General features: G+C 34.1%; 53 protein-coding genes (2 of these 53 cut by a window edge). 13 read left to right on the forward strand and 40 right to left on the reverse strand.

Annotated elements, in window-relative coordinates:
* The 7 genes from BT156_RS14465 to tsf form a co-directional block, all read right to left on the reverse strand.
* Window positions 1-449: the 5' portion of a DUF6759 domain-containing protein gene (locus BT156_RS14465; RefSeq protein ID WP_072411055.1), read on the reverse strand. Its footprint begins 337 nt before the window's first position; 449 of the gene's 786 nt are visible here — the first part of the coding sequence; its start codon is at window positions 447-449; its stop codon lies off the left edge, out of view.
* Between the two features lie 202 nt (window positions 450-651).
* Window positions 652-1440, reverse strand: coding sequence for a hypothetical protein (locus BT156_RS14470; RefSeq protein WP_072411057.1), 789 nt, complete (start codon window positions 1438-1440; stop codon window positions 652-654).
* Between the two features lie 134 nt (window positions 1441-1574).
* A complete protein-coding gene (locus BT156_RS14475) occupies window positions 1575-4973 on the reverse strand; it encodes a T9SS type B sorting domain-containing protein (RefSeq protein WP_072411059.1) in 3399 nt (1132 codons plus the stop codon).
* A 113-nt stretch (window positions 4974-5086) separates the two neighbouring features.
* Window positions 5087-7921 (reverse strand): T9SS type B sorting domain-containing protein, encoded by a 2835-nt coding sequence (locus BT156_RS14480; RefSeq protein ID WP_072411060.1) that lies wholly within the window; start codon window positions 7919-7921, stop codon window positions 5087-5089.
* 126 nt (window positions 7922-8047) lie between these two features.
* Window positions 8048-10852: a T9SS type B sorting domain-containing protein gene (locus BT156_RS14485; RefSeq protein ID WP_072411061.1), complete on the reverse strand. Its 2805-nt coding sequence runs from the start codon at window positions 10850-10852 to the stop codon at window positions 8048-8050.
* An 80-nt stretch (window positions 10853-10932) separates the two neighbouring features.
* Entirely contained in the window at window positions 10933-15027 is a 4095-nt protein-coding gene (locus tag BT156_RS14490) for a T9SS type B sorting domain-containing protein (protein WP_072411062.1), read from the reverse strand.
* 210 nt (window positions 15028-15237) lie between these two features.
* Window positions 15238-16065 carry a translation elongation factor Ts gene (gene tsf / locus BT156_RS14495; RefSeq protein ID WP_072411063.1) on the reverse strand — a complete coding sequence of 276 codons (828 nt, stop codon included), beginning with the start codon at window positions 16063-16065 and terminating at the stop codon, window positions 15238-15240.
* A 146-nt stretch (window positions 16066-16211) separates the two neighbouring features.
* Here tsf and BT156_RS14500 point away from each other — a divergent pair, with 146 nt between their 5' ends.
* Window positions 16212-16916: a DUF6759 domain-containing protein gene (locus BT156_RS14500; RefSeq protein WP_072411064.1), complete on the forward strand. Its 705-nt coding sequence runs from the start codon at window positions 16212-16214 to the stop codon at window positions 16914-16916.
* 58 nt (window positions 16917-16974) lie between these two features.
* On the opposite strand, the gene BT156_RS14505 is transcribed toward BT156_RS14500, so the two are convergent.
* Window positions 16975-17931, reverse strand: coding sequence for an acetyl-CoA carboxylase carboxyltransferase subunit alpha (locus tag BT156_RS14505; protein WP_072411065.1), 957 nt, complete (start codon window positions 17929-17931; stop codon window positions 16975-16977).
* Window positions 17932-17980: 49 nt separating this feature from the next.
* Entirely contained in the window at window positions 17981-19486 is a 1506-nt protein-coding gene (gene gltX / locus BT156_RS14510; RefSeq protein WP_072411066.1) for a glutamate--tRNA ligase, read from the reverse strand.
* 125 nt (window positions 19487-19611) lie between these two features.
* Between gltX and BT156_RS14515 the strand changes: the two genes are divergently transcribed.
* Window positions 19612-19953: a phosphomannose isomerase type II C-terminal cupin domain gene (locus BT156_RS14515; protein WP_170857325.1), complete on the forward strand. Its 342-nt coding sequence runs from the start codon at window positions 19612-19614 to the stop codon at window positions 19951-19953.
* A gap of 222 nt (window positions 19954-20175) precedes the next feature.
* Window positions 20176-21558, forward strand: a complete 1383-nt coding sequence (locus tag BT156_RS14520) for an MAC/perforin domain-containing protein (protein WP_083582359.1) — start codon at window positions 20176-20178, stop codon at window positions 21556-21558.
* Window positions 21559-21681: 123 nt separating this feature from the next.
* On the opposite strand, the gene BT156_RS14525 is transcribed toward BT156_RS14520, so the two are convergent.
* The 16 genes from BT156_RS14525 to pdxA all read right to left on the reverse strand — a co-directional run bounded on the left by BT156_RS14525 (window position 21682) and on the right by pdxA (window position 34973).
* On the reverse strand, window positions 21682-22554 hold the full coding sequence (locus BT156_RS14525; protein ID WP_072411069.1) for a glycosyltransferase family 2 protein: 873 nt from the start codon (window positions 22552-22554) through the stop codon (window positions 21682-21684).
* Window positions 22555-22567: 13 nt separating this feature from the next.
* Window positions 22568-23548 carry a WaaS/CpsH family glycosyltransferase gene (locus BT156_RS14530; RefSeq protein WP_139255487.1) on the reverse strand — a complete coding sequence of 327 codons (981 nt, stop codon included), beginning with the start codon at window positions 23546-23548 and terminating at the stop codon, window positions 22568-22570.
* A 5-nt stretch (window positions 23549-23553) separates the two neighbouring features.
* The gene (locus tag BT156_RS14535; protein ID WP_072411073.1) at window positions 23554-24597 is read right to left on the reverse strand and encodes a glycosyltransferase family 2 protein; all 1044 of its coding nucleotides are present in this window, start codon (window positions 24595-24597) and stop codon (window positions 23554-23556) included.
* 19 nt (window positions 24598-24616) lie between these two features.
* Complete coding sequence (locus BT156_RS14540) at window positions 24617-25804, reverse strand: glycosyltransferase family 4 protein (protein WP_072411075.1); 1188 nt, start codon at window positions 25802-25804, stop codon at window positions 24617-24619.
* 3 nt (window positions 25805-25807) lie between these two features.
* Window positions 25808-26794 (reverse strand): WaaS/CpsH family glycosyltransferase, encoded by a 987-nt coding sequence (locus tag BT156_RS14545; RefSeq protein ID WP_072411166.1) that lies wholly within the window; start codon window positions 26792-26794, stop codon window positions 25808-25810.
* A gap of 3 nt (window positions 26795-26797) precedes the next feature.
* A complete protein-coding gene (locus BT156_RS14550; protein WP_072411077.1) occupies window positions 26798-27544 on the reverse strand; it encodes a glycosyltransferase family 2 protein in 747 nt (248 codons plus the stop codon).
* A gap of 42 nt (window positions 27545-27586) precedes the next feature.
* Entirely contained in the window at window positions 27587-28252 is a 666-nt protein-coding gene (locus BT156_RS14555) for a polysaccharide deacetylase family protein (RefSeq protein WP_072411079.1), read from the reverse strand.
* Between the two features lie 95 nt (window positions 28253-28347).
* A complete protein-coding gene (locus BT156_RS14560; protein WP_072411081.1) occupies window positions 28348-29136 on the reverse strand; it encodes a glycosyltransferase family 2 protein in 789 nt (262 codons plus the stop codon).
* Between the two features lie 2 nt (window positions 29137-29138).
* Complete coding sequence (gene rocD, locus BT156_RS14565) at window positions 29139-30386, reverse strand: ornithine--oxo-acid transaminase (RefSeq protein ID WP_072411083.1); 1248 nt, start codon at window positions 30384-30386, stop codon at window positions 29139-29141.
* A gap of 123 nt (window positions 30387-30509) precedes the next feature.
* On the reverse strand, window positions 30510-30644 hold the full coding sequence (locus BT156_RS22490) for a hypothetical protein (protein ID WP_262484310.1): 135 nt from the start codon (window positions 30642-30644) through the stop codon (window positions 30510-30512).
* Between the two features lie 26 nt (window positions 30645-30670).
* Window positions 30671-30826: a hypothetical protein gene (locus BT156_RS22150; RefSeq protein ID WP_170857322.1), complete on the reverse strand. Its 156-nt coding sequence runs from the start codon at window positions 30824-30826 to the stop codon at window positions 30671-30673.
* Between the two features lie 110 nt (window positions 30827-30936).
* Entirely contained in the window at window positions 30937-32292 is a 1356-nt protein-coding gene (gene accC / locus BT156_RS14570; protein WP_072411085.1) for an acetyl-CoA carboxylase biotin carboxylase subunit, read from the reverse strand.
* Window positions 32293-32391: 99 nt separating this feature from the next.
* Entirely contained in the window at window positions 32392-32877 is a 486-nt protein-coding gene (accB, locus tag BT156_RS14575; protein WP_072411087.1) for an acetyl-CoA carboxylase biotin carboxyl carrier protein, read from the reverse strand.
* A 128-nt stretch (window positions 32878-33005) separates the two neighbouring features.
* The gene (gene rpmF / locus BT156_RS14580; protein WP_034678990.1) at window positions 33006-33209 is read right to left on the reverse strand and encodes a 50S ribosomal protein L32; all 204 of its coding nucleotides are present in this window, start codon (window positions 33207-33209) and stop codon (window positions 33006-33008) included.
* A 69-nt stretch (window positions 33210-33278) separates the two neighbouring features.
* Complete coding sequence (locus BT156_RS14585; RefSeq protein ID WP_072411089.1) at window positions 33279-33797, reverse strand: YceD family protein; 519 nt, start codon at window positions 33795-33797, stop codon at window positions 33279-33281.
* Window positions 33798-33881: 84 nt separating this feature from the next.
* Window positions 33882-34973, reverse strand: a complete 1092-nt coding sequence (gene pdxA, locus BT156_RS14590; protein ID WP_072411091.1) for a 4-hydroxythreonine-4-phosphate dehydrogenase PdxA — start codon at window positions 34971-34973, stop codon at window positions 33882-33884.
* A 49-nt stretch (window positions 34974-35022) separates the two neighbouring features.
* Between pdxA and BT156_RS14595 the strand changes: the two genes are divergently transcribed.
* The 3 genes from BT156_RS14595 to BT156_RS14605 are packed head-to-tail and all read left to right on the forward strand — an operon-like array spanning window position 35023 to window position 37758.
* Window positions 35023-35622, forward strand: a complete 600-nt coding sequence (locus BT156_RS14595) for a riboflavin synthase (protein ID WP_072411168.1) — start codon at window positions 35023-35025, stop codon at window positions 35620-35622.
* Entirely contained in the window at window positions 35609-37063 is a 1455-nt protein-coding gene (locus tag BT156_RS14600) for a sensor histidine kinase (RefSeq protein WP_072411092.1), read from the forward strand. Before BT156_RS14595 ends, BT156_RS14600 begins: the two co-directional genes overlap by 14 nt.
* Complete coding sequence (locus BT156_RS14605; protein WP_072411094.1) at window positions 37063-37758, forward strand: tRNA1(Val) (adenine(37)-N6)-methyltransferase; 696 nt, start codon at window positions 37063-37065, stop codon at window positions 37756-37758. Before BT156_RS14600 ends, BT156_RS14605 begins: the two co-directional genes overlap by 1 nt.
* 68 nt (window positions 37759-37826) lie before the next feature.
* Here the strand turns inward: BT156_RS14605 and BT156_RS14610 are convergent, their stop codons facing one another.
* The gene (locus BT156_RS14610; RefSeq protein ID WP_072411096.1) at window positions 37827-38537 is read right to left on the reverse strand and encodes a cell division ATP-binding protein FtsE; all 711 of its coding nucleotides are present in this window, start codon (window positions 38535-38537) and stop codon (window positions 37827-37829) included.
* 153 nt (window positions 38538-38690) lie between these two features.
* Entirely contained in the window at window positions 38691-38849 is a 159-nt protein-coding gene (rpmH, locus tag BT156_RS14615) for a 50S ribosomal protein L34 (RefSeq protein WP_054511485.1), read from the reverse strand.
* A 226-nt stretch (window positions 38850-39075) separates the two neighbouring features.
* On the opposite strand from rpmH, the gene BT156_RS14620 reads away from it, so the two are divergent.
* Window positions 39076-40080 (forward strand): DHH family phosphoesterase, encoded by a 1005-nt coding sequence (locus BT156_RS14620; protein WP_072411098.1) that lies wholly within the window; start codon window positions 39076-39078, stop codon window positions 40078-40080.
* A 170-nt stretch (window positions 40081-40250) separates the two neighbouring features.
* Here the strand turns inward: BT156_RS14620 and BT156_RS14625 are convergent, their stop codons facing one another.
* From BT156_RS14625 to tilS, 10 genes are all read right to left on the reverse strand, one after another.
* Window positions 40251-41045 (reverse strand): patatin-like phospholipase family protein, encoded by a 795-nt coding sequence (locus BT156_RS14625; RefSeq protein ID WP_072411100.1) that lies wholly within the window; start codon window positions 41043-41045, stop codon window positions 40251-40253.
* Between the two features lie 49 nt (window positions 41046-41094).
* Window positions 41095-41919, reverse strand: a complete 825-nt coding sequence (locus BT156_RS14630) for a hypothetical protein (RefSeq protein WP_083582361.1) — start codon at window positions 41917-41919, stop codon at window positions 41095-41097.
* A 9-nt stretch (window positions 41920-41928) separates the two neighbouring features.
* Window positions 41929-42711, reverse strand: a complete 783-nt coding sequence (locus tag BT156_RS14635) for an alpha/beta fold hydrolase (RefSeq protein WP_072411102.1) — start codon at window positions 42709-42711, stop codon at window positions 41929-41931.
* An 11-nt stretch (window positions 42712-42722) separates the two neighbouring features.
* Window positions 42723-43244: a hypothetical protein gene (locus BT156_RS14640; RefSeq protein WP_072411104.1), complete on the reverse strand. Its 522-nt coding sequence runs from the start codon at window positions 43242-43244 to the stop codon at window positions 42723-42725.
* A gap of 64 nt (window positions 43245-43308) precedes the next feature.
* Window positions 43309-43833: a biopolymer transporter ExbD gene (locus BT156_RS14645; protein WP_072411107.1), complete on the reverse strand. Its 525-nt coding sequence runs from the start codon at window positions 43831-43833 to the stop codon at window positions 43309-43311.
* Window positions 43834-44092: 259 nt separating this feature from the next.
* Window positions 44093-46162 (reverse strand): protein-disulfide reductase DsbD family protein, encoded by a 2070-nt coding sequence (locus BT156_RS14650; protein ID WP_072411109.1) that lies wholly within the window; start codon window positions 46160-46162, stop codon window positions 44093-44095.
* A 311-nt stretch (window positions 46163-46473) separates the two neighbouring features.
* On the reverse strand, window positions 46474-47391 hold the full coding sequence (locus BT156_RS14655; RefSeq protein WP_072411111.1) for a hypothetical protein: 918 nt from the start codon (window positions 47389-47391) through the stop codon (window positions 46474-46476).
* Window positions 47392-47408: 17 nt separating this feature from the next.
* Complete coding sequence (locus BT156_RS21800) at window positions 47409-48368, reverse strand: peroxiredoxin-like family protein (RefSeq protein ID WP_083582362.1); 960 nt, start codon at window positions 48366-48368, stop codon at window positions 47409-47411.
* Window positions 48369-48455: 87 nt separating this feature from the next.
* Window positions 48456-49010, reverse strand: coding sequence for an RNA polymerase sigma factor (locus BT156_RS14670; RefSeq protein WP_072411113.1), 555 nt, complete (start codon window positions 49008-49010; stop codon window positions 48456-48458).
* The gene (tilS, locus tag BT156_RS14675) at window positions 48983-50308 is read right to left on the reverse strand and encodes a tRNA lysidine(34) synthetase TilS (RefSeq protein WP_072411115.1); all 1326 of its coding nucleotides are present in this window, start codon (window positions 50306-50308) and stop codon (window positions 48983-48985) included. Before tilS ends, BT156_RS14670 begins: the two co-directional genes overlap by 28 nt.
* An 86-nt stretch (window positions 50309-50394) precedes the next feature.
* Here tilS and BT156_RS14680 point away from each other — a divergent pair, with 86 nt between their 5' ends.
* The 5 genes from BT156_RS14680 to BT156_RS14700 all read left to right on the forward strand — a co-directional run bounded on the left by BT156_RS14680 (window position 50395) and on the right by BT156_RS14700 (window position 54797).
* Window positions 50395-51228 (forward strand): OmpA family protein, encoded by an 834-nt coding sequence (locus tag BT156_RS14680; protein ID WP_072411117.1) that lies wholly within the window; start codon window positions 50395-50397, stop codon window positions 51226-51228.
* Window positions 51229-51623: 395 nt separating this feature from the next.
* Window positions 51624-52271, forward strand: a complete 648-nt coding sequence (locus BT156_RS14685) for an O-methyltransferase (protein ID WP_072411119.1) — start codon at window positions 51624-51626, stop codon at window positions 52269-52271.
* An 89-nt stretch (window positions 52272-52360) separates the two neighbouring features.
* Window positions 52361-53077 (forward strand): C40 family peptidase, encoded by a 717-nt coding sequence (locus tag BT156_RS14690; RefSeq protein WP_072411133.1) that lies wholly within the window; start codon window positions 52361-52363, stop codon window positions 53075-53077.
* Between the two features lie 2 nt (window positions 53078-53079).
* Window positions 53080-53550: a DUF1648 domain-containing protein gene (locus tag BT156_RS14695; RefSeq protein ID WP_072411134.1), complete on the forward strand. Its 471-nt coding sequence runs from the start codon at window positions 53080-53082 to the stop codon at window positions 53548-53550.
* An 11-nt stretch (window positions 53551-53561) separates the two neighbouring features.
* On the forward strand, window positions 53562-54797 hold the full coding sequence (locus BT156_RS14700) for a 3-deoxy-D-manno-octulosonic acid transferase (RefSeq protein WP_072411135.1): 1236 nt from the start codon (window positions 53562-53564) through the stop codon (window positions 54795-54797).
* On the opposite strand, the gene BT156_RS14705 is transcribed toward BT156_RS14700, so the two are convergent.
* The 3 genes from BT156_RS14705 to BT156_RS14715 are packed head-to-tail and all read right to left on the reverse strand — an operon-like array spanning window position 54789 to window position 57199.
* The gene (locus BT156_RS14705; RefSeq protein ID WP_072411136.1) at window positions 54789-55415 is read right to left on the reverse strand and encodes a deoxyuridine 5'-triphosphate nucleotidohydrolase; all 627 of its coding nucleotides are present in this window, start codon (window positions 55413-55415) and stop codon (window positions 54789-54791) included. The two genes, BT156_RS14700 and BT156_RS14705, sit on opposite strands and share 9 nt — an antisense overlap.
* Entirely contained in the window at window positions 55415-56173 is a 759-nt protein-coding gene (locus BT156_RS14710) for a glycosyltransferase family 2 protein (RefSeq protein WP_072411137.1), read from the reverse strand. The genes BT156_RS14705 and BT156_RS14710 overlap by 1 nt, the downstream gene beginning before the upstream one ends.
* A gap of 48 nt (window positions 56174-56221) precedes the next feature.
* Window positions 56222-57199 carry an acyltransferase family protein gene (locus BT156_RS14715; RefSeq protein ID WP_072411138.1) on the reverse strand — a complete coding sequence of 326 codons (978 nt, stop codon included), beginning with the start codon at window positions 57197-57199 and terminating at the stop codon, window positions 56222-56224.
* 196 nt (window positions 57200-57395) lie between these two features.
* On the opposite strand from BT156_RS14715, the gene BT156_RS14720 reads away from it, so the two are divergent.
* Window positions 57396-57671, forward strand: the 5' portion of a protein-coding gene (locus tag BT156_RS14720) for a lipocalin family protein (protein ID WP_072411139.1). Its footprint extends 198 nt past the window's final position; the window shows 276 of its 474 coding nt (coding positions 1-276); it begins with the start codon at window positions 57396-57398; its stop codon lies beyond the right edge, outside the window.

Here is a 57671-nt window from a genome sequence, read left to right on the forward strand (position 1 = left end):
GTATCAGCAACAACTGTGGTTGAAGCTGTAGCAGAGGTATTGGTAACGTAAACATTTTTGGCACTGCTGGGAGTGTATACAACTAAAGATTGTTTTGCCTGCAGTTCTGCGTTGTATTTTGCGATTTGCTTTTGTTTGATAATTGCATTCATCTCATCGAATGTAATTTTTGTGGAAGGTCTTCTTTTCAGCAAAGCAAGCTGTTCCTGCATTTGTCTTACTTTTTGATCCTCGGGACGCGCGTTTTTAATATATTCCTTCATCATTTCCATTACTCTTGGTTTTAGTACGGTTCTGCGCGGATCATCTGGGTGAGCATCTCTTAAGAAGGCATTTATCTCATAAATGTTTTTGCTTTTTAAGATATTGCTGTAGTCTTTGTCTTTTCTCTGAGCAGAAAAAAGTCCAAAAAATAACACTGTACTAAAGAGTAAAAGTATCTTTTTCATTCACTAATATTAGGTTTAAAAAATAAACTAATCTTTTTCTTTACTTGTGTTTTAAGAATTAAGTGTTTTCTAAATTAAAGGGAATAGTAATCGTTAAAACACCTAATTATCGCATAAAATTAAACATATTTTAAAAAAATAAAGGAATGTACACCATAAAATTTTATGACATACATTCCTTTACAGCAAATATGGTGCTAATTTATTTTATAACATCCTGAAGATGAGAGTTTCTAAGCCTTCTCTGATAAATAGGCATATATTTTTCAATCGGGATTTTTACGGCTTCAAAATTACCATTCATAATATAAGGCTGAATATTTTCTGAAGTATAAACAAATTGAAGGAAATTATCGATCAGATTTTCAGGTATTTTAAATTTCAGGAAATAATCTTTTCCTAAATAATTTTTAATCTGAGTAACGGAGCTGTTCATCTTCTCGTAGGCTACATAACGCTGTTTTTTCTTCCTTTCTCCGGATAAAATATCGTAGATACTTTCTAAACTAAAAGTAAGCCCGCCATCTCTAAGTCCTGCAACAGGCAACTCCGGTGGATTTCCGTCGCCTTTTGGTTCTGGTAAACCTATTACCTTTTTCAGAGCCAGAGCCTTATCTTCTTTTTTCAGAGCATTTACATCATATCTCAAATTTCCGGTAGGCTTAAATCTACTGATGATAATTTCCTGAATATCATGGTAGGCTATTTTTAATTCAATTAAATTTTTAGAGCCAAGCATTTGAGGAGATAATTGAATATCTTTCCTTTCCGTTACAATTGAGGTAAAACGGATGACATCTCCGGCGTTTGCCTGAATAGTAAAATCGCCATTATAATCTGTAAGAACAGTTCTTTGCGTAGTAAGATTGGTTACATAAACCTGATTAAGATATAATACTGAGTTGTCTCTTAAAAAGACCTCCCCATTATATATTTGAGCATTGATTTTTACCAGAAAAAGCAAGACTACTAGAGTAATAAGTTTCTTCATATAATAGGGCAAAATTACATAGAAATCCAATAATTTATACCTACTTATCTAGTGAAATCAGGTTAAAGTTATATTAAACTTTATAATGAAACTGTTAATGAATGTTATAAACCCAGTTTGTGATATACGTTAAATTATCTGTTTTTTACCAATAGCCAGCTTGTATATTTTACCGATGTACTGCCTCCGAATTCTGTCCAGCTTATAAAATACCAATAAGTGGCAGTGTTTATGGGTCTTCCGCCCAAGGTTCCGTCCCAGGTGAATCTGTTAGTAGGAGTTCCTCTGAAAACTTCGGCGCCGTATCTGTCGAAAATTCTGAATATAAGATTGTCATTGCCCATTAAGGCCGAATAATCAATACCATCATTATGTCCGTCATGGTTTGGAGTTATGGTGTTGATTAGATTAATTATGGTAAATGTTCTCGTAATTTCGTCACAGTTTCTGGAATCTCTTACGTGTACAACATGATTTCCTCTCGGTACATTCTGGAAAACATTGGAGTTTTGCCAGTTAATTCCGTCTAAAGAGTATTCGTATGGAGGAGTTCCGCCGCTTACGCCAACGGTTACCGTATTTCCGTTGACCTCAATTGAAACGATTGCAGGCAGAACAGATTCTGTAACATTGACAGCTTGTCTGTATGTGCAACCATCAAAAGTAAGATCTACCCAATAACTTCCGGCCGAAACGTTCGTGATAGCAGGTGTGGTTGCGCCTGTGCTCCAGAGGTAGCTGTCGAAACCAGGTCCGGCATCTAAATTTGTCGTTGTTTTTGGACAAACGATTTTATCAAAAAGGATATTTGATTTTTTCGGAGTTTTAATATTAATTGTAATTGAAGCTACATTAGGACATACTCCCGGTTTTTCAAATCTGATATGGATGGTCTGAGCTCCGGTAAGGTTCATTGGATTTCCGAGAGGGGCAACATTATTTTGAGCATCAGCTAAAGTCGCGTGATATGTCACTGTAACGTTAGGATCTATCGTAAATTGTGAAATAAATTGTGCCAGATCAACGTTTTTAATTCCGTCAAGATCGTTATCGCACACACTTACAAGATATGAAGTTTTCATTAAAGGAATCTTAGCTCCAATACTGAAATTTAAAGGCTGAACAACACTTGCGCATCCGTCAGGAGAATCAACTCTTATGTAAATTGTTGTGGGTGCAGTGTAACTCCAGTTGTTAGGAAGCGTATTGGCATTTCCTAAGTTGGCATCACTTAAATTAGCGTAATATCTTACATTCGTAAAATAAGTGGGATTATTAAGGACAATAGGAGTGATGTTTGATAAATTAACGGTTACAATTCCATCTAAATTATCATCACAAAATACGCCATTATAATTATTTAAAACAATGGCAAGATTATATAAATTAAGTGTAATCTGAGCAATACTTTTACAGCCGATATTATTTTTAACTACGGCATAAACGATGGTTCCGTTTGGAGCAGTATAGGTGGTAGGTACTGTAATTAATGCTGCAAGATTCTCGTTTTGGGCGTCAAGCAGCGTAGGGTAATAGGTAATTGTTACCGGGCTGTTGTTGGTAACATTAGCCGTTGTTAAATTAAAAGTTCCCTGTCCATTAATGTTACAGGCAGTTAATGTTTTATTAGTAACTGTTAATGCCTGAATATTAATTGTTACGGTTACCGATTCACAATCCGGAAAGTCTGGGTCATTTCCGCAGAAAGTATAGGTGAAAGTATCTGTTCCGGTAGTTCCCGGGTTGGTAACGGTGTAGGTAATTATTCCTGTGGTTGGATTTACAACTGCTGTTCCTAAAGTTGGAGGAGTCGTAATTGCAACGGTAGAAGGAACCGGTGTTTGTGTAGAACTGCTAAACGCTGGAGTAATGGTTTTTACTGAGCAGACATCGTAAATTGCGGTAGTTTGTTTTAAACAATTCAAAACCTTGAATTTTGCTGAAACTAAAGGCGCACAGCTTCCCATTGTTACCGAGCAATGATAATATCCGGATTGCGTAGGAATATAGGTTGCTGCATTGGCTCCCGGAATAAGAATGTCATTTCGGTACCATTGATAAGTGTCATAAATAATTGGATCGACGGTAAGAACAATCCCCGGCGCGCAATCTCCGCCAGATTTTAAAATCACAGGCTGTGTAGGAAAACCTGCAAAGAAGCCGCCATATCCCACGGCATCACTTCCTGCACTTATTCCTGCCATGATCGCTTTAGTTGAAACTACTGTAATTGTTCCTGTAACATTCGGAATACCATAAGTTACCCAATTATTGGTACCTGTCATATTGAAAGGCCCTGTACTGGCCAAAGGCTGAGTTCCGTTTACTGTTACAACGGCACCTTTTTCTGTAATTAAATTAAGCTTAGTCGGAATATTTAAAATTCCTAAAGGATTTCCATTCGAATGAACAAAGTTTTCATTAATAAAACCTAGTTCGTTGATCTGTTTTGGTAAATAACAATTCAGGGCAGGAATAAAATTAAAACCACCCGTTGCTACCTCACTTCCTGAAGCTGAATCTCCGGCAAGAATCTGATAAACGTAAGCGTTTTTCGATGTTTTTACATATAAATTATAGTGTCCGCTTCCCTGTAGCTGATATTTGGTGTCTGGAATTACAAAATACTGTCCTGTATTTAATGTCGCTACCGGAGGTATTTCATTATTGACAAAAATTTGAGTGTTATCTTCTGTAGCGATCACCACCGCGCCTTCCATATTGGCTCCGATACTTCCGTTGCCTTTTACAATGGCAAATTCGCTACCCAGTCTTTCAACAGGGACAGACTGATCCATCAAAATATCAGAACTGCCGGGAAAATTTCCGGCATATTGACCGTTGAAGTTTCCGTTGGTGACATTTATAGGTTTATTTGAAACAATTTTAGACCCGATGAAGCCGTCAAAATTTCCGGATAGGGAACCGTTACCATCAATAATATACGATTGCCCTTTATTTAATGTAAAAGTCATGGTCGGGTTTGTGACTCCGGTTGTTCCGTTGGAAAACTGTACGGTACTTTTATATCCTGAAATTGTAACTGTTGTATTGTCTTCAGTCGCCAATATACTCGTCATGAAATTCAAAATAAAATTGCTGACAGTTATAGGCGCACTTGCTGCATAAAAAGTCTTTCCCGTAGCAGGAATTCCTTTCGAAGTAATAATTTCTGCGTGATTAAAAACCGAAAATCTCAAGTTAGCATAAAAAGGAAATTCTGCTTTTAGATAAAGTCCTTTTGAGGTAGGTGTAAATAAATCCGTCTGTTGAGTTGTGATGATATAATCTCTTAAAACATCAAATTTCTGAGGATTGTTTTTGCTGATGTTTACTGTTCCGATCAGGACATTATTGTTGTAAATACTTACCGGAAATGATGTCGTTCTGTTGGTGGAAAGATATAAATTTTGATAAGGATTCGGGTTTCCCGTTCTATCTACCATTGGGGCAAACCAATGTTCTCTGTCCAACTGTGCGAAAGTTGAAGTGAAAATATAGAATATAAATAAAAAAGATAAAATTTTCTTCATTCAGGATCAGCTTTTATCACAAATTTAATAATAAAAAGTAGTAAACCCTTGAAAAAATAACAAAAAAACCACGATTGGGGAATCGTGGTTTTAATTAAAATATTTTAAATTAATTATTCTCTGTTTTTCACTAAGATCCAACCGGAGAATTTAATTGGAGTTTGCTTTTTATTAGGCTCGTTCCAGCTGATATCGTACCAGTAATTTCCTGTGGATACTTTATTGGTTCCGTTTGTAGTTCCGCCCCATTTGTATCCGTTTGTTTTATCTGCCTGATAGATTTTGCTTCCGTATCTGTCGAAGATATTCACAACCAAATTAGGCTTGTGAGCTAGTGCTGAATAATCAATAAAATCATTAACGCCGTCATTATTAGGTGTAATTACGTTGATCAGATTAGGAATTGTAATTTCAACCTCAATAGGATTACAGTCATAAGCATCTTTTACATATACCGTTCCGTTTCCTCTAGGAACGTCTTTAAATATGTTTGAATCCTGCCAATTGATATTATCCATAGAATATTTATATGGAGCCGTTCCACCAACCACATAGGCAGTCACAGTGTTGTTTGTAATATCAATGTTTGAGATAACGGGTTGCTCAGAAGAATATACAGTTACCGTTTGTTTTGTAATACAGTCACCTGTTTTTAGTTTTACCCAATAAGTACCAACCCCTACGTTATTGATAGACGGAGTTATCGCGCCTGTGCTCCATTCATAAGCATTAAAACCTGGACCTGCATCCAGCGTTGTTTTGTCTTCCATACAGATGATCTTATCTTCCAATATAGCAGATTTTACAGGTGCAAGGACGATAAGCGTAACTTCAGCTACACTGAAACATCCGTTTGCGTTTGTCACTCTTATATATACAACACCGTTTGGTGCGATGTAGTTTGTTGGATTATTAATTTCATTCGTCCCATTTGCAGCATCAGTAGGAGATGGGAAATATCTTTTAGTAACTCCCGGTTCTGTAGAAACGCTGGCTAAAGTAAGATTAAATAATGCCGTTGCCGGATTAGTTTCAATGAAACAAGATCTTAAAGTTGCATTATTGACTACCGGACTTTTTGATACGGTTAAATTTAAAGTAATCTGCTCACAATCCACAAAATTTGGATCATTACCACAGAATTTATAAACAATTTTATCTGTCCCAAAATATCCAACGGTTGGAACGTAAGTGATTACACCTGTTACAGGGTCTACACCTGCTGTACCATTTGCAGGAGGAGTAATAATCGTTACAGTTCCCGGAACAGGAACCTGACTTGAAGTCGTAAACTGAGGAACGATATTTAAAAGACCCTCACAAACAGTCATTGCTTTTGTTGTCTCTTGAAGGCAAGTATATACTTTATAAACTGGGGTAGTCTCCGGAGGACATGATCCGATTGTAATTCTTACGGTATAATCTCCGGATTGTGTTGGCGTGTATGAGTTAGCATTAGCTCCCGCAATAGCAACACCGTTTCTGAACCATTGATAGGTTTCAAAACTGTCATCAACCTCCAATACTAAACCTGGAATACAAGTTCCGGTTTGCTTAGCAATTAAAGGGATTGAAGAGAATCCTGCAAAATAACCTCCATATCCGGCTGTGCTATATCCACCGTTTACACCGGCAGTAACAGCCTTTGTTGAAGTAATGGTAACGTTTCCTGTAATACCGGTGATGGCGTACGTAACCCATTGATCATTACCCAAAAGAGGATACGGACCCTGAGCCGGAGTTGGAACAGCTCCATTTACTGTTACAGCAGCTCCTTTTTCTGTTAAGATATTAAGCTTTAAAACAACTGTACCCGTGTAGGTCGGCATCGCCTGAATATTACCAATTTCATCAATCTTTCTTGGTAAGAAACAGTTCAATGGTGGGATATAGTTGTATCCTGCCGTTGCAGTTCCGCCTGATGATCCGATTAATTGATATAAATAAATATTTTTTGTACTATGAACGTAAACATTGTAATGTCCGCCACCTTGGCTGATGTAGGCACTGTTTAAAATTCTGTAATAATCTCCCTCGTTAAGAGTTGCAACAGGTGTTGTAGCATCATTAAGGAAAATTTCGGTGTTGTTTTCTGTGGCAATTATAATTCCCCCTTCCATATCGTAATGATTGGTGAGTGGAGATAAGCTTCTTACCATTGCAAATTCTTTTCCAAGACGAGTTGTGGGAACAGATTGATCCATTACAAGGTCGGATCCTGCGGTTGTATTTCCTGTCGCGAACATTCCGTTTGCATTTCCGTTGGTTACGGAAACAGGTTTATCAGATGAAATTTTTGTTCCGATGAAGCCTGTCTGGTTGGCAACTGTATTTCCAACACCGGCAAGAATGTAAGACTGTCCTTTATTTAAAGTAAAATTTAACGTTAAAGGAGGTGTTGCATTGTTGATAAACTGAATGTTGGGATCATATCCGGTAACCGTTACTTTCGTATTGTCCTCGGTTGCCATGATACCTGTTGTGAAGTTCATTGCACTACTACTCGTTAAGGAAGTAGTGATCGGAGTTGCAGCAGCATAGAATGTTGTTCCGATGCCGGCTTTTCCTTTAGAAGTTACAATCTCACCATGAACACTGTTATATATTCTTAATGATGTAAAATAAGGCTTATCTCCTTTTGTATATACTCCCATATTGTTGGGAACAGCAGCGCTCGAAGTATTTGTTGTTGTAATATACTGCGAAGGCAATGTAAACATCTGAGGACTACCTTTACTAATGGTCACAGTCCCGATCACAACATTGTTGTTGTAAATCGTTACCGGAAACGGAGTAGCCGAATCTGTGGAAAAGTATAAACCATGTTCATACGTTGACGATGTTGAGGAGTTAAAATAAGGAGCAAACCAATGGTCTGTGTCTCTTTGTGCAAAGAGAGTATTAACTGCCAAGACAATTAATACTAAAGATAGTAGAAATTTTTTCATAAGCTGGAATTAGGATTTTGCAAAAATAACAGAATATTTTAATATGTATTGATAATATGTTTAAAATAAAAAGGTTTATAGCATAAAAAACCACGATTCTAAAATCGTGGTTTAAAAAGAAATTTATTATTCTCTATTTTTTACAAGAATCCAACCTGTGTATTTTATTGGAGTTTTTTCTTTATTCGGTTCATTCCAGTTGATGTGGAACCAGTATGTTCCGGTTAAGATTTTCTTGTCGAAATGCTTACCGTCCCATCGGTAGTTATTAAACTTATCTCCTGTGAATATCTTATTTCCGTATCTGTCATAGACAACAAAGCTTAAATTTCCTTTGTAGGCTAATTCGCTGTAATCAATATAATCATTTTTGTTATCTCCGTTTGGCGTAATAGCATTCAATAAGTTAGGTACAGTAATTTCAACAGAAATAGGTGTACAGTTATAAGAATCTTTTACATAGAATGTATGCTGACCTCTTGAAAGATCTGTGAATATATTAGAATCCTGCCAGTTAGCGGTTCCGTCTACTGAGTATTTGTACGGTGGAGTACCTCCAATAACATTTACAGTTGCTGTATTGTTTGTGATCTCTATTTCTTTAATAACAGGATCTGCAGTTTTATTAACTCTTACTACCTGTGTAACGAAACATCCGTTCTTTCCAAGAACTACAGTGTATTCTCCAACACCAACTCCTTGGATGCCTGATGTAGTTGCACCAGTGCTCCATAGGTAAGAATCATATCCTGGGCCTGCTTCTAAGTTTGTTCTGGAATCAATACAGATATATTTGTCAACAAGAATTGGAGATTTTTTGATAGGTTTTGCAACCAATTCAATTTTCGCATTTGCTGTACAACCTTCATTACTTGTTATTTTTACATATACAAACCCTCCTGCAGAACCATAGTTTGTAGGATCCATGATCTGGTTTGTATTGGCGTTAAGATCTGCCAATGTAGGATAGTATTTTTTAGTTACTGTTAATAGATCAATAACATTTGCTTTTGTAAGATCAAAAAACGCTTTGTCTTCATATTGACATGCTTCTAGTTTAGCATCTTTTACAATAAACGGAACTACGGTTAAGTTCACAGTTACAATTTCACAATCTATAAATTCAGTAGCATTACCGCAGAATTTATAAACGATAACGTCCGGTCCGGTATATCCAGCTGTAGGATTATAAGTAATTATACCCGTTGCAGGATTTAGAACAGCTGTTCCGTGAGTAGGCTGTGTTGTAATTGTTACAGTGCTCGGAACCGGAATTTGTGTTGAACTTGAAAATGTTGGAGTGATAATTTTTGTAGCACAAGCATTTACACTTACAGTTGTATTTTTAACACAAGAATATACTTTATATATTGGTGTGGTAACAGGTGGGCAAGTTCCCATTGTTACTTTTACCGTATAATTTCCTGATTGAGTAGGGGTGTAAGTGTTAGCTGTTGCTCCGGGAATAATGACACCTTCTCTATACCATTGATAAGTCTCAAAACCGTCATCAACTTCCAAAATGATACCAGGTACACATTCTCCTGTTTTTTTTGCAATAACAGGAATTGAAGAGAACCCTGCAAAGTACCCTCCATAGCCTGCTGTGCTAAATCCTCCATTTATCCCTGCTGTTACAGCTTTTGTAGAGGTAATGGATACGTTTCCTGTAATTCCATCAATAGCATAAGTCTGCCATAGTGTGTTTCCTGTTAAAGGATAAGGGCCTTCTGCTGCGGTAGGAGCAGTACCATTTACTAAAACGGTTGCACCTGTTTCTGTTAAAATATTTAATTTTAAAGAAATTGCAGAGGAAGTATTTGGCATTTCGTTTATCTTACCGATCTCATCAATTTTTCTGGGTAAAAAACAGTTTAATGGAGGGATATAGTTAAATCCGCAGGTTGCATTAGTACTGCCTACTGCTACGAATTGATATAAATATACATTTTTTGAAGTAGAAATAAACATATTAGAATGAGTTCCGGCCCCGGGTTGGGTAACGTAGTTCGTTTCGTTTATTCTGTACCATTGTCCTGCATTTATTGATGCAATTGGCGTAGTTGCACCATTTATAAATATGTCTGTATTATCTTGTGTTGCAACGATGATACCACCTTCCATATTCTGACTAGGATTAGTTGATTTAGTTTTAACCATTGCAAATGTGCTACCAAGTCTTTCTACCGGAACAGACTGATCCAAAACAGCATCCGACCCGTCAGAGCCAAGAACTCCGAAGTTACCGTTACAACTTCCGTTTGTAAGAGTTATGGGCTTATCTGCCGCGACCTTTGCTCCGATAAATCCTGTTAAGTTTGCGGTATTGCTTCCGGAGCCTGCAAAAATAAAGGATTGGCCTTTGTTTAAAATAAAAGTATGAGAATTACCTGTAGCAGTTCCTCCGATAAATACGATACCTGTACCATTCCATGTTACAGTTACGGAAGTATTATCCTCTGTTGCCAAAACCCCTGCCGTAAAATTGTATAAAGAGCTTACCAAGGTATTTGGGCTGGCTGCCACATAAAAGTCTTTTCCGATGCCGGCTTTTCCTTTACTTGTGATAATTTCACCGTGAGCAAGTTGCGCCATTCTTAAACTACAATAAAAGGGTTTGTCTCCTTTCAGGTATAAACCTTTATTGATAACCTTAAAGGCATCAACAGCAGTATTGGCTGATATAAGGGTATTAGCAACAGTGTACGTTTGCGGACTCCCTTTACTGATAGTGACAGTAGTGACTAAGGCATTGTTATTATAGATCTGTACAGCAAAGGGGGTTACCGAGTCTGTTGATAAATACACGGCACTTGTATATCCTCCGACAGTGTCATAATATGGTGCTATCCAATGTTCTGTATCTCTTTGCGCAAAGAGCGTATTAATTGTTAAAAAAACTAATACTAGACTAAGTAGAAATCTTTTCATATAAAAGTGGAATTAGGATTTCTACAAATTTAAAATAATATTTGAGATATTGTTAGTAAAATTTAAATAAAATTATTGAATTATTCGCGATTCTTGATTAAAATCCATCCTGAATATGAAACAGGTAATTTTGTGTCAGGCTCAATCCATTTTAAAATATACCAATAAGTTCCTGTGGGAAGAGTTCTTCCGTTGGATTTTCCGTCCCAGATATAGTTTTTGTCTGATGACTTATATACAGCTGCTCCATATCTGTCTACAACTTCTATTGTTACATTTTGTTTTATTCTTAAATCTGAATAATTCAGAACATCATTTTTCCCGTCTCCATTTGGCGTAATGGCATTAATTAGATTTAAAACTAAAAATTCTTTCGTAACAGGCTGACATCTGTCTGCGCCTAAAACATATACCGTATGAATACCTCTTGATAATCCTGTGAAAACGTTTGAAGCCTGATAATCAATATCATTCAATGAATATTTATAAGGAGCCGTTCCGCCTGAAACATTAACCGTTGCCGTAGTTCCAGAAACAGTAATGCTTGTAATTGTTGGCGCCTGAGCAGTTGCAACAGTTACAGTCTGACGATAAATACATCCGTTGAATCCAAGATCTACATAATAATTTCCTGCTCCTACTGTAATAGTTTGAGTAGTAGCTCCGTTGCTCCATAAATAAGAAGTGAATCCTGTTCCTGCATCTAATATCACTTTTTCATTAGAACAAATTATCTGATCACGAAGGGTTGTCGATTTTTTTGGAGTTTTTAATTTTATATTTAAAATTCCGATATTCGGGCATTCTGTTGCGCTTGTAAATCTTATGTAAAAAGTACCCGCCGAATTGATGATCTGTGTCGGAGATATCACATTGGTTCCTGTCTGAGCATTAGCCAACGATGTATGGAATGTTAAAGTTACAGCAGGGTTATTGGTGAATACATTTTTGTAATCATTAAGGTTTACGGTTTCAGAGCCATTAATGTCATTGTCACAGATTTCTGCATTTACCGTACTTGATAATAAAGGTATTCTATTCCCAATTTTAAAATTGATCTGTCCAAAAGCTGGCGGGCAGTTCGTTGGATTGTTATCAACTCTTACATAAACAGTTGTATTTGTCGTATACGTCCAGGTTGTTGGTAATGTATTATTGTTTCCCGCATTGGCATCTGCTTGATTTAAATAATATCTAACTGTAAAATTCCCTGAGTTCGTTACAATTTGAGGCGTTACCGTTGCAAAATTTACACTGATTGTTCCTTCAAAACTATTATCACAAAGAGTTGCGTTATAATTATTTGTATTAATGTTGGGCGAAGGAGTTGCTGTTACAGTAATCTGGGCTATTTTTGAGCATCCTGCCGATGAAGTTACATTAGCATAAATAATTCCTGCAGGTCCCGAATACGTAGTTGGATTTGTAATCTGTCCCGTTAAATTTGAATTGGTGAAATAGGTAATTGTAATCCCAGGATCTGAAGAAACATTTACCGAAGTAAGATTGTAAGTTCCGTTTCCGTTTGTTCCTGCGCAAGATGTTAAAGAACCATTATTTACATTCGGGAATGGATTTACAGTTAATGTGATCTGAGCTATTTTTGAGCATCCTGCCGATGAAGTTACATTAGCATAAATAATTCCTGCGGGTCCTGAATACGTTGTTGGATTTGTAATCTGTCCCGTTAAATTCGAATTGGTAAAATAGCTAATTGTAATCCCAGGATCTGAAGATACATTTGCCAAAGTAAGGTTATAAGTTCCGTTTCCGTTTGTTCCAGCGCAAGATGATAAAGAACCGTTATTTGCATTTGGAAGCGGATTTACAGTTAATGTGATCTGCGCCGTCTTTGAACATCCTGCCGATGAGGTTACATTAACATAAATAATTCCTGCGGGTCCGGAATACGTTGTTGGATTTGTAATCTGTCCCGTTAAATTTGAATTGGTAAAATAGGTAATTGTAATCCCAGGATCTGAAGATACATTTGCCAAAGTAAGGTTGTAAGTTCCGTTTCCGCTTGTTCCAGTGCAAGATGTTAAAGAAGCATTATTTGTGTTCGGTGACGGATTTGCAGTCAATGTAATCTGAGCTGTTTTTGAACATCCATACTGTGAAGTTACATTAGCATAAATAATTCCTGCAGGTCCCGAATAAGTTGTTGGATTTGTAATCTGACCCGTTAAATTCGGATTGGTAAAATAAGTAACTGTTGTTCCTGTATCTGCTGAAACACTGGCTGTTGTTAAATTATAAGTCCCGTTTCCGCTTGCGTTTGTACAAGACGATAATGAAGAGTTATTAACATTTAGAACATTTGTGTTGATAATTATTTTAAAATATTCAAAACTGAAAGGATTTCCATTTCCCTGAATGTAATAAATAAAGGTATCAGTAGTATTTGCAGTAATCCCCGCATTTGGAGTGTAAGTAATTTGCCCTGTTGTTGGGTTTACCGTCGCTGTTCCCGAAGTTGGTGGAGAAATTATACTCGTTAGTGAAGGAATAATTGCTTGTGTTGAGCTTGTAAAAGCCGGAGTAATCACTTTCGTATTACAAGAACCAATATTATAAGTTGTTGTCGTAATCGGTGGGCATAAAGTATAGTTGTAAATAGCTGTCAGTCTCGTTTCACAATTGTTTTTTGTGATTTGACAGGTATAATCTCCAGCTCCGTATAATTCAGGATTAATAGAGTAGGAGGTCGCTCCTGGAATTAAGACTCCATTGAAATACCATTGATATGCATCATAATTACTGTCTACCTGAAGAAGAACTCCCGCATAGCAATCACCAGTTTTTGTAATGGCAGGCACAGAAGAGAATCCTGCAAAATAGCCACCATAACCTACTGCACCATTTCCTGCTGCTATTCCCGCTGTGACAGGTAATGTTGAATTTACGGTAACATTTCCTGTTACATTCGGAATAGAATAAGTTACCCAGTTTGGATTTCCTGTTACAGGATAAGGCCCGTTTCCTGCTGCGATATTATTTCCATTGAAGGTTACTGTTGCACCTGTTTGAGTGATAATATTAAGTTTAGTATCGTAAGATGTGTTTCCTATTTTATTAATAAATCCTATTTCGTTAATTTCTTTAGGTAAAAAACAGCTTAATGGAGGGATAAAATTCATTCCTCCTGTTGCATAAACTGTGCTTCCGGAAGTTCCGGCAAGAAGCTGATAGATGTAAACATTATTTGTAGCGGAAATACTCATGTTGTAGTTTCCGTTCCCTTGATTGATGTAATTTGTTCCCTGTACAATATAATATTGTCCGGCATTCAGAGTAACACTATTTAAAAGGTTACCATTCACGGTAAGTTTGGTATTGTTTACTGTGGCAACAACCAAAGCAGCTTCCATTCCTGAAGCGGCCGGGCCGTTTCCTTTTACCATCACAAAATCTTTTCCTAATCTTTCCACAGGAACCGCCTGATCCATCAATACATCTACATTACTGTTGTTTTGAGTAGTATAGATGCTGTTGAAGTTTCCGTTGGTCACAGATACAGGTTTGTTGGCAACCAATTTTGCGCCGACCAATCCGTTTAAATTACTTGTAGCCAGATCACTTTGTGCTTCAATAATGTATGATCTTCCTTTATTAATAGTGAAAGTTCTCGACGGAGCCGAGTTACCATCAGAAAAAACAACATTGGGATTATACCCTGATAATGTTACCGTTGTATTGTCTTCTGTTGCGATAACTCCAATTGTGGAGTTGACATAAGGCTTCGCTGTAGTATTTGGAGCCAATCCTATGAAAAAATTTTTTCCAACTCCTGCTAATCCTTTTGAAGTAATAATTTCAGCCTGATTGGGAACTCCAAATCTAAAGTTGGCAAAGAATTTTTTATTTCCTTTTACCTGTAATCCCATCGGTCTTGAATTAAATAGGTTAGACAATGTAGAAGCAATCATAAAATTACTTGGAATCGTCACCTGTACCGGATTTCCTTTGCTTACCTGTACGGTAGAATATACCGCATTGTTATTGTAAATCTGTACTGAAAAAGGGGTAGTTTCGTTTGTAGATAGATATAAATAACATTCCGGAGTGCCCTGTAAAGAGCTTGCCGACATCGGAGCAAACCAATGTTCGGTATCTAATTGAGCATTAGCAAACAGACAAAGAAATGTACAAACAGCTAGTAGAAATTTTTTCATGGCTTATTATAAGGGGGCGCAAATATAATAATTAAGAATCAACATTTTGCAAAAAAAATTCTAATAAATTTCCGTTATCGTTCATGTTGTTAATTATTTAATATATGCTTCATATTCACTTTATGGTTTTTCTGATTTTCATGAGAATAGAGCACAAAAAATCCCGATGAAAAAATTCACCGGGATTATTATTTTTCTTTGAAAGAGTAATTAAGCTAAGCTTGCTCTTACAAATCCTGTAACTTTAAGGTCTCCGTTTACAGATTTTACATAATCAGCAATAGAAATACTTGCGTCTTTAATGAAATCTTGGTGTACCAAAGTGTTGTCTTTGTAGAATCTCTGCATTTTACCTTTCAAGATATTGTCGATAATGTTTGCAGGCTTACCTTCTTCAGTAAGTTTATGTCTTTCGATTTCTAATTCTTTATCGATCGTTTCCTGAGAAACAGCGTTTTCGTCAAGAGCGATAGGGTTCATAGCAGCAACCTGCATAGAAACAGCTTTAGCAGCTTCGTCAGCTCCGTCTACTTTAGCAGAAAGAGAAGTGATAGCAGCAATTTTGTTTCCAGCGTGGATGTAAGCTCCTACGAAAGGCCCATCCAGTCTTTCGAAAGTACCGATCTCGATTTTTTCCCCGATAACACCTGTTTGCTCGATTAATTTCTCAGCAACAGTCATTCCGTGGAAATCAGTAGCTAGAAGCTCTTCTTTAGAAGCAGCAACGACAGCCATTTCAGCTATTTCGTAAGCAAGCTCGATGAACGCTTCGTTTTTAGCAACAAAGTCAGTTTCACAGTTTAAAGAAATAATAGCACCTAATGTGTTATCTTCGTTTACTCTAGCGATAACTGCACCTTCAGCAGACTCTCTGTCAGCTCTGTTAGCAGCAACTTTCTGTCCTTTTTTTCTAAGGATGTCGATCGCTTTGTCGAAATCTCCTTCAGCTTCAACTAAAGCTTTCTTGCAGTCCATCATACCTGCACCTGTAATGTTTCTCAATTTTGCTACGTCTGCAGCAGCTGGTGTATAAGACATAATATCTATTATTTTTTATTGTAAGATTAGTATTGATTTTTTTAGCTTATTTTTAGAGCAGTGCAAAGATAATGATTTTAATGATAAACTAAAAAATGACTTTTTGCGTTATTTGTATATTTAATAAATTTTTAAACGTTTAGTTAATGAAAAAAATATTTCTCCTTATATTTTTATGCGTTTTTACTCTTGGTTTTTCTCAAAAGAAGAAAAAGGGCAAATCTAAAGCTATTGTAGAAAAAGAGACATTAATCATCTACACAGAAAGCGATGCCGAAAGTACCAAAGAAGCCCGAATAATTGCAGGATTTTTAAAACAAAATCCGGGTCACGCTAAAACGGATTATTTTAAAAAGAAATTGATAGAACTCATTATGGCAGATAATTCTCCGGAAGCAAAACCTGTGATTAAACCTCTTAGCAAAGAAAAAATTGAAAAAATTGTTAATAATAATGAATTAAACAACTCAAAAACAATTGCGTCAAATTCAAATAATAATACAACTGCTGAAAAAAAGGTAAACTATGCTAGTACCGGAAGCGCAACTAAAAAGACTGAGCCAAGCGAGAAAAATAAGAGAACCGCAGCGATGTTGACCCATATGTTTAATGATGATCCGATGGATAAAGAAGCTTATATCAATATTAAAAACAGATCTAAATGTAATTTAATTGTAAAAATAAGCGGGAAAAAGTATTACAATCTTGATGTTCCGGCTAACAGCCAGAATTATCTTTTGGTGGATAAAGGAGAATATATCTTAACAACAATGGTTTGTGACGCAAAATATTCTTCACTGAAAAGAATTAATAAGGATATTGAAATTGAATTGAATTTGAGAGATGATTAAATAGCTACAACATATTTTAATAAAAAACGGTTAAGAAATTTTCTTAACCGTTTTTGTTTTATCCTTTATATTGCCCCATTGCAATAAATTTGTCTTGTCTTTGGGTTTCAAGTTCTTGTCCTGTAAATTTAGAAAAAGCCTTGATGTTTTGTAAAATTGACGTTTTCAGATTCTGATAAGTCGCTGCAGGATCGTAATGTGCTCCTCCAAGCGGTTCTTCAATGATTCCGTCAATAAATTTCTCTCTTAAGGCATCTTTCGGAGTTAGGTTTAATGCATTTGCAGCATCTTCTTTATGATCCCAGTTTCTCCATAAGATAGAAGAACAGCTTTCCGGTGCAATTACTGTGTACCAGGTGTTTTCCAACATGTAAACTTTGTTTCCGACACCGATTCCCAATGCGCCGCCACTTGCTCCTTCACCAATGATATACGTAAAGATCGGAGTTTTCAGCTGAACCATTGTGAAAATGTTTCTTGCGATAGCTTCTCCCTGACCTCTTTCTTCAGCTTCCAATCCCGGATAAGCTCCCGGAGTATCAACCAAAGTGATCACAGGAATGTTGAATTTTTCAGCAAGCTTCATTAGTCGTAAAGCTTTTCTGTATCCTTCAGGATTTGGCATTCCAAATCTTCTGTGTTGTCTTTCTTTAGTTGTTCTTCCTTTTTGAGTTCCGATGATCATTACTTTTTGGCCATCAAGAGTCGCTAAACCACCAATCATTGCAGGATCATCTGCGAAGTTTCTGTCTCCGTGAAGCTCAAGGAAGCTTCCTTTGTCTACCATTCCATTGATATAATCAAGGGTATAAGGGCGATCCGGATGACGGGATAGTTGTACTCTCTGCCAAGGCGTAAGGTTTCCATAGATTTCTTTCTTCTTCTCTATGATCTTGTCCTCAATCTGGCTGCATGCTAATTTTACATCAACACCACTTTCTTCTCCTACCAAAGAACATGTCTGGTATTGCTCCATCAATTCTTGTATAGGAAGTTCGAAACTTAAATATTCCATTTCTTGAAGTAAATTAAATCTTTCAAATTTATGAAAAATTATGGGATTTCTATTTAAAATTATTTATAGCATTGTTTATTCTTGCTATACTTTCTTGTTTTCCGATGATTTCTAAAATGTCCGGAACGTCTGGCCCCTTCAATTCTCCAACCAGGGCTAAACGAAGTGGCATCATTACTTTACCCATTCCTAAACCTTTGTTTTCGGCGAAATCATGTACTGCTTGTTTTAATGTTTCAGAACTAAATTCTGTGCTTTCTAATGTTGTAGCCAATTCACCTAAAACAGCAGAAGTTTCATCATTCCAAGCTTTTTTTGATGCTTTTTCATCATAAGAAACTGGAGCTTCGAAGAAAAACTTTCCGTTTTCGTAAATATCTTTCGGGAAAGTTGCTCTTTCTTTCATCAGGTGAATGATCTTCAATAATTTTTCATCTTCAATCTTTAAATTTAAATCTGAATTTTTTAAAATTTGAAGTAATTCTTCGTCAGATTTTAATTGAATATACTGATGATTAAACCATTCTGATTTTTCTTTACTGAATCTTGCACCTGCTTTATGTACTTTATGAAGATCAAATTCTTTGACCATATCTTCTAAAGGCAAAATTTCCTTATCATCCGCAGGCGACCAGCCCAATAATGCAACCATGTTGATGAATGCTTCCGGAAGATATCCGCTTTCCCTGTAGCCTTTAGAAATGTTTCCTGTTGCAGGATCTGTAAAGTTTAATGGAAATACAGGGAATCCGAATTTATCACCGTCTCTTTTGCTTAATTTTCCTTTTCCTTCCGGTTTTAAAATCAAAGAAAGGTGAGCAAATTGTGGAGCTTCCCAACCCATTGCTTCATATAATAAAGTATGTAAACCTAAAGAAGGAAGCCATTCTTCACCACGGATCACGTGAGAAATTTCCATTTCGTGGTCATCGATGATGTTGGCAAAATGGTAAGTTGGCATACCGTCGTTTTTAACTAAAACTTTATCATCTAGTGTATTAGTATTTACAGAAGAATTTCCTCTGATGATATCTACAAGATTCAACGTTCTGTCGATTGGCATTTTAAACCTTACAACATACGGAGTTTTTTCTTCCAATAATTTTTGAACTTCCTCCTCAGAAAGGGTAAGACTGTTTTTTAAACGGTTTCTTGTTTTGTTGTCGTAAGAAAAAACGTCTCCTTTAGCTTCATATTCAGCACGGATAACGTCTAATTCTTCAGCAGTATCAAAAGCAATGTAAGCATAATCTGTTTTTAAGATCTGCTCTGTATATCTGTCGTAGATATCTCTTCTTTCAGACTGTCTGTATGGAGCAAATTTCCCTCCTTTCTTAGGACTTTCGTCAGGAATGATGCCGCACCATTCTAATGCTTCTTCGATGTATTCTTCAGCTCCTTCTACATATCTTGCAGTATCTGTATCTTCAATTCTCAATACAAACTCGCCACCCTGATTTTTAGCAAAAAGATAATCATATAATGCGGTTCTTACGCCTCCCAAATGTAAAGGTCCGGTAGGACTTGGAGCAAAACGTACTCTAACTTTCTCCATTTCAATTAAAATTTTGATGCAAATTTACTTAAAATTATGTGTTTTAAAGTTGTTTTATCATTCTGTTATTGGCTTTTTTGATTTGAATATTTACATTTGTATAAATTAATAAGAAGTAAGTCATGTTGGAAATCGGAGAAAGACCTTGGGGAAAATATTTTGTTTTGGCAGATGAGCCAAATTATAAATTAAAAAGAATAGAAGTAAACCCAGGACAAAAACTGTCTTATCAGTATCATCACAAGAGACAGGAGCAATGGACGATCATCGAAGGTGATGCTACGATTGTGTTGGATGATAAAGAAATCAGTCTAAAGTATGGTGAAAGTATTTTCATCCCTTTGGGTGCAAAACACCGGATGATGAATCTTTCTGAGAAACCTGTTGTTTTCATTGAAGTGCAGACGGGGACTTATTTCGGGGAAGATGATATTGTGAGGATTGAAGATGAGTATGATAGAAGTTAAAGCTTAATTATAAAATTAAAAAGGGGTCAGATTGTATGTAATTTGACCCTTTTTTTAGTTTTTTTTTTAAATATTTTTTTGATTTGTTTTGTATTAATTATTTATTTATAGAGAGTTAAGGTTATTTAAAATTCTCTGTTATGTGATTTTTATCATTTTGATTTGCTTTTTTCACACAATGTGGAATATTATCTTTGCCGCAAGTTTAAAAACTATTTTATCATGAAAAAACAAATTCTATTTTGCATTAGTGCTATTCTAATGCTATTTTTAGCTTCATGTTCTACTGATGAGCTAAATAATGAAATCACTGCTGGAGAAGCTGGAAGCTCTAACCGTTCATTATCTGGAAAAACTGCTGGAGATGGTATTTACGACATTTTAGGACATGGTTATGATGTTGCCGGAGAATATGCAAATGCTAATTCTGCTGGTTTTCAGGTTGTTGATGTTGAGCGTTTTAAAAATGAACAAACCGCAAGATTGATCACTGAAAATACTTTTTCTCAGGAATATGTAGAAGAGTATGGAGAGAATGCGGAAACTTATTCTAAGATGGTATCTACAAAAGTAAATGCAACAGCAGGAATTCCTTTATTCAAAAAAACGCTATCTGTTTCTTTTAACTCTGCGGTTACAAATACTAATAAATATGATGCAAAATATATTTATGGTAGCTATAATTTAACGATCAAACAAAAAAGATTAAGATTTAATGCAACTACTGATATGCTGGGAGATTACTTAACTCCGGAATTTACACAAGATTTACAGACAAAAACTCCACAACAGATTGTAAGTGATTATGGTACTCACGTAGCCTTGGATATTTATACAGGAGCTAAGCTAGATATAATGTTCCAAGCGGAAACAATGAATCAAAGTCGTGATCATGCTGCTAGAGTTGGTATAAAAGCTGGGATGAAAGATATTTTTGACGTTGATGTTACGAATGATGTAAATACTTCAAGTTCTAATCAAAATTATTCTAAAAAATTATCTTACAGAACAAGAGGAGGGAATCCTGCAATAGGACTAATGGGAGAGTTGAATTTGGATCAGAATAATCCTAAAATTAATATTTCAAACTGGCAGAATAGCTCTAATCCAAGCAATTCTGTTTTGGTTGATTTTGGTAGTAATGGTTTGGTTCTTATTTATGATTTGGTGAAAGATCCTGCTAAAAAAGCTCAGCTTAAAGCATATGTAGATCAATATTTAATTGATAATAAAGTATTTCTTGAGTTTAAAACAATTCCTATTTACAGGTATTTTAACGGGACAGATCATTATTATACAAGAACTTCAGGAAATTACGGTGGATACAACTTTGAAGGGATAGAATTTAATGCATTCCTTTACAAAGCTCCAAATACAATCCCAATTTACAGATATTGGAATGGAAAAGATCATTATTATACAAGAACTCCTGGATATTATTCTGGATATTCGGATGAGGGAATAGAATTTAATGCTTTTGCAACACAACAGCCAAATACAGTCCCAATATATAGATATTGGAATGGAAAAGATCACTATTATTCAAAATCAAGTGTAAGACCTGGCGGATATGTTTATGAAGGAATAGAATTTTATGCCTATTAAATAGAACTTCTGATTATAAAAAAACAGTAAAATCATTACGATTTTACTGTTTTTTTATGGATGTAAATTCTTAATTATAAGAATTAAATAAGGAATACATATGAATAGAGATTAACAAACTTTTTATTTTTTCTTAAGATGTAATACTTTCAGTACTTTGTTGATTTTATATTTCATTGTTCTTTTATAACCAAGTAATTTTATTCTTTCCATGAGTTGAAAGTTTTCGTACATGGTGGCTAAAAGGTTTTGTTTAAAAAATTCTCTTAATAGATCTTTATCCGAAATAATTTGCTCGAATTTTATTATTGCCTTTGTCTTGTTTTCATACATGAAAAACTCGTTATTCGTCATGCCCGCCGAGCTCATTCTGTAAGCTAAAAGAGGTTCGTTGATATAATGCGTTTCAGGATTGTCTGCGTATGTCTGCAACCAGAAAGTCCAGTCTTCTTTTGCTCGAAGCTCTTCATCAAACTTATATTTTTCAACAATATCTTTAGAAAATATCGCACAATGGATAGGAATAGAAAAAGTATTATCCCATTTTAGCAATATTTCTCTTTGAGAAAAATATTTTCCGTCCAATATGCAATGTGGAGGGAGATCTGTTTTTGTGGCGTCATCAAATCTTTTGAAATCGGTGATGACAACAGTATTATTTGGTCTATTTATTTTTTGTACAGATTTTTCGAACTTGTCTTTGTATAAAAAATCATCACAATCCAAAAACTGAACAAAATCGCCGGTTATATTTTCAATGCCTTTATTTCTGGCAGAGCTTAGTCCGCCGTTTGGCTTTTTAATATATTTTATTCTGCTGTCTTTTTTCTGCCATTCTAATGATTTTTCTTCAGTATTGTCTGTACTGCCATCATTTATAAGAATGCACTCCCAATTTTGATAGGTTTGATCAATTAAAGAATTAATACAATCATCCATAAAAACAGCTTGATTATAGCAAGGAACGATTACCGATATTTTTATTGATTCATTCATGGTTTAGAAGAGTTTAGCCTGTTGTTATTTGTTTTATCCAGCTGCTGAAACCGTATTTTTTTACAATATCTTCAGAAAGTTCGTGATAAGGAGCCTTTAAAAATTGCTCAATATTTTTATAATTATCATTTTCTACGACAAATATATTATCAGGATGGTAAAAGTCATAATTTTTCACCATAATATTATCGGTTATTACTTTTTTCTTGTAATATATTCCTTCGAAGAAACGGATAGAAAGGCCATTGTGCAAAGGATCAACAAAATCTAAAAGGATGTCGGAATTTTTTACAAATTCAAGATTTTCTTCAAAAGTTATTCTGTTTTGAATGTATTTTATCTTGTTATTTTTCTGTTCAGGTTCTTTGAAATATTGAATGAAAATTGACAGTTCTACGGGAAAACGAGATACCTGATCGATAAATTTATGAATCTTTTCTTCACGGCTTTTCCAATATAAACCGACAAAATACAATAGAGGTTTTTCTGGATTGTAGACTTTTTGAGAAGGTGGTAAATGATCGAAATAAAAATTAGTAATAGATTTGATATTGTATTCTGACTCAACTTTTTCGAAGCAGAAAAAGGTGTCGAAAAGATTGAAATAGTTTTTCACTTCCGGGAACTTTTCAATTCCGTCCCATTGATAGGCAATGAGTTTTTTTGTTTTTTCCTTTAAATTTTTCACAAAAGAAATCGGGAAATTATCTGGTCGAATAACCAAAATGTAATCTAGTTTACCATCGATTTCTGAAAGACTTTTATTAAGTTCTGAAAGATTGTGCTGGTTGATGAGATTTTGCTTGTATTCTTTATTTCTAAGAATATTTTTAACGAAAAAATTTCTGATGCTTTGGTCTCCTTTATATCTAAATTTTGGAAGTTTGTCCGTAATTAAATACGTGTCAAATCCTTTTTTTTCCAAATTATCTAAAAATAGTTTGGGAAAATCAGAATAATCGGGCATCACCAAAAGAAACCTTTCCTTTTTCACTTTTTTTATTTTGAATTAAATATGCTGAAAAACAGTATTTTATACTGTTTTCTTAAACTGTTAACGGGATTATTAAAATACTCTTTTTTTATTGAATCAACATCTTTTAAACTTACAGCATTAATATACTGAAAATACTTTTTTTCTATGTTTTTTAATTCAATTTGATCGCTAAACTTAGGATTTACTTCTTTGAAGGTTTCTTCCATTTGTTGAAGCGCTTCGTTTGAATAATTTGAATGATGTTTGTAATTTCCGATTATAATTTTCTTTAGATAAGAAATGTAATAGGCGATAATACTCTGATTCGGGTATTTTAAATAATAATTATCGTAAATGGTTTTAATAACACTTAAATATCCTAAAAGATTTTTATCACTGTTTTTTTTGGTAATAGATTGCGCATTATCAACAGTATAATGATAGGAAATTTCTGGCGTGAAGATTACGTTTTTTGCTTTAAACATTGTCTCGAAAAACCACAGTTCATCTTCATGGTAAATTCCGCTTAAAAATTTTAAATAGTTTTCTTTTAAAAACTTAGCGTTGTATAATTTGTTCTGAGCAATTGGACTCAATCCTTCTGATATATTTTTTAATAGAACTTCAGAATTATTATTTGTTAAAATTTGCGGCTCTTTTGGATGAGGCAAATATGAGATTGTTTTTTTCTCTTCCCAAGAATAATTAGCAGTTTTTCCAACAATAATGTCTTCTTTTCCTGTGTATTTTGATAATAAAGACTCAATAGCTTTTGGAGGAAGAATATCATCACTGTCACAGAAAAATATGAAATCTCCGGCAGCTTTTTCCAAACCGAAATTTCTTGTGTCAGAAAGACCCTTATTTTCCTGACTATATACGTGAAATCTCAAATCTGTAAACTTATTGATAATATCTAACGTATTGTCTGTGCTGCCATCATTGATGATGATACATTCAATATTAGAATAAGTTTGATTCCGGATGCTGTTAAGCACCTCTTTTACATAATAAGACGCATTATAACAGGGAACAATAATACTGACCAGAAAGTTGGAATTATTCATGGGTGAAAATCTAAAGGGATTAAATTTCTTTTAATGTTGCGCTTACTGCTTCCAAAGAAAATGGTTTCAGGCTGTCTATTGAATTATTTCTTAACGTATTCCATAATTCTTCATCGCAGTTTAGTCGAAGAATAGCTTCTGCAAACATTTTTTCATTATTTGCGATCAATACATTTTTTTCATTGATCAGTTGCATGCCTTCCGCACCAATATCAGTCGTTACTACTGGAAAGAAATACTCAAAAGCCTGTCCGATTTTTCCTTTAACTCCTGCTCCAAATCTTAATGGAGCAACCATTATTTTTGAAGTCATAAAATACTCTTCAATACTTTCAACAAAGCCTAAGAATTTAAATTTCGGAAACTGTTTGATATCTAATTTATCTGCAACATTTCCAATTACACTTACTTCTAAAGCCGGATTTTCTTTCCAGACAAGAGGCATTATTTTCTCGTATAAAAATCTTACTGCGTCAATATTCGGCTCGTGAATCGAACCGATGAAAACAATTCCTTTACTTTCGTTGAAAGATTTTCTTTCGGAAATATCAATTTTCGGGTAGTGAATATTTGAAATCGTGATGATTTTATTTTTATCCACATATTCACTCATTATCTCTTTCTCTTTGTCTGAAATTGCAATAATATAATCTAATTGTGGAGCAATTACAGTTTCAAGATGGAAGAAATGTTTGTAGTTTTTCTTTAAAGAGATGCGTGTAGGCTCTATCTCGATTGCTCTTTTATATCTTAAAAAATGAATATCTACCATATCATACATAAATTTTGTATTGGGTAGAATATTTTTCATTTTCTTATAAAATAAATTTAATGCAAGCGGACCATTAAACCAAACATAATCAATATTTTTAAAAGCAGAAATAAAATTGTAGATACTATTATATTTCATATTTTCTACAAATACTATTATCTGATGTTGTTTGTAGAATTTCACATAAGAATCGTCCTCAAACATATTGGGAGCGAATAGAATGCAGTTGTAACCTAATTGTTTGTAGATCAAAATGATTTCCTTCAACCTGTTTGATCCGGAATCTTTATCATGAGTCGGGAAGTCCCTTGAAGCAAATAATATTGTTTTTTTTGATGAATCAAATAATTCTATGTTGACAATATCATTGGTGTTTAGAGCTTTGAGTTTTTCTTTTCTTCTGAAATATTTTTTTATTTTCTTTAGGATTCCCATTTGTTAGTTTTTATTTAATTCAAAAACTCTGTCTGTCCAGTAATCAAGCGTATATTGATAATAAATATCCTCTGGAATTTTTTCGTAAGGCCTATTAAAGAAGTCTTTGTCAAGATTACTGCAGGTTTCATTTAAAACCAATATATTATTAGGATTATAAAAATCGTAATTTTTGATGGCTTCATTATCTGTAATAATTTTTTTATCTAAAGCTATAGCCTCAAATACTCTGAAACTCAGTCCGCATTGGTTTTCGCGGGTCAGATCCAATAAAGCCTTTGAATTTTGATAATATTCCGGCAGCTTTTGATGAGATATTTTTTTGATGCTGAAGATGATAGATAAATTTTCAGGAACAGTGGTAAACAGATTTTTGATTTGATGTTTCCAACCTTTTTTTCCTATGATCATGATCTGAAATTTCAGATTAAGATCTGTTAATCTTTTTGCAAGTGTTTTTATAAACGAAACCCTTTTGTTATCATATGAAGTGATATAAAAAAGATCCATTTCAGGTTTTTTTGTATCATTTGAAAAGTGAGGAAGATAAATGTAATTTGTTAGTTTTTCAAATCCAAATTTATCAATATCAGCGATATCGAATGAGAATATTTTATCAAAAAGTTTTAATTTATTTTCATTCACAGGTACTCTGTCGAGACTGTCATAAAGATACGTAATGAGCCTGTCGGTATGGTCTTTTATTTTTTCTAAAGTAGATAGGCTGAATGTATCAGGATTTAAAACTAGAATCTGATCATAATGACCTTGTTCATCCAATGAATCCAGGACAAACTGCTGTCTTTTTTCTTTCTTTAGGTTTCTGTTGAAAAGAGTTTTGCTTAGGGCATTTGTAGCCCTTTCTCCAAAGTTAGAGTGAGTAATTGAAGCGATCTTAATATGATGAGCATTAATGCCTTTTGCGCTTAATGTCTCAACAATATATTGATCATATCCCCAGAAATCATAACTAATTATACAAATCTTCATCAACTAATTTTGCTCTTTTTTTAATGATTCATAAGTTTCAAAAACACTTAATGACTGCAGGTAGGAAAGCTGATAGCCTTCTTTCCCGTCCAAAATTCCAAGCCTTATAATATAAGCCTTAAAAAACTTAAATGCCGTTTTAGCGTACTGAGCCAAAATACTATATTTCTTGCCCTGTATGGCTAATTCCTGTCCTTTTAAAACTCCGTAATGAATCATCTTTTGTTTATACGACTCATAATCTGAAACGGAATAATGTAGCAGTTTATTTCTAAATTCTCCGATTGTACCGTTAACTTCTAAAGTTTCATGAACTTTTTTCCCTGCAACATACCTCGCCCTAGACCTTCTGAAAAGTCTGAAATTCTTATCTGTCTGAGTTCCTGAATAGTTGATAGGTTTTCCTGCGAAAAAGAATTTTCTGTAAAAATAGTAGGCATCTTTTTTATAGGGTCTGTTTAACTTTTCGATGATCTCGCTTCTAAGAAGAGGTGTAATCCTCTCATCACCATCCAAAAATAGTGCCCAATCGTTTTTAGCATTGTCTAAAGCTAAATTTCTTTGCTTTGTAAAGTCCTCAAAAGTATTTTGAATAATTTTCACATTTGGAAATGTTCTCGCAATCTCCAATGTTTTATCTGTACTAAATGAATCAACGATTACAATCTCGTCACAAAAATCAAAACATTCGAGTACTTCCCGAATGTTTTTCTCTTCGTTATACGTTATGATTAAGCCACTTATATTCATTATGATCTATTTTTGAAAAAGAAATATAAATTTAATATACTTCTAAAACAGTTTTAATCTACCAAAGATAAGTTTTAATTTGAATTTTATTAACGATTCTTTGCCTTTTATATCTATTCTACAAAGCTCGTAAGGGTTGTTTGTAGGAAAATAATTCACTTTATTGCCTATTCTTAGTGCATAATCAATTCCTAAATTTTTTAAAATTGAAAAGAGTTTTATTTTTTCAGGATTTTCTTTAGGATATTTTCCATAAGGATAAGCTAAAACAGGTGAATACTTTATGTCTTGATCATTAAGGATCTGCATATTTTTTTTTAAATCTTTTTCAATTAAATCTGCGGGAATATTTCTAAAGTTTTCATGAACATGAGTATGAAGTGCTATTTCAAAATATTTCTTATTTAAATTTCGAATATTTTCAAAAGTCATCATTTCATGATTTTGATAACCTTCCTGAATAAATTTTGTTGAAATAAATATTGTTGCTTTTAAATCATATTTTTCCAATAAAAAAGGTAAATAATCAAAATTATTTTTATAACCATCATCAAAGGTAAGAATTATACTTTTTTTTGCAGGAAGATTTATTTCGGTAAAAAACTTGGAAGTATAATTTTTTTCCTTTAAATATTTAAATTGTTTTTCAAGGTTTTCCAGATCTACCGTAAGGTCATCATCAGTTTCTTTTTCTATCTGATGGTACATAAGAATTGTCAATCTGTTTTTCGGAAAAATAAACAAATAAAGTTGAAAATAGATAATTATGAAAATTATTAATGAAAATAGGAACAAATATACGATCATGTTGCTTTAATATTCTTTTTTTCAAGTTCTACTAATCTAATTTTCTCTTTCAGCTTTATATATTTCAAAAATGTATAATAAGACATGGTTTTAGCAATATAAAATCCTGCAAAGCCATCCAAAAAGCCAAGCTTAAAAATAAAAACTTTAACAAATTCAAAAATAGGACTTACAATAATTTTAAAACGATTGATCTTTTTACCTTTTTCAAACATCTTCTCCGCCATCATATCAGAGTATCTGTTGACTTTTGTGACGTGATGATGAATGCTTTTGTAAGTGTAATGATTAATTTTTCCGTCTAAAGTCTCTGTTTTTTTATCATAAATTAGGAACTCATGAACTTTATCATCAGAGTATTTTGCGCAGTTTTTTCTGAATAGTCTTTCTCTGCAAACATCGCCCCAGCCTCCGAATTTTATTAAATGAATCCCAAGGTGATTATTAAATTTTGCTTTGTAAATACTACATTTATAATTTTCTGAAACTGTGATTTTTTTGATTGAATTTTTTAAATCCTCATCTGGCACTTCATCTGCGTCCAGAAACAAAATCCATTCGTTAGAGCATAGACTAAGGGCATGGTTTTTTTGTTCGCCATACCCGTTAAACTTTTTCTCAAAGAATTTTACTTGGGGATATTTTTGAGTACAAATTTCTTTGGTCTTGTCTGTTGAAAAACTATCAACAACTATAATTTCATCTACTGTGTCTATAATTGAGTCTAAAAGTCTTACAATATTATCTTCTTCATTGTAAGTAATGACTGCGAGAGAAAGTGACATTTTTATTTAAATTCTAATATCGTTTTCTCAATAATTCTCACACAATCAAGTAATTGTTCTTCTGTAATTACCAATGGTGGAGCCAATCTGATGATATTCCCGTGGGTAGGTTTTGCAAGTAATCCGTTTTCTTTTAACTGTAAACAAAGATTCCATGCAGTGGAGCTGTCCGGAGTATCATTAATCAAAATAGCATTTAATAAACCTTTTCCTCTTACTTTCGTAATCAAATCAGATTTTTCAATCAGTTTTTCAATTTCATTTCTGAATAATTGACCTAGTTCTTCTGCTCTTTCAGATAGCTTTTCATCAGCAACAACATCTAAAGCTGCCACTGCAACCGCACATGCAATCGGGTTTCCTCCGAATGTTGAACCGTGTTGTCCGGGCTTGATAACATTCATGATCTCGTTATTTGCCAATACAGCAGACACAGGATACATTCCGCCGGAAAGTGCTTTTCCCAAAATTAAAATATCAGGCTGTACATCTTCATGGTGACAGGCGATTAATCTACCCGTTCTTGCGATACCTGTCTGTACTTCATCGGCAATGAAAAGGACATTGTATTTTTTACATAATTCAGAAGCATCTTTCAGGAAGTTTTCGTCCGGAACGTAAACTCCGGCTTCACCTTGAATTGGTTCAACCAAGAATGCAGCAATATTTTGAGCATCCTGAGTTAAAATTTCCTCTAAAGCTTTAATATCGTTGTACGGAATTTTAATAAATCCGGGAGTAAAAGGGCCATAATTCTGATTCGCGTCAGGATCATTTGAAAAAGAAACGATCGTTGTCGTTCTTCCATGAAAATTATTCTCACAAACAATGATCTTTGCAGCGTTTTCTGAGATTCCTTTTACTTCATAACTCCATTTTCTGGCTAATTTTACGGCAGTCTCCACAGCTTCTGCTCCGGAATTCATGGGTAAAACTTTATCAAAACCGAAAAGGGTCGTAATTTTCTTTTCGTATTCCCCTAAGTTAGAATTGTAAAAAGCTCTTGACGTTAAAGCTAATTTCTTAGCCTGATTTACTAAAGCTTCAACAATTTTAGGGTGAGAATGTCCTTGATTTACAGCAGAATAAGCAGAAAGGAAATCATAATATTTCTTGCCTTCCACATCCCAAACGAAAACGCCTTCTCCGCGGTCTAAAACCACCGGAAGAGGGTGATAGTTGTGGGCACCATGTTTGTCTTCAAGGTCAATAAAATATTGTGAGTTTTTTGCTGTTTCTACTGTTGACATATATTTTTGCTTTTGTACAAAGTTAGTGATTTATTTTAAAGTTGTGAATGTGATTTGAATGAGTAATAGTAAATAAATAGAATGTTTTTTTAATGAAATTTAAATGAATTTTATACCTGAAAACTATTGATAAAGATGGTGATGTACGTAAAAAATACAGGTTGGTAGAATTTCTTTCGATTTGATGATTTCTTCTAAAATATGATCTCTACCTATTTCAGGATATTCACTGTATTCACATTTTGCATAAGCATGCATTCTTTTGGATTTTTCAATTGATTTTTTCACTTCTTTTTAAGCTTTCGGCTAAGTATTTTGATGATCGTTTTTTCCTGAGCCTGAAACAAACTCCAGAGTCCGAAGAATACGATCAGTACTAAAAACCGTTTTATATTATTTTCTGCAGTTTGATTTAAAATTAAGTTGAAATAATCTTTCATTAAGATTAATTGAATTAAAAATAACTCGCAATACCACAAATGAGTGATTTTAGAAATAAAAAAACTGCCTCAAAATGAGACAGTTTTAAAGTTTTTATTTAAAAATAATCTTAGTGATTATCGTATTTTCTATCCATTACAAAGCTCTCCATGAACTTTGTAGTATAGTTTCCTGAAAGATAATCCTCATCATTCATCAACTGTCTGTGGAAAGGAATTGTAGTTTTTACGCCTTCAATATAGAATTCTTCCAAAGCACGTCTCATTTTTGCAATCGCTTCCTCACGAGTTTGAGCCGTCGTGATTAATTTTGCAATCATTGAGTCATAATTAGAAGGAATTGTATATCCAGAATAAACGTGAGTATCAACTCTGATTCCGTGTCCGCCAGGAATGTTTAATCCCGTGATTTTCCCCGGAGATGGTCTGAAATCTGCATAAGGATCTTCCGCGTTGATTCTACATTCAATTGAATGCAATTTCGGATAATAATTGATTCCGGATATTGGAGTTCCCGCAGCCAAAAGAATTTGCTCTCTGATCAGGTCATAATCAATAACCTGCTCAGTAATCGGGTGTTCCACCTGAATTCTCGTATTCATTTCCATGAAATAGAAATTTCTGTGTTTGTCAACAAGGAATTCGATCGTTCCAACACCTTCATACGCGATGAATTCTGCTGCTTTTACAGCTGCGTCACCCATTTTCTCACGAAGTTCGTCAGTCATGAACGGAGAAGGAGTTTCTTCCGTTAATTTCTGATTTCTTCTTTGAACTGAACAATCTCTTTCAGAAAGGTGGCAAGCTTTACCAAATTGGTCACCCGCAACCTGAATTTCGATATGTCTAGGCTCTTCAATCAGTTTTTCCATGTACATACCTCCGTTTCCGAATGCAGCCACAGCTTCCTGAATTGCAGATTCCCAGTGTTCTTTAAGGTCTTCAGCTTTCCAGACAGCTCTCATTCCTTTTCCACCACCACCGGCAGTTGCTTTGATCATTACAGGGTAGCCTGTTTCTTCAGCAGTTTTTACAGCGTGTTCATAAGATTCAATTAATCCTTCAGAACCAGGTACACAAGGTACACCTGCTGCTTTCATGGTTGCTTTAGCGTTGGCTTTATCTCCCATTCTCTCAATTTGCTCAGGAGAAGCACCAATGAATTTGATGCCGTTTTTCTGGCAGATTCTTGAGAAATTAGCATTCTCAGATAAGAAACCGTAACCTGGGTGAATGGCGTCTGCATTTGTAATTTCTGCAGCAGCAATAATGTTAGAAATTTTAAGGTATGAGTCTTTACTCATTGCAGGACCAATACAAACAGCCTCGTCAGCAAATCTTACGTGAAGACTGTCTTTGTCGGCAGTAGAGTATACCGCCACAGTTTTGATTCCCATTTCTTTACAAGTACGTAAGATACGCATTGCAATTTCGCCACGATTGGCAATTAATATTTTTTTGAACATCTTCTTAAATTTGAAAATTAGATAATTTGAAAATTAGATTAATGTTATTTGAATGTAGAATTTTAGTCTAACATCTAATGTCTAACATCTAATTTCTAATTAAGATGGGTCTACTAAGAATAAAGGTTGGTCGTATTCTACCGGAGTAGCATCGTCAACTAAAATCTTAACGATTTTACCGCTTACCTCAGAATCAATCTGGTTGAATAATTTCATTGCTTCAATTACACAAACAACTTTACCAACAGAAACTTCATCACCAACGTTTACGAAAACATCTTTATCCGGAGATGGTTTTCTGTAGAAAGTTCCGATCATTGGAGATTTGATTGTAATGTATTTGCTGTCATCAGATGCAGCTTCAGTTTTTTCAACAGGTGCAGCAGATGCAGCAGCCGGAGCTTGTGCCGGAGCAGCCATTTGTTGTGGTGCAGTGTGGTAAACTGCAGGTTGAGCATAAGCAACTTCGCTTCCAGCTAATGGAGTTTTAATAGTGATTTCGAAATCTTTAGTTTTGTACTTCACTTCAGAAACTTCAGCCTTAGATACAAACTTAATAAGATTTTGTATGTCTTTAATGTCCATAAATTTGATATTTGATTTTGGGTCAAAGATACCAAAAAAACGTAAAAAACAACAAAAAACCGCCAAATTTTATAAAAATTGGGCGGTTTTTGTATAAAAACGAGTGTTTTTCAGTGAAAAACGACTTCTTAGTTTTCTTCAGTAGTTGCTACTTCTTTTTCCAATACTACTTTACCTCTGTAGTAAAGTTTCCCTTCATGCCAGTGAGCTCTGTGGTAAAGGTGCATTTCTCCTGTTGTTGCATCTTTAGCTAATTGAGGAACTACAGCTTTGTAGTGAGTTCTTCTCTTATCTCTTCTTGTGGACGATTGTCTTCTCTTTGGATGTGCCATCTTGTAATAACTTTTTTAATTTGATGAGCGATGAGATTCTTTTCATCCTCTCATCATATTTAAATTATTTTAATTTTTATCTTTTAATTTCTTAAGTGCTTCCCATCTGGGATCACTTTCCGGTTCTTCTTCAACTTCTTTTGGGCTGAATTTTTCAAGAATTTCCAGATCTTCATCGCTTACGTTAGGTGAAACCTTTTTCATTGGTATTGAAAGGGCTACATTTTCGTAAATCAACTGTGCTACATTGAAAGCGTGGTCGCTGGTTGGGATCGTGATAACATCTTCTTCGCTGTCATCGTATTCTTCTCCAAACTTCACCAAAACCTTAATGTCGTTTTCAATAGGATGTTCAAAATCTTCGTTTGTAATATCGCAAACCAGCTCTACATTCCCATATGTTTCAATCTCAAATTCTAAAAAAGTAGTGTGTTTCTCAAGAAAAACATCTACTGTGATCTTAGGATTTGTAAATTCCTGCTCAGTGTCAAATAATTGAAAGAACGTTTTGTCTATCTCAAATTTGAACTGATGCTTCCCGGTTTTCAGTCCGGAAAAGCTCACGTCATAGTTTCTTAACTTGTCCATAAAATGAGTGTGCAAAAATATGCATTTTTTTTATAATTACAAATAAAATCTCCAACAAATTAATTTAAAGTTGGTTTTAATGATTTATGCTTCAGTTTCGTCTGGTAGATCTTCGTCAATTCCGTTGTCGGTAACCATTTTTCTTGGCTGCATACGGTTGCTCATCAATTCGTTATATTCGCTTCTATTCTTGAAAATTTTAATTGCAGTAAAGATAGCTTCTGTAAAACTTTGCTCATCTGCAATGTTTTGTCCTGCGATGTCGTACGCAACTCCATGGTCTGGAGATGTTCTGATAAAGGGAAGTGCAGCAGTATAATTTACGCCTTCTTCATAAGCTAATGTTTTAAAAGGAGCCAAGCCCTGATCGTGATACATTGCTAAAACTGCATCAAAACTTTTGTATTTGCTCGGTTGGAAAAAACTGTCTGCAGGAAAAGGACCAAAGGCCAGAATTCCGTTGTCAGAAAGTTCTTTGATCGCCGGGGAAATAATTTCAATTTCTTCATTTCCGATAACGCCACCATCTCCTGAATGTGGATTTAATCCTAAAACAGCAATTTTCGGTCTGGAAATATTAAAATCTTCAATTAAAGTTTGATTTAAAGCTCGGATCTGTTTTTTAATTTTCTCTTTAGAAATATTTTCAGCTACTTTTGCCAATGGGATGTGGTGGGTAGAAACGGCAACTTTTAAATCATCTGTTACTAAGAACATCAATCCTTTTTTGTTAAATTTTTCTTCAAAATATCCTGTATGACCGGCATGTTTAAAGCCCATCTTCATCATTTCGTCTTTGTTGATGGGAGCTGTCACAAGAACATCTATTTCTCCTTTCATCAAAGCTTCGGTTGCTGCTTCCAGAGAATCTATCGCCAATTTGGTTGATTCTTCGGTCGGTTTTCCTAATTCTACATTCGAATTGTCTTTCACAAGATTCAGCATATTGATCTTTCCTGCCTGTGCCTGTGAAGTTTCGTTGATGTAATTAAAGTTTAAATTAAGCTTAAAAATATTTTTCTGATAGGTAAATAATTTCCCTGAACCAAAAATTACCGGAGTAAAAAAATCGGTGATTGTTTTGTCTTTCAGAGACTTCATGATGATTTCGGGTCCTATGCCGTTGAAATCCCCGATTGAAATTCCTACTCGTACTTTATGGTTTTTTGGGCTCATTTTGATTATCTTTGAAGATTATAATTTTACAAATTTAGCAAAAAATAATATGTTCACAGGAATTATTGAAGCAGTTGGAGTTATTGAAAAGATTGAAGAAAAAGGAAGTAACATTGATTTTACTTTAACATGCCCTTTTACCAATGAATTAAAAATAGATCAAAGTCTTGCACATAACGGTTGTTGCTTAACAGTTGTTGAGATTAAAGATAACCAATATGTCGTTACAGCGATCAATGAAACCTTAGAAAAGACCAACCTTGGAAAATGGGATGTTGGAACGGTTGTAAATCTAGAACGGTGCATGAAAATGGACGGAAGATTAGACGGACACATCGTTCAGGGGCACGTTGACCACACCGGAGAGGTTGTAGGAATTGAGAATAAAGACGGAAGTTATTTTATTACGGTTAAATATGAATCCAACGGAAATTTTGTAACCGTTCCTCAAGGTTCTATTACAGTAAACGGAATAAGTTTAACCGTTGCAAAAAGTGAAGATTCTCAGTTCTCTGTAGCAATTATTCCATATACATGGGAGTTTACCAATATGCAGCATCTTAAAATCGGGGATAAAGTTAATCTGGAATTCGACATAATTGGTAAGTATATTGCTAGGTTAATTAATAAACAGAATGGCAATAAATAAATACAAAGGATATAGTTTAAGAAATCGGGTCTTTTTCGGTTTCTTGCTCGTATGTCTTTTAAGTGTTGCAGCTTCTTCGCTGGTTCCTTATTTTGTTTTAAGAAGTAATTCTCTGAAACAGAGTAGGATAGATATGCAGGATAAGACTAATGCTGTTATGGGATATTTGGATTATGCTGTGAGTAGATCGCTTGTGAAAACAAAAGATCTTCCCGAAGTTTTAAGCAATAAAATTCTAGAAATTGCGGATATCAATCAACACGATATTGTTATTTATGATTTAAAAGGCAACTATCTTCTTTCTAATAAAGATGAAAGTTTGGTTGAGCAGAAAACGATTCCTTTAAATATTGTCAATAAGATTTTGGCTACCGACGCCAGGGTCGATATCAGAGGATATGACCAGGCTAAAGATGCAGTTTTTACTTCGTCCTATTTGGTGCTGAAAAATAATGTTCTGGATCCTGTAGGTATTGTGTATATTCCTTTGTATCATAATGAATCGGCGTATCTTGATGTTCTTCACCAATATGTTAAGTATATTTTATTGGTTGATATTTTTCTTATTTTATTCAGTATTTGGCTGAGTTGGATTACATCTAATAATTTAGCAAAGACTATTACAAAGTTTTCTGATATGATCACGCGTATTACATTGTTTGAAAATGAAATGCATCCTATCAGATATTATAAAAATGATGAACTAAATGCTCTTGCAAGAGCTTATAACAGGATGATCCTCCAGATTCAGGATCAAAAAGAAAGATTGCGTTTTAAAGCATCAGAAGAAGCTTGGCGGGAAATGGCGAAACAAGTTGCTCATGAGGTGAAAAACCCTTTGACCCCAATGAAATTGACCATCCAGAATTTTGAAAGAAAATTCGATCCCGAAGATCCGAATATTAGGGAAAGAGTAAAGCAAATGAGTAAAACGATGGTTGATCAGATCGACTTGATTGCCACAGTTGCGTCTGCTTTTTCGGAGTTTGCGAAGCTTCCTGAAAAAAATAATGAAGTAATCAATCTGAATAGCGAGGTTGAAGATATTCTGCGCGTTTTCAATGATGACAGTATTTTTATACATTCCAATAAAAGCAATATTATGATCAATATGGATAGGATTTATCTGTCCAGAATCATTACAAATCTTGTTACCAATGCGAAACAAGCCGAAAGTGATGAAAGAAAATTGATCATTAATGTGGATGTAGAACAGCATCAGAGGAGGGTGATGGTTTCCATTCAGGATAATGGTGTTGGGATTCCTGAAAACATATATGAAAGGATTTTTGAGCCTAATTTCACTTCAAAAAACAGCGGAATGGGACTTGGCTTATCTATGGTCAGAAAAATGGTGGAAGATTACAAAGGAGAAATCTCCGTGAAATCTGAAGTCGGAAAAGGATCAACATTTACCATTACATTGCCAACCAATTTATAGTGAAGCCTTTTACATTTAAACAATTCGAAATTTATCAGTCTAAAAATGTCTTTCGTGTAGGAACAGACGGTGTTTTGTTAGGCGCTTTAGCGAATGTTGATAACAGGCCTAAAGTCCTAGAAATAGGAACAGGAACGGGCCTAATTTCATTAATGTTAGCTCAGAGAAATCCTGAAACTGATTTTTTAGGGCTTGATATTAATGAAGAGGCTGTAAATCTGACGAAAACTAATTTTGAGAATTCGATATTTAATTCAAGGTTAAAAAATATTCTTCAGGATTTTAAAAATTTTGAAACAGAAGAAAAATTTGATTTTATTGTTTCTAATCCTCCTTATTTTGAAGAATCCGGTTCTGGAAAAGATAAAATTGCCAGACAAACGGTTGAATTGAACTTTCAGCAATTAATTTCAAAATCATCACAATTGCTTTCCGAAAAAGGAATTTTTTCTGTAATTATCCCTGCCGAAGTTGGAAGTGACTTCATTGAAATTGCTAAAGAAAATCAATTGTTTTTAACCCGAAGAGTTAATATTAAAGGAATCGAAAATTCAAAAATAAAAAGATTGATTCTTGAGTTTTCTTTAACTGAAAATCCATTTGAAGAGTCTGAATTTATTATAGAAAAAAGTCCGAGACAATACTCGGACCAATATCTTGAACTCACGAAAGAGTTTCATGTTTTTAAGGGATAGAAGTTAGAAATTAGATTTTAGAAGTTAGTAGTAATATCCTAATCTCTAAATTTCTCAATCTTTAAATTTTATTCAAACAATTCCGCCGTATCCAGCACAGAAACTTTACCATCTTCGCATCTGATCGCCTCTCCGGGGAAGTTTTGGATCATGTGATAATCATGTGTTGCCATTACCACTGCAGCTCCGTTTTCTAAAGCAACCTGTTTTAGCAGGGTCATAATTTCGTTAGATGTTTCTGGATCTAGATTTCCCGTTGGCTCATCGGCTAAGATAAGATCAGGGTGGTTTAATAAAGCTCTTGCAATGGCCACACGCTGTTGTTCTCCACCGGAAAGTTCGTGAGGCATTTTGTGCTTTTTGCTTTTCATGTTTACGCTTCCAAGAACCTCGTTGATACGGTCTTCCATTTTTGTTTTATCGCTCCATCCTGTAGCTTCAAGAACGAATTTCAGGTTTTTCTCAACAGTTCTGTCAGAAAGCAATTGGAAATCCTGGAAAACAATCCCTAATTTTCTTCTAAGGTTAGGAATGTCGGAAGTTCTCATTTTTGCGAGATCAAAACCAACAACAGCTCCATGTCCTGACGCTAAAGGAATATGCCCGTAAAGAGTCTTTAATAATGAGCTTTTTCCGGAACCTGTTTTTCCGATAAGATAACAGAATCGGCCTTTTTTGATGTTAAGATTCACATCAGAAAGAACCGTGAAGTTTTTTTGAGCAATCTTCGCGTGTTGTAGACTTATGATGCTGTCTCCGGAGATATTTGTATGTGGCATAATTCAAATTTAAGAGGCTATTTCTAAAATATTTTTTCAGATCTTAAAAATAGAAAAAAGAAACCTAAAGAAACTAAATTTTAGTAAATTTTAACAACAAAAAATGCCTGAAAAGTTCTTTTCAAGCATTTTTGTATATTGTAATTTAAGATATTATCTCTTAGCTCTTGCAGAACTTACAGATAGACTCTTTCTACCTTTAGCTCTTCTTGCTGCCAAAACTCTTCTACCGTTAGGCGTTGACATTCTTTCTCTGAAACCGTGTTTGTTTCTTTTTTTTCTCTCCGATGGTTGGAATGTTCTTTTACTCATTACTATATATTTAAGTCGTAATTAATATTAATTTTTCAGGTTGCAAAGATATAGATTTTTTTATAAGTTCCAAACTTAACGACTCTTTTTTTAGAAAATATTGCATCTTTTTTCATCGTTAATTTTATCACGCCCATGAATAAATGACTTGCGCGCTGTTTAAAAATAATGAGTAATGATTTATTTAAAAGCTCTATCTTTGAAGACTCAAAATTAAAGAAAATAAATGTTTACACCAACAGAACTTTTAGAAATTAATGCACTTCTTATTCCTGAAAACAAAATAGTTATTCTTACACACTATAATCCGGATGGAGATGCTATTGGTTCTAGTTTAGGCTTAAAGCATTATTTGCATGCAAAAGGAATTAATGCAGAAGTAGTTGTACCCAATGATTTTCCAAAGTTTCTGAAATGGATGCCCGAGGCAAGGAAAAATATTGTTGCCGAATACAAAAGAAAGGTAGCTTTTGATCTTATTAATGAAGCGGATGTTATTTTCTGTCTTGATTTTAATTCTCCTGCGAGAATAGGAATTTTAGGAGATTGGTTGGTGAAATCCAGAGCTGAAAAAATTCTTATCGATCATCATCAGCAGCCTGAGGAATTTGATTATGTTTATTCTAACACCATAATTCCTGCAACGTGTCAGATGATTTATCACTTTATTGAAGCCATGAATGAGGAGCATTTGGTGAATAAAGATATTGCAGAATGTCTTTACACCGGAATCATGACGGATACAGGAGGCTTCCGTTTTCGTTCTACAAGCGCGGCGACACACAGAATTATTGCTAATTTGATTGAAAAAGGTGCTGATCCTTCTATTATAACTTCCAATACTTGGGATACCAACACGGTTTCACGTCTTCATTTATTGGCCTTGATTTTAGGTAGAATTGAAGTGGTGAATGACGGTAAAGTAGCTGTTTTGTATTTAACAAGAAAAGAACTTCAGGAATATGGTTTCCAGAAAGGAGATACGGAAGGTTTTGTGAATTACGGATTAAGCATTGTTGGTGTAAGAATGTCTGCATTCTTTATGGAAGATTTGTATGATGACTTCATTAAAATATCTTTCAGAAGTAAGGACGATGTAGATGTGAACCAATTTTCAAGAAAATATTTCAATGGAGGAGGTCATATCAACGCAGCCGGTGGAAAATCTAATGCTTCTTTAGCTGATACGCTTGAAAATTTTAAAGCTAAAATTGCTGAAGAAAATTTATAATTGAGTGAAATTGGGTGATTACATTATAGTTGTCATTCTGAATGAAACGAAGTAGAGTGAAGAATCTTTTTATAAGAGATTGCTTTACTTCGACAGGCTCAGTACAGGCTTACTTCGCTCCTCGCAATGACTCTAAAACACTATCACACTCAAATTTTCAAACCTCTCACTCAAGAAACTCGGCTATGACCTTTATCTTCCAGTTCTTTACAGGTATATTCGTAAACCTCTTGAAACATGACATCAAGGTTTTTTTTAGTGAATAAGCTGAACTTTGTCATTTTCGGAGGGTCGAGAAAAATATCGCACGAAGTTGCTTTAGAGTAAACAGATTTTGCGATGGCTAAATGTAAAATCCGGTCAAATTCTTTCATTAAACTCATATTTTCCAATCCGTCATAACTTATGGAATTGACGTGGGAGGCAATTAAAAAATCACATTTATCAATGATTGGTTCAATGGGAAGATTGTCCAGGACACCGCCATCAATATATATTTTCTCACCCACTCTTACCGGTGGAAGAACAAAAGGAACGCTTGATGAGGCTAAAAGAGGCCAGAAAAGCTCGCCCTCCGAAAAGAAATCTACAATTCCGTGGGTCATTTCTGTAGCGGCTACATAGACGGGGATTTTCAGAATTTTAAAATCGTCTTCAGGGAAATAATCTTTTAATAATTTTAAAATAAAGTTTGAACTAAAAATACCGTTTTTAGAAAGTCTTAAATAAGATCTTGAAAAAAATGTGGTGTGTTTTACGATTTCCATCATTTCGTCCGGAGATTTTCCGAAAGAATAGAACGCTGCGATGATAGATCCTGCGCTTGTTCCGGAGATAATCTGTGGTTTCAGATCATATTCTTCCAAAGCTTTCAGAACTGCTATATGAGCGATTCCGCGCATTCCTCCACCCGAAAGTGTCAGGCCGATGATGGGTTTCTTTTTTTTGGAAGAGAATAGACTCATTGAAAAATTTAATCTTTACTAATATACGGGAATTTTTGGTAAAAGAATATTAAGGTTCATCGCAATCGGAATCGATTTTTATGAAAAGATCTTCAAATTGTTTGTTCATTTTTTCATCATGCGGAATGCTGTTGATATTACCGTTCGTACAGTTTCCCCAACCAAAAGTTATTAGATCAATGATGGCGTAATCTTTTTTGTCGGGCGAATTCAGATGTTCTTCAAATTCGTTCAGAATTCTTTGTGGATTGCCATTTTTTTTGCTCATATTTTCACGAAGTTTTCTCCATTCTTCAATCATTTGAGCGTCGTTTGAATTTAAAGCTTTTATAAAGTTCTCGCAACCTTTTGAAAGTTTGGCATTCAACAAAACTGAAGGATCGGAAAACGCCTGAATTTCAGTTTTTCGGAATTCATATTCATCCATCAATTCTTGAATTCTATTCTTTTTCACGTTTTCCCAATAAGGAATCTTTACTATTTTTAAATTTTCTAAAGTTTTCTTTTTCTCAATAAAATCTTGATCAAGTTTGGATAAAATCTGATCTTTATCTTTTCTTACTTCATAAAGACTTTTCAGATTAAAAACGGAAGGTGTATTGAGTAATATTCCGCCCATTTGAAACCAAAGTGTGTAAGTTCCTTCAAGTTCTTCTTTGGTATATTTATTTTCGTCAAAATATCCTTTATTTTCACATAATTCGGTTTGGAAATTAAAAATTCCCGGCTTGCTTTGTTCAGTTTTTAAAGTGTCTTTCGATGTATTTTCCGTAACAGCAACCGAATCTTTTAGATTGTTCTTATCTAAAGATTGAGTCTCTTTTTTACAACTGAAAAATGAAAGAAAGACGATTGAAAGGATGAAAATTCTCATAAATTATTTTTAGAAAACTAAGTTTTTCGGCATATTGTGAAGAAGTTCTGTATTGATGATTTCAGCACAGATCGCTGGTTTTTCCCAATGACCATTGTGTCCGCAATCAAGAACATAAGATTTGATATTGGTTTTGTCGGGAAGATTTTTAATGGTTTTATCTGTTTTTACTGCGTTGTCATGTTTTCCAGCTATTACCAGAATTTTAGCTTCAAGATTTTCTAAGACATACTTTTTGTCGGTTCTTTCCACCATACCTTTTACACAGGCTAAAGCTCCTAAGTTATTGGTTGCGAGGGCAACTCTTAAAGCTGTCTCAATTTTTCCTTCCAGAATATCTCTTTCATTTGGATTGAATAAATTAGGAATTCCGGCTCTTGCATAATGTGAAAAAGCGTCTTTTATAATTCTGTAGCTTTTTATGCGCTGTTCTTTTTTTTCTTCGTCATCAGGAAAATAGGTTGAGAAAAATAAGGTTAAACTTTTCAGCGTTTCAGGGTGTTTTTCGGCAAAAGCCAACGAAACGTAACCTCCCATTGAATGGCCTAATAAGTGAACTTTCTCTAATTTCTGATGATCCAAAACTTTTTTTACTTCATCAGCCATTAAATCAACGGTATGAATTTCTCCATAAGTGTCAGATTTTCCGTGGCCGGGAAGATCTATTTTCAATAATGAAAAATTTTCAGACAAATGAGGCTCCATATCGCTCCAAATGAAACTGTTTTCCATGAAACCATGAAGTAATACCAATGTCTCTTTTCCGTTTCCTTTTTTCTCAAAGTGCAGCATGATTTCAAATATTAAAAGTGAATATCAATATAATCTACAAATCCCGAACCGTTTACCATATCCTGAAGTCTCCATGTTTTTCCGCCATCCTTAGACATGAATGTTTTTGTGCCTTTTCTGGTGTAAGGTTTTCCGTTGTTATCTGAGGTGATTTTTTGAGTGATTTCTCCTGTAAAATTCAGGTGTTTAGGGGAAACTACAACGGCTGATCCTTTAATCATTACAGAATTTTCTCCGGATTTTATACTCCCTGAAACATCATAATCGTCCCTGCCCATTTTTTTGAAATTCACAGAGCCTGTTTTTGTTGAAGAATTCTGACTTTGATAGGTGAATTTATGCTCTCCGCTAAAATCTTTGAAATTATTTTCGCTGTTTTTAGCCTTGATGCTATCATTAATTTTTGTTCGGGCAGCATTAATAGAATCAACGATTTTTGTGCTGTCTGATTGATTTGGTGTCGATTGTGTGTCTTTTTTTGAACATGAAACAACTAAAGTTGTGATAGCAATTGCGGTTATTAGGTTTTTCATCAATATTTAAAATTATAGTCTCAAAATTAAATAAAAAAGAGCATTTTAAAAATGCCCTTTCGTTTTATTTTGTTAACTCCTCGTAAACTTTCTTTTCCCAAGGTTTAATGTCTGTAATTCCGTATCGGTCTTTTTTAGAAATTGCGATATTATCTAAAATATCTACGAAATTTTTGTAATTCGCTTCATCTGTAGGTTTTACAATTACTGTGAAATTTTCCGGTTTTGGAGCATTTTTATAAGCTTCAGAAATAATTTTAGAAATCTTAACTCCGCTGAAGTCTGTTTCTTTTAAATTGCTTGTATTTAAATCTTCTTTATCTTGTTGGTGATAAAATACTCTGTTATCCTTACCAAGAATAAAAGTTACTTGATTTTTCGCATCAACTACTGAGGTGTTAATTGGATTTGGATTCGGATCTTTCGCAGGCAATCCCAGATCCATCACATTGGGTTTTGTAAAGTTGGTGGTAAACATGAAAAAGGTAATTAATAAAAACCCTAAATCTACCATTGGAGTCATGTCAACTCTGATCAATTTTTTCTTTTGCTTGCCTCCTTGTTTCTCTTGTGCAATTACTTCAGCCATAATTAATATTTTTTAATGTTAAACAGTTTGTGATAAAGAGTGAATAATTGTTCTTTATTTGAAAGATTCAATACAAAGTTTATACCTAAAATCAGGAAATGTTATAAATTTTCTAAAATTAATTATTAATTGACATTAAAAAACCTTACGAAGCTTCAATTTCATAAGGTTTTAGGCTATTTTAAGTGATTATGCTTGATTGCTTAAAATAAAAAAACTCACACTTTTCAGTATGAGTTTTAAATATATTTAGAATTGCTTATTTATTCTTTTTGTAATAATTAACACCGCATTCCAGGAATTTTTTGAAATCTTCTTTCGGCATATATCCTGAAACCGGAGAATTGATAACTTTTCCGTCCGGAGTTATCAAAACGTAATGTGGTTGAGAGTTGTTATTAAAATTCACCTGTTGGAATAAGCTCCATCTATCACCAATCGTTTTTACTTTTTTAACCTGTCCTTCACCAAGATCAATTTTAGTTTTTTGATCTTCAGGAAGTTCTTCTTTATCATCAACATATAATGAAGCTAACACAATATCGTTTTGAAGGATAGGTAAAATATCAGGTTCGCTCCAAACGAATTCTTCCATTTTTCTACAGTTTTCACAACCGTAACCTGTGAAGTCAATTAGAACAGGTTTATCTTCTTTTTTGGCTAATTCAATAGCTTTGAAGAAATCATGTTCAGGATGCATTCCTAGAATTCCGTCTTTTTCGTCATGGAAATAGCTTACGTTCAACGGAGGTAGAATTCCGCTTAGTAATTGTAGTTTCGGACGTTCTGATGGCATCAATCCCTGAATCATATAGATTACGAAACCAATTCCCAATACTCCCAACACTTTTCTTGTAATTGATATTTTCGGTTTTTTATCATCATGCGGAAATCTTATTAATCCGAATAGATACAAAGTTAATCCAATTCCGATAACGATCCAGATCACGATGAAAAGTTCTCTTTTTAATAAGAAAGTTTTAGAAACAAGATCTGCTTTTGATAAGAATTTCAATGCTAAAGCCAGTTCTATAAATCCCAGAACAACTTTCACTGTATTCATCCATCCTCCCGATTTTGGAAGACTTTGTAATGCTTGCGGGAACAATGCCAGCAATCCGAAAATAATTGCCCAAGCTAAACCAAAGCCTGTTAAAGCCAAAGTTAAAAGCGTTGGAATATGTGACGAACCGGATAAAGATCCTCCTAATAAACTTCCCAAAATAGGGCCTGTACAAGAGAAAGATACGATTACCAAAGTCAAAGCCATGAAGAAAATACCGATGATTCCACCAGCTTCTTCTGCTTTTGAAGATTTGTTCGCGATTGAGCTTGGTAACGAAATATCATAATATCCAAAGAAACTTCCTGCGAAGAAAATAAATACGATGAAGAACACGATGTTCAGCCAAATGCTTGTGGAAATTTCGTTGAAAACATTTCCTGCAATTCCGTCAATTAAATGAAAAGGAACACTTAATAAAACAAAAATCAGAAGAATGAAAAATCCGTAGATCAATGCATCTCTTTTTCCTTTTGCTTTGTTTTTATTCCCTTTTGTGAAGAATGAAACCGTTAACGGGATCATCGGGAAAACACACGGAGTCAACAATGCAATCAATCCTCCGATAAATCCCAGGAATAAATAAGTCCAATAATTTTCGCTGTCTTTAACGGCTGCTGTTCCGCAGTCTGTCAAAGGTTTTTGGAAATCAATAGACTCAATTTTTAATTGTTTTGGATCTAATTTTGAAGCTCCTGCAACTACCGCTGTTTCTGTTTTTACAGGATTTTGTACTGCTGTTTCTATTGTTTTAACAGAATCTTTTGGAGTTTCCGCTTTTTCAGTAGTAGCTTCTGCTGTTGCACCTTTTGGAGTGATTTTTTGAGTGAATTCTAACGTATTCGGAGCCAGACAAACTCGGTCGTCACAAGTTTGGTAAGTAATTTCTGCAACTACATCACCGGGTTTTGTGCCGTCTTTTAATTTAAATTTTTGCTTGAAACCTGCGGAATTAGAGTAGAAAATAATTTTCCCGCCAAAAGCTTCAGAAAATTCTTCGTGTTTTTTACCTGTTTCGGTAAATTTTCCGATCAGTTCAATATTTTTTCCGGAAACTTTATATTCTGTCGGAATTCCTGTGTCTTCAGGAATGTCTTTAGAATAAATATGCCAACCGCTTTCCATTGTTGCATTCAACACGGCTTCATATTGATTGTTTCCTAATTCGTTAACCGTAAGTTTAAATTTTACAGGATTTTTGATTTGTGCATTAATTCCTGTTGCTAAAAACAACAGAATTAATAAAAACCAGTTTTTAAATTTCATTTTACTTTAATTAAAAATTTTGAGAATATTTTTTTTGCTTTCTCATCCCTTGCATGTGTCTGTCTTGTCTGCAAGAATAATTTTTTTATTAAAAATCACTCTTTCCAGGCAATGCTCAAATTTTGCTTGGCTAAAATAGCTAATTTTTCGTCCCTAAAAAAACGAACAAACCGTCTTTTTTGTTTAAAAAAATCTATTAGCCAGAAGATATTTGGTGTTGCTTTGCTTTAATTACCATGGAAGACAGGTTCTTTTAGATGATAATTTTATTCAATAGTTATATTGATTTTCTCGATAATTTCAATAACGCGTTAAAATTTGAAGTTATATTCCAAATTAGCGATAAAACTTCTCGTCAACCCGTCAGGTCTAATGTCCCGGACTAAAAAAGGAACTCCTGCGTTAAGTTGCAGGGCATTGGTTTCATTTAGTTGATAATCTAAAAATAGATTTCCATTCATTGTTAAGCCCTCAGAGCCTTCAATTTGCTGTTGAGAGCCGCTCGAATTCGTGAATTTATCCTTAGAAAGGTGATAAATATTTAATAAACTAGGCGTTAACTGGAACTTATCGGTAATTTTTATTGGATAAGAAGCTCTTAGTAAAACATCGCCGCTTCGCTTAAAATCTTTAGCTGTCTGAAAATCTCTCCAAACAGAATTTATAGGATAGTTTTCTGCAGTGAATTGATTTTTATTCTGTGTTAATGGCTGTTGTAAAGCGGCGACTAACTGTAGTTTTTTGATCTGATATCCAATTCCAGCAATAAGATCCAAAGTCCCCAAACTGGATTGATAATCCATTGGTAACGGATTTCCATTGTTGAATTTATTTCCAGTTGTTAACGGAATTTTCGTGCCCAGAGTAAACGTAAAGTTTTTATCTAAATGATAATTTGTATTTAAATAAATATCAGATAATCCAAAAACACTCACATTATTTCCCGTTTGCAAGAGAGAAGTTGCTTTAGCACTAATGCCAAATTTAGAATTAATTTGTCGGTTATATTCCAAATATTGACTGTAAGCAGAAACAGAATGATCCGCTTTTCCGTAAGAAAATCCGACTTTTATTTGATTTTTCTGTACAGATATAGAATCGTTGACGTTTTGAGGTTTTAAACTGTTGACCGTACAGAATCCCGCGTCGCTACAGCCTTGCGCATGTAAAAATCCCGAGGGAAGAATCGCCAGAAATATATATAGACAGTATGAATAAGGATTTTTCATCTTCTTTTTTTTTGATTTTATAATTGCTTCAGAATATCTTCTGCCGAAGCTCTTTCTTTATAATCAGGATTAAAATGTCTCCAGGAGATCACTTTATTTTCATCAAGAATATACGTTGCAGAAACAGGCAGTCTTCCTGAGTTATCAGATCTGCTTGTTGTGAAGCCATCTACTTTTGAAGTATAAGCAGCTAAAGTTTTACTATCCGGAGTGTAGAGAACGTCAAATGCTTCCGCAATTTTGTAGCCTTCATCATACAAAACCGTATAGCCTGTTTTTGTTTTTTCGAGAGTCTTTTCTATAAATTCCGGCTTTTCAGGGGAGATAATAACCAGTCTGGCATTTTTAGCTTTTAATTCCTGAGATAAGTTTTGAAGCGATTCAATATATTTGTTACAGTATGGGCACCATTGTCCGCGGATGAAAACCAAAATCAATTTTTCTTTTTCTTTGGATGAAGAAAATGTCTTTCCTAAATGATCTTTTGCCGAAAAATCCGCAATTTTATCTCCAACCATTTTTCCTTTCACCATATCAAGTGTTTTTGGAGCCATGCCTGATGAAACTTTACTTAAAACTGAAGCTCCGACTGTCGAAAACTGCTCAGCATTATAATATCCAAAATCATATTGAACCAATTTTCCCGTTGCATCCAGAAATAAAAATGATGGAAGATTGACGATTTTAAACTCTTTTGCCAATGCCACACCTTCTTTCTCTGCATCTATCGCAAGGTTTACAAAACTTTTGTTGAATAATTCTCCAACTTTAGGATCAGTAAAAGTGTTTTTCTGCATCAATTTACACGGCCCACACCAAGTCGTGTAAATATCTATGAAAATAAGCTTGTTTTCTTTTTTGGCAATTTGTTTTGCAGCTTCAAGATCAATGCTTTGAAAGTTGATCCCTTTTTTACTTTGTGCATTAGCGGAAATTCCGATCAATAAGCACAGACTGAATACAATTGTTTTAAACATAATATTGATATTTAATAGTAAGTTCCAAAAACAAAAAAAAATCACCCAGCTTTTGGATGATTTTTTATAATTAACTGTATTTCAGTCTTAAAAATTGTCTTTATTTTTTATTTTTCGAATTTGTTCAACACATTTGTACTTCTGATTCTGTGCATTATGCTTGCTGGAATATTGGTATTTGGTCTGAATTTCTTCAATACTTTTATTTTTCATGAAAATATCCTGAATTAGATTTTTACAATGGGTAGAGATAGAATTGATATAATCATTAAGTTTATGCCAATAATCTCTTTCGTTTTCAATAGCTAAATTAATTTCGGCCTGATTTTTTGTATAATAATTTTCCGGAATTTCTATTAAAAATTCTTTATTCCTAAGTTTTTTCAACCATAAATTTTTTGAGATTCCTGAAACATAAATGCCAAGACAGGTGTATGCCTTGAAGTTGTCGGCATATAATTTCTCGTACAAAATAAGCAATGCATCTTGAAAAATATCCTCAGCATCTTCTAAATTTCCTTTGTTGTTAAGGACAAATTTTTTAGTGTAAATAAAGTATTGTTGATATAAAATGGCGAAAGCTACATTGCTGTTTCTCCTGAAATCATCTATTATTAGATTATTTGTTGTTTTTCGGTCCATTTTATTTTCAATATTTTTTTGGTGTGTTTACCTGCAGAAAATCTGCCGTCCTGTCTGTAAGGCAATATACCTAAAATCTGATCTTTGGCATCGCATAATAACCAAGTATTTTCTTTTTCAAAAAAAGATAATTTTTCGTCTCTGAGGAATTTAGAAATCTTCTTTTTCCCTTTCATTCCGATTGGGAAAAATACATCACCTTCTTTCTTTTTTCTCAGTTTTACAGGAAGACTGATTTTTTCAATATCTAAAAGCCATTCGAATGATTCTGCAGTTGAAATCTTTAATTCCAGACTTTCAGGAAGTATTATTTCATGATTTTCATTGATATTTAAAATAATTTCTTCTGGTTTTTCATTCAGAATATCAGATAATTTAAGTTTTGAAAATATCAATTCATTTCGATTGATGATTAATTGATATTCTTTTGAAAAGAATGAGCTTCCGTTTTCAGCTTTGAAAATTTTCGAAATTTCCTCTTCCTGATTGAAACCATATTTTTTTAAAATTTCAAACTTTACAAAATCACTTTCCTCATTCAGCTTTTCTTTGGATAAGATTTTATGGTCTTTGTTAAATGTTGAAAGCCGATTTTCTATTTCTTTGATTTGATTCTGGACAAAATCTTTGGTCTGATTTAAATATGAAGAGCTTTTCCCGAAGTTTTCCAGGAAATGGTCGTTTGTTTCCAAAAGCTTGGGAACAATCTCGTTTCTGATTTTATTTCTTAAATAATCACTTTTTTTATTAGAAAGATCTTCACGGAATTCAATACTGTTTTTTTTAGCAAATTCGTAAATTTCTTCTTTTGAAAATTGCAGAAGCGGACGAAGAATATTGTTGTCATTAGGAGGAATTCCGCTCAAACCATTAATTCCAGAAGCTTTTGACAGATTAATAATGAAAGTTTCCAGTTGATCATTCAAATGATGGGCAGTTACTAAAAACTCGAGTTTTTCCTGCTGTTGAATTTGTTTAAAGAAATTATATCGAAGTTCTCTCGCCCAAAGCTGAATGGAATTTTCTGGTTTGTTGTCTTTCTCAGAAACTTCATACAAATGAAACGGAATATGATTTTTCTCACAAAAATCCTGAACCACCTTTTGATCGAGATCAGAATCTTCTCCACGAAGTTTATAGTTAATATGTGCAACCTGAAACTTAATCCCCGAATTCAGAAACAAAGAAGCTAAAACCATAGAATCGGCACCGCCACTCACCGCCAATAAATAGGAATGATTTTCAGGTGATTCAATGAGATTTTTTAATTGATTTTTAAAACTTAAATAGTCCAACATCTGTGTTGAGAATTTCTTTTATACAAAGATAAACCATTAATTAAAATGAATTTTCCTAAATTTGATTCGTCTAAAAAAGATTATTTATGAAGATTATTAAAATTCTAGCAGTTTCTGCGATGGCGTTGGGGATGACATCTTGTATCAGCAAAAAGCAATACGATGCTCTAAGTTCAAACTATAAGCAATGTATTGAAAACATTGGCGAAAGACAAAGAGAGATCCAGGATCTGAAGTCTCAAAACTCTGCATTATCAGGAGAGAATAATTTATTAAAAAGTCAGCATGATGCTCTAAAATCATCATTGGATGCTTGTTTATCTAATACAGGAAAAAGCTCTGCAAATATTGATAAATTGGTAAGCGAGATCAACTCTTCAAACTCTTATATCAAGCAGTTGATTTCTAATAATGCTAAAAATGACAGCTTAAATTTAGCGTTATCAAACAAATTAAAAAGATCTTTGGATAATGTAACTGACGATGATGTTCAGGTAAAAGTATTGAAAGGGGTGGTTATGATCTCACTTTCAGATAAAATGTTATATAAAGTTGGTGACTACAACGTATTGCCTGCAGCTCAGGAAGTATTAGGAAAAGTTGCTAAAGTAATCAACGATTATGATAAATATTCAGTATTGATCGAAGGTAACACGGATAATTCTCCTTTGAGTTCTCCAAATTTACCAAGAGACAACTGGGATCTTTCTGCATTGAGAGGTACGTCGATTGCTAAAGTTTTACAGTCTCAATTCGGAGTTGATCCTGCAAGAATTACAGCAGGTGGACGCTCTGAATACAATCCTAAGGCGACAAACATGAGCGTTTCAGGAAGAGCAGAAAACAGAAGAACGGAGATCATCATTATGCCTAAGCTTGATGAATTCATGAAATTAATGGATATTGCTCCTAAGAAATAAAAATTTCAAATTCAACGATAAAAAATAACTCCCGGAGAAATTCGAGAGTTATTTTTTTAATCAAATTAATTCTTCTTTTTTCAATAATGAAATAATTCGTTGAAAAAATGAATTGGATATTTCAGGTTTAGTTTTTTTTAAAGAAGAATCCGCCTTGCCCAAAGGCATTGCGGTCTTCTGATTCTTAGTGTTAATTTGTTTTTCCCCTACATTCATTTTATTTTTTCTTAGTGTTTTTACCCGTCTTTGCAAAGGTATAGGAATAGTCATTCGAAAACATCCGTATTTTTACGGTAATTAGTATGGGGTTTTCCCTGTTTTTCGGAGAATCTTTGTTTCAAAGTTTATTCTTTTTCCTTATATTTAGTTAAATTTGACTCACAAAAATTGTAAGAATGAGCTTTTTTGAAGAAAAGAATCCTGAAATGGACAGGTATCTGGAGACACACGCATCTTCCGAGCCTGAAATTCTGAAAAAACTGAGAAGAGAAACTTTTCAGAAAACGACACAGCCTCACATGATCTCGGGATATCAGCAAGGGAGACTTTTAACGATGATCTCCCAGATGTTGCAGCCTAAAAATGTTCTTGAAATCGGAACTTTTACGGGATATGCTACTTTATGTTTAACAACGGGTTTAGCAAAAGACGGAAAAATAACAACGTTGGATGTAAATGAAGATCTTGCTTATTTACCCAGAAAATATTTTCAGGAAAGTGAATATTCTAATCAGATTAATTTTAAACTTCAGGATGCAAAAGAATTCTTAAGGGAAACTGATGAGGTTTTCGACCTTGTTTTCATTGATGCTGATAAAGAAAATTATGCTGAATATTTTAGATTAATTAAGCCCAGAACAAAATCGGGTTCGGTAGTATTATTTGATAATGTTCTTTGGTACGGGAAAGTTCTGGAAGAAAATCCGAAGCAGAGATCAACCCAAGTTATCAAGGAATTAAACGATTTGATCGCAAAAGATGATGATTTTGAAAATCTTATTTTACCTTTGCGTGACGGAGTAAATTTTCTGAGAAGGAAATAAATTAAAAGGTTTAAAAATTAAATTATTAAAAGAGCAAGCAGTCTCTAATTTTTTCATCTTTAAATCATTCAATCTTTTAATTAAAGTCAATGGATAAAGGAATTTGTAATGTTACAGTAGCACCGGTGCGCGCAGAAAATTCTGACAAAGCAGAAATTGTTACGGAAATATTGTTCGGAGAAAGCGCAGATATTTTGGAGGTTAATAAAAACTGGACCAGAATAAAAATGCATTATGACGGTTATGAAGGATGGATGGATACCAAACAGATAAAACCTGTAACAGACGAAGAACTAGCTAATAGAAAAGTTACGGTGATCACTGAAGATTTTTCGTCGGTTCTTACCAATGATGGCAGAACTTTATTGTCGATGGGTTCTGAAGTTGAGTTTCAGGCTGTAGCTTCAAGAAGAAGTCATGATCTCCGCGAAAGTGTTGCTTTAACGGCAAAAGAATTCCTTAATGTGCCTTATTTATGGGGTGGTAAAAGTTTTTTTGCGGTAGACTGCTCCGGTTTTACACAATTGGTGTATAAAGTTCATAATATTAAGCTGCCAAGAGATACATATCAACAGGCAGAAGTAGGGGAGGCACTCACTTTTGTTGAAGAAAGTCAGCTTGGTGATCTTGCTTTTTTTGAAAATCCTGAGGGGAAAATTATTCATGTCGGGATTATGCTTGATAACCAGAAAATTATTCATGCTTCCGGTAAAGTGAGAATCGATACGCTCGATTCTACTGGCATTTTCAATAAGGAACTGAATAAGCATACCCATAAATTAAGAGTGATTAAAAGTATTCTTTAAATATGAAAATCTCTAGCATATTATTAGTTGTAAACACTCTTTTGCTTGTAGTAATTTGGGCTTTTACAGGAATGAAATATGCTGGATTACCTGATATTATTCCTACCCATTTTAATTTTCAGGGTAATGTAGATGGTGAATCCCGAAAGGCAGCAATTTGGGCTTTACCATGTATTGCTACATTTATTTCTGTTCTCTTTGCAGGACTTTCTAGAGAGCCCAATTCTACTTTATTAAACGTTCCCAAAAGTTTTCGAAATAAGAAGACGTTAGAACTATACCTATATTCTATTCAATTTCCTGTGATGCTTTTGTTCTTGGATATTATTATAGAAAGTATCTGTATTGCAGAAGGTAGGCAGGCTAAGCTGAGCGAGCTTATTTTTTTTATTGTGGGATTATTATTTGCTGTGATTGGAGTTGGTCTTGTAAAATCAATTCAGGAAGGAATAAGAAGTAAGGTTAACCATTAAAATAATCAGGTTTGAATTTTCTTTACAACATATTTGTTAATCTTCTCATTTTCGGAATGAAGGTTTTTTCGTTGTTTAATGATAAAACTAAAAAAGGCGTTGAAGGAAGAAAACAATCGTTACATATCATCAAATCCAAGCTTTCACAATCAGATAAGGTAATCTGGATGCATGCTGCAAGCTTGGGCGAATATGAGCAGGGTCTGCCTGTTTTAGAAAAGTTGAAAGAACAGTTTCCTACACATAAAATTCTTGTGACTTTTTTCTCACCTTCTGGATATGAAAATGTTATTAAAAAGAAGCATATTGCAGATGTTATCTGTTATCTTCCTTTCGATAAAAAATCTGTGGTAAAAGAATTTGTTTCTCAGTTTAAAGCTGAACTATTTTTTACGGTGAAATATGATTATTGGTATAATCTTTTGTCAGAATTAAAAGCTCAGGGCGCAAAAACATATGTTATTTCTGCCTTATTTTATGAAAATCAATCCTTCTTTACATCGTATGGGAAGTGGTTTGTAAGGCAATTACAGAATAATATCGACTGGTTTTTTCATCAGACAGAAATGTCTTTCGCTCTTGCAAAAAGTGTTGGTTTAAATAATTCTTCAATTGCCGGAGATACAAGATTTGATCGTGTAAAACAATTGCGTGAAAGAGATAATCATGTGAAATTTATCAAAGAATTTATTGATAATAAGAAAACGATTGTTTTTGGAAGTTCTTGGAGTTCAGAAGAAAAGATCGCGGAGATTATTTTTAAAACAAATTCTGATATTAAGATGATTATTGCTCCTCACGATTTGAAAAGAGTGCAAAATTTGAAACAAATTTTTCCTGATGCTTTGTTGTACAGCGAAATTTCAGATCAATCATCTATGATCACCCATCATTTATTAATCATAGATAGCATCGGATTATTGTCAAAACTCTATTCTTACGCTGATACTGCGGTTGTAGGAGGTGGTTTCCATGATGCCGGATTGCATAATATTTTAGAAGCAGCAACTTTCGGTGTTCCTGTAATTTTTGGAAATCATTATAGGAAAAACCCTGAAGCTGATGATCTGATTAAAGCTTATGGAGGAAAATCGTTTGAAGAAGAAAATGTAGCTGCAGATTTTGCATTATTTCTTATGAACAGTGATAATGAGGAAGTACTAAACGAAATGTCTGCCAGCTCCAAGAAATTTGTTGATGAAAAGCCGAATTCAACAAAAATTATTCTAAAGAAAATTCTATCTTAAAAATCCCTGACTTTTTATTTCTTTCATGATCTGATCCAAATTATCGGGAATGTTTTCACATTTTAGCCAATTTAGATCTAAACTGTTATTAATACAAAGCTTTTGCAGATATGTATTTTGGTTTATTTTTTTGTGGAGGTCAGCTAAAAGTTCGTCAAATTCCATCCAGTAATCTTCATCTAATTTTTTAACTAAAATTAAAGCTCTGAAAATTTTATTAATGATATAAAGATACAGTTTGTAAACATTGTCAAACCTTTGTCTGCCAAGGTCTTCGTTGCTTTCTAAAATTTCATTGATCAGTAATATGTGCAGGGAAACTTCTCCAAACTTATCGGTTGTGATTTTTATATGTTCCGTTATTTCTGCACTAATTTTTCTGATAATGGTCTGGAAATATTTTTGATTTCCGATGTATTTTGAAGCCAAAAGAACTTTTTCCTTCACATTTTCTTCCATCGCATCTCGCTTGTCATCGGTAGTTTCTGTGTCGATCAATTCAAAATACAATTTTTTAGACAAAAGTTTATCCTTTTTCAATAATCTGAAAATGAGACGGTCTTTTTCTACGGGAGAGAAATTGCTTAATGCGGCTTTAAATTCTTTTGAATACTCCATTAATTAAAGATTTTAGAATATTTTAAAAATCCGTTCAATGCCCAGTTTGCCGTGTAATACAACGATTTTACAGTAGAAAATCCCATGAAATCTTTATATACCAAATATTGATCTTTAATGATGTTTTTCTTCTTTCTGGAAACACTGTTTTCGCGCATTCTGTATTTTGCTAAGGTCTTTTTTACAGGATAACCTTTTGGGATCTCTTTTAATAAATTCAGCCACATCACATGGTCTTCACGTTTACTTTTAATGGGAAAGAAGAATTTTCCTACTCTTTTTGTATCGTAAACGGTAGAAACCGGAGCAAGTCTGCAGGTTTTCAGCAAGTTTGAAAAAGTAACAATTTTATCAGCAAGAAAATCCTTTAAAATAGGCTCCATTGTATGCTCATCACACCTTGAATAGTTGCAGTAGACGAGTTCTACCTTATTTTCCTGCATGTAATCAGTCATTGTCTCCAGATATTTGGGATACCAGAGATCATCGGAGTCCAGAAAAGCGATATATCTTCCCTGAGCTCTTTCAAGACTATTGTTTCGGGCATTTCCTGCGCCTCCGTTTTTTTCTAATGCTTGCAGTTTTATTCTCGGATCATTGTATTTTTTGATGAGTTCTACAGTATTGTCTTTAGAAAGGTCGTCCGTGATTAGCCACTCCCAGTTTTCATAGGTTTGGTTGAGGACAGATTGTATCGTTTCTTCTATAAATTCTGCAGAATTATAGCAGGGAGTGATAATGGAAACAAGGTCTTTCATTCGTGCAAATATAAATAGATTTAAAGTCTTATGAGGGAATATTAATAATTATAAAAATCGTTTTTCATACAAATGCCACGAGCTTACCCCGACACCTACTACAACCAGCATACAAATAAATGCCATGAAATAGGGATTGTAATTGGTAAATAAACCCAGCGTTGCAAATACTCGGATAATAGGGAAGTGGAAGATGTAAATTCCATATGTGAAATCTCCGTATTTTCCGAAATTATTTAAAAATTTAAAAGAATAGGCAACGTAAAGAACGATGATGCTTATCATAATGGGTGAGAATAATTTAATTTTAAAAATCAAATCAATCCAAACCGTTAGAATGGCGATGATGAAAAGGATATTTTTATGTTTAATGAATTTTTCAAAATTAAAATAAACCAACATTCCGCCAATGAAATAACACAATGCACCGGGAATTTGTCTTGAAATTTCTACTTTATCAGTCATCTCAAAATAATTAAGATAAACTAATGACAGGAAATAAAATACGATTAAACTGATATTTCTATATTTATTATCTTTTCCAAAAAACAAGAAAAGAACCGGAACTAAAAAGTAAAAACACATTTCAATTTTTAAGGTCCAAAGCGCTCCGTTTACCGCTCCGTTCCCGAAAACTCCGGGAAGATTGGGTGCCATGAAATTCATAAATACAGAATTCCAAAGAAGATATTTAAGTGTTTGCGGACTTGTGAAATATTCTGAAAAAGAAACGGTACTTACCAGACTTAATAGTACGGTACATAAAACCACAACCAGTAAATAGGCAGGAACGATTCTGTTCAATCTCTTTTTGACGTATTTTTTTAAAGTACTCGTTCTTTCATAGCTTCGCGCGATCAAGAAACCACTGACGATGAAAAATGCGAAAACACCTACTTCTACCGGGCTGTGCTTCAGGAATTCAAGTGAAGGCGATGTACTTAGATAGCCTAAATGCCCAACAAAAACGATGAAAGCGAGGAGAACACGGATGAAGTCAAAATTATTTTTCGCGATGTCTTGCATTTGTTTTTTTTGCAAAAATAACTTTTTTAATAAATATATGGGACTCTTGGATAGTTCAATATTTGTTAAATAGTGGTAATATTGTAGCTATATGGCGTAATAATTTTAGAAATATGGGTTTTTGAAATAATTTTTCACAAAAAACTATTAAATAAATCAAAAAAATTATAATTTTAGCGCTTGAAAAATTTGATACATGAAGAAATTAGCATTACTATTTGCAGGTTTATCATTATTCGTAGCTACGGGATGTAATAATGATGACGATACTCCGGCTGAAGCTCCACTTGTAGGTGTTTGGCAGCCATTAAAAGAAGTCATCACAACTATAGAGACGGGAGAACAGCCTATTTCAGATCTGATCACCTATACCGACTGTCAGAAGCAATCCAGATGGAGGTTTAATACTGAGGTAGTAGGTAAAAGAACTGAATGGAATGATACTGCTACGCCGGGGCAGTGTGCTATTTCA

It is taken from the genome of Chryseobacterium limigenitum (assembly GCF_900114875.1).
Taxonomy (GTDB): Bacteria; Bacteroidota; Bacteroidia; order Flavobacteriales; family Weeksellaceae; genus Chryseobacterium; species Chryseobacterium limigenitum.

Bases quoted from the DNA above. Each gene is read 5' to 3' on its own strand.
- BT156_RS14470 (WP_072411057.1), bottom strand. From the start codon at position 1,440: ATGAAGAAACTTATTACTCTAGTAGTCTTGCTTTTTCTGGTAAAAATC.
- BT156_RS14475 (WP_072411059.1), bottom strand. From the start codon at position 4,973: ATGAAGAAAATTTTATCTTTTTTATTTATATTCTATATTTTCACTTCA.
- BT156_RS14480 (WP_072411060.1), bottom strand. From the start codon at position 7,921: ATGAAAAAATTTCTACTATCTTTAGTATTAATTGTCTTGGCAGTTAAT.
- BT156_RS14485 (WP_072411061.1), bottom strand. From the start codon at position 10,852: ATGAAAAGATTTCTACTTAGTCTAGTATTAGTTTTTTTAACAATTAAT.
- BT156_RS14490 (WP_072411062.1), bottom strand. From the start codon at position 15,027: ATGAAAAAATTTCTACTAGCTGTTTGTACATTTCTTTGTCTGTTTGCT.
- tsf (WP_072411063.1), bottom strand. From the start codon at position 16,065: ATGTCTTATACACCAGCTGCTGCAGACGTAGCAAAATTGAGAAACATT.
- BT156_RS14500 (WP_072411064.1), top strand. From the start codon at position 16,212: ATGAAAAAAATATTTCTCCTTATATTTTTATGCGTTTTTACTCTTGGT.
- BT156_RS14505 (WP_072411065.1), bottom strand. From the start codon at position 17,931: ATGGAATATTTAAGTTTCGAACTTCCTATACAAGAATTGATGGAGCAA.
- gltX (WP_072411066.1), bottom strand. From the start codon at position 19,486: ATGGAGAAAGTTAGAGTACGTTTTGCTCCAAGTCCTACCGGACCTTTA.
- BT156_RS14520 (WP_083582359.1), top strand. From the start codon at position 20,176: ATGAAAAAACAAATTCTATTTTGCATTAGTGCTATTCTAATGCTATTT.
- BT156_RS14525 (WP_072411069.1), bottom strand. From the start codon at position 22,554: ATGAATGAATCAATAAAAATATCGGTAATCGTTCCTTGCTATAATCAA.
- BT156_RS14535 (WP_072411073.1), bottom strand. From the start codon at position 24,597: ATGAATAATTCCAACTTTCTGGTCAGTATTATTGTTCCCTGTTATAAT.
- BT156_RS14540 (WP_072411075.1), bottom strand. From the start codon at position 25,804: ATGGGAATCCTAAAGAAAATAAAAAAATATTTCAGAAGAAAAGAAAAA.
- BT156_RS14545 (WP_072411166.1), bottom strand. From the start codon at position 26,794: ATGAAGATTTGTATAATTAGTTATGATTTCTGGGGATATGATCAATAT.
- BT156_RS14550 (WP_072411077.1), bottom strand. From the start codon at position 27,544: ATGAATATAAGTGGCTTAATCATAACGTATAACGAAGAGAAAAACATT.
- BT156_RS14555 (WP_072411079.1), bottom strand. From the start codon at position 28,252: ATGTACCATCAGATAGAAAAAGAAACTGATGATGACCTTACGGTAGAT.
- BT156_RS14560 (WP_072411081.1), bottom strand. From the start codon at position 29,136: ATGTCACTTTCTCTCGCAGTCATTACTTACAATGAAGAAGATAATATT.
- rocD (WP_072411083.1), bottom strand. From the start codon at position 30,386: ATGTCAACAGTAGAAACAGCAAAAAACTCACAATATTTTATTGACCTT.
- BT156_RS22490 (WP_262484310.1), bottom strand. From the start codon at position 30,644: ATGCATGCTTATGCAAAATGTGAATACAGTGAATATCCTGAAATAGGT.
- BT156_RS22150 (WP_170857322.1), bottom strand. From the start codon at position 30,826: ATGAAAGATTATTTCAACTTAATTTTAAATCAAACTGCAGAAAATAAT.
- accC (WP_072411085.1), bottom strand. From the start codon at position 32,292: ATGTTCAAAAAAATATTAATTGCCAATCGTGGCGAAATTGCAATGCGT.
- accB (WP_072411087.1), bottom strand. From the start codon at position 32,877: ATGGACATTAAAGACATACAAAATCTTATTAAGTTTGTATCTAAGGCT.
- rpmF (WP_034678990.1), bottom strand. From the start codon at position 33,209: ATGGCACATCCAAAGAGAAGACAATCGTCCACAAGAAGAGATAAGAGA.
- BT156_RS14585 (WP_072411089.1), bottom strand. From the start codon at position 33,797: ATGGACAAGTTAAGAAACTATGACGTGAGCTTTTCCGGACTGAAAACC.
- pdxA (WP_072411091.1), bottom strand. From the start codon at position 34,973: ATGAGCCCAAAAAACCATAAAGTACGAGTAGGAATTTCAATCGGGGAT.
- BT156_RS14595 (WP_072411168.1), top strand. From the start codon at position 35,023: ATGTTCACAGGAATTATTGAAGCAGTTGGAGTTATTGAAAAGATTGAA.
- BT156_RS14600 (WP_072411092.1), top strand. From the start codon at position 35,609: ATGGCAATAAATAAATACAAAGGATATAGTTTAAGAAATCGGGTCTTT.
- BT156_RS14610 (WP_072411096.1), bottom strand. From the start codon at position 38,537: ATGCCACATACAAATATCTCCGGAGACAGCATCATAAGTCTACAACAC.
- rpmH (WP_054511485.1), bottom strand. From the start codon at position 38,849: ATGAGTAAAAGAACATTCCAACCATCGGAGAGAAAAAAAAGAAACAAA.
- BT156_RS14620 (WP_072411098.1), top strand. From the start codon at position 39,076: ATGTTTACACCAACAGAACTTTTAGAAATTAATGCACTTCTTATTCCT.
- BT156_RS14625 (WP_072411100.1), bottom strand. From the start codon at position 41,045: ATGAGTCTATTCTCTTCCAAAAAAAAGAAACCCATCATCGGCCTGACA.
- BT156_RS14630 (WP_083582361.1), bottom strand. From the start codon at position 41,919: ATGAGAATTTTCATCCTTTCAATCGTCTTTCTTTCATTTTTCAGTTGT.
- BT156_RS14635 (WP_072411102.1), bottom strand. From the start codon at position 42,711: ATGCTGCACTTTGAGAAAAAAGGAAACGGAAAAGAGACATTGGTATTA.
- BT156_RS14640 (WP_072411104.1), bottom strand. From the start codon at position 43,244: ATGAAAAACCTAATAACCGCAATTGCTATCACAACTTTAGTTGTTTCA.
- BT156_RS14645 (WP_072411107.1), bottom strand. From the start codon at position 43,833: ATGGCTGAAGTAATTGCACAAGAGAAACAAGGAGGCAAGCAAAAGAAA.
- BT156_RS14650 (WP_072411109.1), bottom strand. From the start codon at position 46,162: ATGAAATTTAAAAACTGGTTTTTATTAATTCTGTTGTTTTTAGCAACA.
- BT156_RS14655 (WP_072411111.1), bottom strand. From the start codon at position 47,391: ATGAAAAATCCTTATTCATACTGTCTATATATATTTCTGGCGATTCTT.
- BT156_RS21800 (WP_083582362.1), bottom strand. From the start codon at position 48,368: ATGTTTAAAACAATTGTATTCAGTCTGTGCTTATTGATCGGAATTTCC.
- BT156_RS14670 (WP_072411113.1), bottom strand. From the start codon at position 49,010: ATGGACCGAAAAACAACAAATAATCTAATAATAGATGATTTCAGGAGA.
- tilS (WP_072411115.1), bottom strand. From the start codon at position 50,308: ATGTTGGACTATTTAAGTTTTAAAAATCAATTAAAAAATCTCATTGAA.
- BT156_RS14680 (WP_072411117.1), top strand. From the start codon at position 50,395: ATGAAGATTATTAAAATTCTAGCAGTTTCTGCGATGGCGTTGGGGATG.
- BT156_RS14685 (WP_072411119.1), top strand. From the start codon at position 51,624: ATGAGCTTTTTTGAAGAAAAGAATCCTGAAATGGACAGGTATCTGGAG.
- BT156_RS14690 (WP_072411133.1), top strand. From the start codon at position 52,361: ATGGATAAAGGAATTTGTAATGTTACAGTAGCACCGGTGCGCGCAGAA.
- BT156_RS14695 (WP_072411134.1), top strand. From the start codon at position 53,080: ATGAAAATCTCTAGCATATTATTAGTTGTAAACACTCTTTTGCTTGTA.
- BT156_RS14705 (WP_072411136.1), bottom strand. From the start codon at position 55,415: ATGGAGTATTCAAAAGAATTTAAAGCCGCATTAAGCAATTTCTCTCCC.
- BT156_RS14710 (WP_072411137.1), bottom strand. From the start codon at position 56,173: ATGAAAGACCTTGTTTCCATTATCACTCCCTGCTATAATTCTGCAGAA.
- BT156_RS14715 (WP_072411138.1), bottom strand. From the start codon at position 57,199: ATGCAAGACATCGCGAAAAATAATTTTGACTTCATCCGTGTTCTCCTC.